The sequence below is a fragment of the Gemmata algarum genome (genome assembly GCF_034097035.1).
Taxonomy (GTDB): Bacteria; Planctomycetota; Planctomycetia; order Gemmatales; family Gemmataceae; genus Gemmata; species Gemmata algarum.
In genome coordinates, this window is record NZ_JAXBLV010000196.1 from 1 (window position 1) to 56263 (window position 56263).

Annotated in this window: 40 protein-coding genes; 20 read left to right on the top strand and 20 right to left on the bottom strand. The window is 68.6% G+C overall.

Annotated features, from left to right (window positions below):
* The 4 genes from R5W23_RS20700 to R5W23_RS20715 all read right to left on the bottom strand — a co-directional run.
* The coding region (locus tag R5W23_RS20700; protein ID WP_320687928.1) for a PVC-type heme-binding CxxCH protein at positions 1-5115 on the bottom strand (5115 nt) is incomplete at its 3' end.
* A gap of 143 nt (positions 5116-5258) precedes the next feature.
* Positions 5259-5786 carry an SHOCT domain-containing protein gene (locus R5W23_RS20705; RefSeq protein WP_261185706.1) on the bottom strand — a complete coding sequence of 176 codons (528 nt, stop codon included), beginning with the start codon at positions 5784-5786 and terminating at the stop codon, positions 5259-5261.
* Positions 5783-6943: a CobW family GTP-binding protein gene (locus R5W23_RS20710; RefSeq protein ID WP_320687929.1), complete on the bottom strand. Its 1161-nt coding sequence runs from the start codon at positions 6941-6943 to the stop codon at positions 5783-5785. The genes R5W23_RS20705 and R5W23_RS20710 overlap by 4 nt, the downstream gene beginning before the upstream one ends.
* 62 nt (positions 6944-7005) lie before the next feature.
* The gene (locus R5W23_RS20715; protein ID WP_320687930.1) at positions 7006-7410 is read right to left on the bottom strand and encodes a hypothetical protein; all 405 of its coding nucleotides are present in this window, start codon (positions 7408-7410) and stop codon (positions 7006-7008) included.
* Between the two features lie 557 nt (positions 7411-7967).
* Between R5W23_RS20715 and R5W23_RS20720 the strand changes: the two genes are divergently transcribed.
* Positions 7968-10547 (top strand): S1C family serine protease, encoded by a 2580-nt coding sequence (locus R5W23_RS20720; protein WP_320687931.1) that lies wholly within the window; start codon positions 7968-7970, stop codon positions 10545-10547.
* Positions 10548-10625: 78 nt separating this feature from the next.
* Here the strand turns inward: R5W23_RS20720 and R5W23_RS20725 are convergent, their stop codons facing one another.
* Entirely contained in the window at positions 10626-13715 is a 3090-nt protein-coding gene (locus R5W23_RS20725; protein ID WP_320687932.1) for an alpha/beta hydrolase family protein, read from the bottom strand.
* 316 nt (positions 13716-14031) lie between these two features.
* On the opposite strand from R5W23_RS20725, the gene R5W23_RS20730 reads away from it, so the two are divergent.
* The 3 genes from R5W23_RS20730 to R5W23_RS20740 all read left to right on the top strand — a co-directional run bounded on the left by R5W23_RS20730 (position 14032) and on the right by R5W23_RS20740 (position 17027).
* A complete protein-coding gene (locus R5W23_RS20730) occupies positions 14032-15006 on the top strand; it encodes an AAA family ATPase (RefSeq protein WP_320687933.1) in 975 nt (324 codons plus the stop codon).
* A gap of 102 nt (positions 15007-15108) precedes the next feature.
* A complete protein-coding gene (locus R5W23_RS20735; protein ID WP_320687934.1) occupies positions 15109-16428 on the top strand; it encodes a prolipoprotein diacylglyceryl transferase family protein in 1320 nt (439 codons plus the stop codon).
* A 35-nt stretch (positions 16429-16463) separates the two neighbouring features.
* Positions 16464-17027, top strand: coding sequence for a translation initiation factor (locus R5W23_RS20740; RefSeq protein ID WP_261185713.1), 564 nt, complete (start codon positions 16464-16466; stop codon positions 17025-17027).
* Between the two features lie 223 nt (positions 17028-17250).
* Here the strand turns inward: R5W23_RS20740 and R5W23_RS20745 are convergent, their stop codons facing one another.
* Positions 17251-17718 (bottom strand): hypothetical protein, encoded by a 468-nt coding sequence (locus R5W23_RS20745; RefSeq protein ID WP_320687935.1) that lies wholly within the window; start codon positions 17716-17718, stop codon positions 17251-17253.
* 139 nt (positions 17719-17857) lie between these two features.
* Here R5W23_RS20745 and R5W23_RS20750 point away from each other — a divergent pair, with 139 nt between their 5' ends.
* Positions 17858-18889 carry a 3-keto-disaccharide hydrolase gene (locus R5W23_RS20750; RefSeq protein WP_320687936.1) on the top strand — a complete coding sequence of 344 codons (1032 nt, stop codon included), beginning with the start codon at positions 17858-17860 and terminating at the stop codon, positions 18887-18889.
* A 94-nt stretch (positions 18890-18983) separates the two neighbouring features.
* Here the strand turns inward: R5W23_RS20750 and R5W23_RS20755 are convergent, their stop codons facing one another.
* Complete coding sequence (locus R5W23_RS20755; RefSeq protein ID WP_320687937.1) at positions 18984-19436, bottom strand: hypothetical protein; 453 nt, start codon at positions 19434-19436, stop codon at positions 18984-18986.
* Positions 19437-19733: 297 nt separating this feature from the next.
* On the bottom strand, positions 19734-20036 hold the full coding sequence (locus R5W23_RS20760) for a hypothetical protein (protein WP_261185718.1): 303 nt from the start codon (positions 20034-20036) through the stop codon (positions 19734-19736).
* Positions 20037-20465: 429 nt separating this feature from the next.
* Between R5W23_RS20760 and R5W23_RS20765 the strand changes: the two genes are divergently transcribed.
* The 4 genes from R5W23_RS20765 (at position 20466) to R5W23_RS20780 (ending at position 28614) form a co-directional block, all read left to right on the top strand.
* Positions 20466-22451: a methyl-accepting chemotaxis protein gene (locus tag R5W23_RS20765; RefSeq protein WP_320687938.1), complete on the top strand. Its 1986-nt coding sequence runs from the start codon at positions 20466-20468 to the stop codon at positions 22449-22451.
* Between the two features lie 260 nt (positions 22452-22711).
* Positions 22712-24745: a methyl-accepting chemotaxis protein gene (locus tag R5W23_RS20770; protein ID WP_320687939.1), complete on the top strand. Its 2034-nt coding sequence runs from the start codon at positions 22712-22714 to the stop codon at positions 24743-24745.
* A 789-nt stretch (positions 24746-25534) separates the two neighbouring features.
* Complete coding sequence (locus R5W23_RS20775; protein WP_320687940.1) at positions 25535-26617, top strand: hypothetical protein; 1083 nt, start codon at positions 25535-25537, stop codon at positions 26615-26617.
* 374 nt (positions 26618-26991) lie between these two features.
* Positions 26992-28614 carry an amidophosphoribosyltransferase gene (locus tag R5W23_RS20780; protein WP_261185722.1) on the top strand — a complete coding sequence of 541 codons (1623 nt, stop codon included), beginning with the start codon at positions 26992-26994 and terminating at the stop codon, positions 28612-28614.
* A 123-nt stretch (positions 28615-28737) separates the two neighbouring features.
* Here the strand turns inward: R5W23_RS20780 and R5W23_RS20785 are convergent, their stop codons facing one another.
* The 4 genes from R5W23_RS20785 to R5W23_RS20800 are packed head-to-tail and all read right to left on the bottom strand — an operon-like array spanning position 28738 to position 32840.
* Positions 28738-29943 carry a glycosyltransferase family 4 protein gene (locus tag R5W23_RS20785; protein WP_320687941.1) on the bottom strand — a complete coding sequence of 402 codons (1206 nt, stop codon included), beginning with the start codon at positions 29941-29943 and terminating at the stop codon, positions 28738-28740.
* Complete coding sequence (locus R5W23_RS20790) at positions 29940-31025, bottom strand: glycosyltransferase family 4 protein (protein ID WP_320687942.1); 1086 nt, start codon at positions 31023-31025, stop codon at positions 29940-29942. Before R5W23_RS20790 ends, R5W23_RS20785 begins: the two co-directional genes overlap by 4 nt.
* Positions 31004-31504, bottom strand: coding sequence for a hypothetical protein (locus R5W23_RS20795; RefSeq protein WP_320687943.1), 501 nt, complete (start codon positions 31502-31504; stop codon positions 31004-31006). The genes R5W23_RS20790 and R5W23_RS20795 overlap by 22 nt, the downstream gene beginning before the upstream one ends.
* Before the next feature lie 34 nt (positions 31505-31538).
* On the bottom strand, positions 31539-32840 hold the full coding sequence (locus R5W23_RS20800) for a glycosyltransferase family 4 protein (RefSeq protein WP_320687945.1): 1302 nt from the start codon (positions 32838-32840) through the stop codon (positions 31539-31541).
* Positions 32841-32894: 54 nt separating this feature from the next.
* On the opposite strand from R5W23_RS20800, the gene R5W23_RS20805 reads away from it, so the two are divergent.
* From R5W23_RS20805 to R5W23_RS20815, 3 genes are all read left to right on the top strand, one after another.
* Positions 32895-33665, top strand: coding sequence for a DUF6065 family protein (locus tag R5W23_RS20805; RefSeq protein WP_320687946.1), 771 nt, complete (start codon positions 32895-32897; stop codon positions 33663-33665).
* Positions 33666-33953: 288 nt separating this feature from the next.
* The gene (locus R5W23_RS20810) at positions 33954-35531 is read left to right on the top strand and encodes an ATP-binding protein (RefSeq protein ID WP_320687947.1); all 1578 of its coding nucleotides are present in this window, start codon (positions 33954-33956) and stop codon (positions 35529-35531) included.
* A 36-nt stretch (positions 35532-35567) separates the two neighbouring features.
* A complete protein-coding gene (locus R5W23_RS20815; protein ID WP_320687948.1) occupies positions 35568-36827 on the top strand; it encodes a DNA methyltransferase in 1260 nt (419 codons plus the stop codon).
* A 4-nt stretch (positions 36828-36831) separates the two neighbouring features.
* Here R5W23_RS20815 and R5W23_RS20820 read toward each other — a convergent pair whose 3' ends face one another.
* From R5W23_RS20820 to R5W23_RS20835, 4 genes are all read right to left on the bottom strand, one after another.
* The gene (locus tag R5W23_RS20820) at positions 36832-37470 is read right to left on the bottom strand and encodes a hypothetical protein (RefSeq protein WP_320687949.1); all 639 of its coding nucleotides are present in this window, start codon (positions 37468-37470) and stop codon (positions 36832-36834) included.
* Positions 37449-37877 (bottom strand): hypothetical protein, encoded by a 429-nt coding sequence (locus R5W23_RS20825; RefSeq protein ID WP_320687950.1) that lies wholly within the window; start codon positions 37875-37877, stop codon positions 37449-37451. The genes R5W23_RS20820 and R5W23_RS20825 overlap by 22 nt, the downstream gene beginning before the upstream one ends.
* A 201-nt stretch (positions 37878-38078) precedes the next feature.
* Positions 38079-38870, bottom strand: a complete 792-nt coding sequence (locus R5W23_RS20830) for an MBL fold metallo-hydrolase (protein ID WP_261185730.1) — start codon at positions 38868-38870, stop codon at positions 38079-38081.
* Positions 38871-38943: 73 nt separating this feature from the next.
* Complete coding sequence (locus R5W23_RS20835) at positions 38944-40383, bottom strand: putative sugar O-methyltransferase (RefSeq protein ID WP_320687951.1); 1440 nt, start codon at positions 40381-40383, stop codon at positions 38944-38946.
* Between the two features lie 257 nt (positions 40384-40640).
* On the opposite strand from R5W23_RS20835, the gene R5W23_RS20840 reads away from it, so the two are divergent.
* Entirely contained in the window at positions 40641-41642 is a 1002-nt protein-coding gene (locus R5W23_RS20840; RefSeq protein WP_261185731.1) for a DUF1559 domain-containing protein, read from the top strand.
* A 331-nt stretch (positions 41643-41973) separates the two neighbouring features.
* Positions 41974-42684: a response regulator gene (locus R5W23_RS20845; protein WP_261185732.1), complete on the top strand. Its 711-nt coding sequence runs from the start codon at positions 41974-41976 to the stop codon at positions 42682-42684.
* Positions 42685-42775: 91 nt separating this feature from the next.
* Here the strand turns inward: R5W23_RS20845 and R5W23_RS20850 are convergent, their stop codons facing one another.
* The 4 genes from R5W23_RS20850 to R5W23_RS20865 all read right to left on the bottom strand — a co-directional run bounded on the left by R5W23_RS20850 (position 42776) and on the right by R5W23_RS20865 (position 50380).
* Positions 42776-45880, bottom strand: coding sequence for a YncE family protein (locus tag R5W23_RS20850; RefSeq protein ID WP_320687952.1), 3105 nt, complete (start codon positions 45878-45880; stop codon positions 42776-42778).
* A gap of 272 nt (positions 45881-46152) precedes the next feature.
* Complete coding sequence (locus R5W23_RS20855) at positions 46153-46929, bottom strand: YdjY domain-containing protein (RefSeq protein WP_320687953.1); 777 nt, start codon at positions 46927-46929, stop codon at positions 46153-46155.
* A 174-nt stretch (positions 46930-47103) separates the two neighbouring features.
* Positions 47104-48945 (bottom strand): hypothetical protein, encoded by a 1842-nt coding sequence (locus R5W23_RS20860; RefSeq protein WP_320687954.1) that lies wholly within the window; start codon positions 48943-48945, stop codon positions 47104-47106.
* A gap of 538 nt (positions 48946-49483) precedes the next feature.
* The gene (locus R5W23_RS20865; RefSeq protein WP_261185736.1) at positions 49484-50380 is read right to left on the bottom strand and encodes a LysR family transcriptional regulator; all 897 of its coding nucleotides are present in this window, start codon (positions 50378-50380) and stop codon (positions 49484-49486) included.
* Between the two features lie 127 nt (positions 50381-50507).
* Here R5W23_RS20865 and R5W23_RS20870 point away from each other — a divergent pair, with 127 nt between their 5' ends.
* The 6 genes from R5W23_RS20870 to R5W23_RS20895 all read left to right on the top strand — a co-directional run bounded on the left by R5W23_RS20870 (position 50508) and on the right by R5W23_RS20895 (position 56260).
* Positions 50508-50870: a darcynin family protein gene (locus tag R5W23_RS20870; protein WP_261185737.1), complete on the top strand. Its 363-nt coding sequence runs from the start codon at positions 50508-50510 to the stop codon at positions 50868-50870.
* 683 nt (positions 50871-51553) lie between these two features.
* Positions 51554-51859, top strand: coding sequence for a hypothetical protein (locus tag R5W23_RS20875; protein ID WP_320687955.1), 306 nt, complete (start codon positions 51554-51556; stop codon positions 51857-51859).
* A gap of 158 nt (positions 51860-52017) precedes the next feature.
* The gene (gene zwf, locus R5W23_RS20880; protein WP_261185739.1) at positions 52018-53460 is read left to right on the top strand and encodes a glucose-6-phosphate dehydrogenase; all 1443 of its coding nucleotides are present in this window, start codon (positions 52018-52020) and stop codon (positions 53458-53460) included.
* Positions 53461-53545: 85 nt separating this feature from the next.
* The gene (locus tag R5W23_RS20885) at positions 53546-54280 is read left to right on the top strand and encodes a nucleotidyltransferase family protein (protein ID WP_320687956.1); all 735 of its coding nucleotides are present in this window, start codon (positions 53546-53548) and stop codon (positions 54278-54280) included.
* Entirely contained in the window at positions 54270-54821 is a 552-nt protein-coding gene (locus tag R5W23_RS20890) for a D-glycero-alpha-D-manno-heptose-1,7-bisphosphate 7-phosphatase (protein ID WP_320687957.1), read from the top strand. Before R5W23_RS20885 ends, R5W23_RS20890 begins: the two co-directional genes overlap by 11 nt.
* Before the next feature lie 488 nt (positions 54822-55309).
* Positions 55310-56260 carry an ATP-grasp domain-containing protein gene (locus tag R5W23_RS20895; protein ID WP_320687958.1) on the top strand — a complete coding sequence of 317 codons (951 nt, stop codon included), beginning with the start codon at positions 55310-55312 and terminating at the stop codon, positions 56258-56260.
* Positions 56261-56263 lie beyond the last annotated feature (3 nt).

Sequence of the window (56263 nt, forward strand, 5' to 3'; positions counted from 1 at the left end):
GTGCCCGGCGCCGAAGAACTTGCTCTTCGGGTCGCCGCGGCTCCACACGTAGGCGATCAGGTCCAGCACCTCGTCGCGCGACAGCTTGTCCAGCAGCCCCTTCGACATCATCGACGTCGGGGCCTTCTTCTGCTCCGCGATGTCGGCGCGCTTGATCTCCCGCGGCTTGGCGCTCGCCAGCGGGTTCTCGATGACCTTCACCACGCCGTCCTTCTCCTCGACGATCATCCCCACGAGGGCCTTCTCGTCGTTCAGGACGAACCGGTGCGCGGCGTACTTGTCGTCGATCCGCTTGGACGGCTCCAGGATGTGGTCGAGCACGTCCGCCGCGGTCTTGAACACCTTGGGGTCGAGCTTGGCCAGGTCCGGGCCGAACTCGTTCCCCTGGCCGCCGAACTTGTGGCACGCCACGCACGTCGCCACGGTGAACATCTGCCGCCCGTTGGCGAAGTTGCGGCCGCCCTTCATCTCCATCTCCTGCACCGCGTCGGCCAGCTCTTCGAGCTTCCACTCGGTGCGCGGGCGGTTGAACTTCAGGAGGTCGTCCTTCACGGGCAGCGGGTTCTTCGCGAGGTACGCCTCCGGGCTCTCCTGGTACGCCTCCAGGTCCGCGACCACGTACAGCGCGCCGTGCATCCGCCGCCAGTGGCCCGGGTACGTGCAAACGTATGGGTAGATGCCCGGCTCCTTCGGCGCGGCGAACTTCAGTTGCTCGCTCTGCCGGGTCTGGAGCAGCTTGCTCTTCAGCAGCACCACCCCGCTCGGCATGTCGGGCACGTACTGCTTCGCCGCGGCGGCCGGCGTGGTCGCGAACGCCTCGGCCGCTGCCCCCACCTTCTCGAGGTTGCCGGGCGCCACGATCACGAAGTTGTGCGGCATGATGTCCGTGTTCTCGAACACGAACTCCACCGGCTTGCCGGCCGCCACCACGAACCGCTCCTTGTCGTAGCTCATCTGGTCGAACAGCGTGCCCACGCGGATCACGCGGACCCCGATGTCGGCCAACTCCTTGCGCGCCGCCTTGGCCGCGGCAGGGTCGAGCAGGGCCGCGAGGCTCTCGCCGAGCTGCATGAAGTCGAGGGCGGTGGGCGCGGTGCGCTCCGCCACCGGCAGCGAGCGGATGTACTTCAGCACCACGTCGAGCGTGGCCTGCGCCTCGTCCTTCGGCCAGTCGCGCGACTGGATGCGCAACAGGGCCTGCACCGCCGCGGCGCGGTCGCCCTCGTCGCCGAGGAACTTCGCGATCGCCTTGAACGCGTCCGCTTCCTGGCCGCGGACGGTCGCCAGCGCGAACATCGCGGCCCGGCGGATGACCCGGTCCGGCGAGCCGCTGCCCACCTTGAACTCGGCCTTGTCCTTCGGGGCCGGGTTCTTGACCGCCTGGAACACGGTCCGCTTGTCGGCGTCGAGCACACGAACCACGAAGTTGTTGAGCCGCGACCCGAGGTTGCCGTCGGTGCGGTTCCACACCACGACCGTCTCCACCGGCACCTCGCGCCCGAGGTCCACCTCCCACCACGGGTCGTCGGTGCCCTCCTGGGTGTGGGTCGAGGTGCCGTCGTTGTACGCCCCGCTCGTCTTGCCGTCGATCGCGCGGCCCGCGGCCCCGCCGGCCCCGGTGCTGCTCTGGGTCGCCTTACCCTTGAGGGCGGCGTTCGCGCCTTCGGAGAACACTTGTACCTCGGCCAGGGTGAGCGTGCGCTGCTTGCCGGGCAGCTCGATGCGCACGTACCGGCCGTTCACGCTCTTGCCGGCCGCGACCGTCTTCGCGAGTTCCGGCGGCAGCGCGGTGAGCAGCTCCTTGACCTTCGGGTACAGGGCGGCCCGCGCGCCGGGGTCGCGCACCATCGGGGCGGCGTTGATGAAGTCCGTCAGCGCGCCCACCGACTTGGTCGCCGCGGCCCACGCCTGTTCGACGGCGCCGTCGGCGGCGATGAGCGCCACGTGCCCCATCTGCCGGGTGGTCGCGGTGCGGCCCTTCTGGGCGAGGGCGGCCAGTTCGGCGCGGGCCGCGGCCAACTCGGCCTGGGGCCGCGAGGTCAACAGTCGGGCCAGATCGAACGCCACACTTTCTTCCGTGGCGGCGGACTCGTCGTGCTGGGCGATGACGTTGACGAGCACCGCCAGTTCCGGCTTCTGGTCCTGCTTCGCCAGGGCCGCCAGCGCTTCGCGGCGGAACTCGTCGCGCACGCCCGGGCGGAACAGCAGTTCCAGGTACACGGCCGGGGTGCGGTCCATCTTGAGCAGGTCGTCGGTCGCCACGGACTTCAGGAAGTACCGGGCGCCGGCGGCGGTGGTGAACTTGATCGGCCGCTTATCGGCGATCGCCTTCTTCACGATCGGGTCGAGCGCCCGCATCGTCTCCTTCGCGACGTGCTCGACGAACTGGTCCGCCGGCCGGTCCTGCGCGACGAAGACCACCTCGGCGGCCTCCGGCACCGTGTAGAAGCTCGCCGCCCGGACCGCCTCCAGACGCACGCGCGGGTGCGCGTCCCCCGCGAGCTTCTTGAGCAGTTCGAGCGAGTCGGGCACCCGGTCGCGCCAGTAGCACAGCACCCGCACCGCCGCGGCACGGGCGCGGAAGTCGAACGACCCGAGAACGTCCTTCAGCAGCTTCTCGTTCACTACGTTGTGGTACTGGTGCAGCCACAGCACCTCGAGCCGGTCGTGCTCGAACGCTTCCAGGTTCTGCGGCTTCGGGTCCGGGGCGGCGATCCATTTCAGCGCGGCGGCAAGCACCTCGTCACTCTTGCGCGCCCCGAGTTCGATCTTGGCGCGGGCGCGGACGCGGTCCTCCGGGTGCGCCAGAAGCTTCACGAGTTCTTCGGTCTTCTCGCCGCTGATTTTGGGCGCCTGCGAGGGCTGGCGGCCGTCGTAGGTGACCTTGTAGATGCGGCCCTTGGTGCGGTCGCGGCTCGGGTCCCGCAGGTTGTGCTGCATGTGCCCGATGATCGGGTTCTGCCAGTCGATGAAGTACAGCGCGCCGTCCGGCCCGGTCTTCGCGTCCACCGGGCGGAAGTTCGGGTCGCTGCTGCTGAGGATCGGCTCCTGCTCCTGGCCCGTGATGCTCCCGCCCAGGTCCGAGAGGCGGTACCGCAGGATGCCCTGGAACCCGATGCAGTTGGTGACGATCAGGTTCCCCTCCCAGTCCGCCGGGAAGTGCTGGCTGGAGAGGATCTCGATGCCGCCGCACGGCCGGGTCCGCTGCTGGTACACCTGCGGGGTGCGGCCGTGCTTCTGCGGGTACGGCAGGTGGCCGCTGAACAGGGCGGCGTGGTACGGGTTCGCGCCGGTGCCGTCGACGACGATGTCCTGGCCCCACTTGTCGAACACGTGCCCGTGCGGGTTGGCGAACCCGTAGGTCACGTACACGTCGAACTTCTGGGTGCGCGGCTCGTACCGGAACACCGCCCCGTTGGCGACCCGCTTCACCGGCCCGTAGGGGTCTTCGACCTGCGAGTGGTGGAACGTCCCTTCCTGGAAGTAGACCGCGCCGCCCGGGTCGAGGGCGAAGCTGTTGGAGGTGTGGTGCGTGTCCGCGGTGTCGAGGCCGTGGAGGACGCGCTCGCGCACGTCGGCCTTGTCGTCGCCGTTGGTGTCCTTGAGGAACACCAGCTCCGGCGCCTGGGCGACGAGCACCCCGCCGTTGTAGAACTCGAACCCGGTCGGGTTCTGGAGCCCGCCGGCGAACTCGGTCATCTTGTCGGCCTTGCCGTCGCCGTCGGTGTCCTCGAAAATCAGGAGCTTGTCGTTGTACGGCTCGCCCGGCTTCCAGTGCGGGTAGCTGGGCCACACCGCCACCCACAGCCGGCCCTTCGCGTCCCACGCCATCTGCACCGGCTTCGCCAGCTCCGGCCACTTCTCTTCGCTGGCGAACAGTTGGACCTTCAGCCCCTTGCCGATGGTCATCTTCTGGATGGCCTCTTCACCCGAGAGGAAGAGGTGCGTGCCGTTCGGGCCGGCGCCGGGCTTGTTGGTCGTGACCGGCACCTCTTTGGGCAGGTTGCTGTCGTCGGGCTTCGCCTCCTGACCCTTCGCCGCGGCCCAGATCACCTTGTCGCGGTTGGCGGTCATCACGTCGAGCCGTTCCAGCTCCTTCTGCACCACCTCGTAGTTGCTCTGCCCGCCGACGAACTTGAGCCACGCCCGGCCGCCGTAAGTGGAGTAGCCGTCGGTGACGCGGTACCGCTGGTACCAGTGGAACGCCTTATCCTGTACCGCGGGCCGGAGCTTGGCCATGAGGGCTTCGTCCGGCGGCGCGTACTTCTTCACGTCCGGAACCAGGGCGGCGTCGATGGCCTCCCCGAGCTTCCGGTTGCCGTCCTCGTTCAGGTGGACGCCGTTGATCGTCAGCGGCTTCTGAGCCCCTGCGTAGGCCGCCTTCAGCGGCGCGAACAGGTCAACGAAGTGAGCCCCGTTCGCCTTCGCCACTTCGGAAATGGCGCCGGTGTACAGTTCCAGGTTCTTGTTGATCGCGACGACCGCTTCGCCCGTCGGCAGGTTCGGCGACTTGTGGTCCTCGAACGCGATCGGCGAGAACAGCACCAGCCGCGGGGCCGACTTGCCGTTGTATTTCTGGGCCAGCGTGTGCTTGACGAACGCTTCGAGGTCGCCCTTGAACTTCGGCAAGCCGGCCTCGCCGGCCCACGACTCGTTGTAGCCGAAGAAGGCGAAGATCACGTCGGCGTTGGTGCCGGCCTTCTCGAACCGGTTCGGGTTCACGACGCTCTTGTCCGCGACCAGGTTCGGTTTCGGCACCGGGGCCTTGGCGGCGAGCCACTGGTCCGGGGTGCCGAAGTCCTCGCTCCGCAGCCGCAGCCCCGGCTCGTCGCCGGAGTAGCCCAGGTTGCGGACCGTGAGGTCGAGGTCCGGGTTGCGGGCGTACAGGAACGTTTCGACCCAGCCGTCGTGCTGCATCCGGTCGGCGAGGGTGTTGCCGATGATGCAGACGTGGTCGCCCTTTTCGAGCTTGAATGGCCCGGGGGCCGCGGCGGTCGTGGCGGTCGGTGCGGCCTCGGCGGGCACCGCGGTGCCCGCCGGGCGTTTGAGCGCGAGCAGCACCGCCGCCGACCCCAGCACGAGGCCGACGGCGAGGAGAGTGCGGCCGACTGGCATAGAGCGCCTCCGAAAAGCGGCGTTGAGGAGCGATTTCAGGTAGGAGAGATTTGTTGTACCAGACGCGGCGGGCGGGGGAAACGGGAACTGACGCGCGACCGTCTTCACGGCCGCGCGCACCGGGCCCTCGGAGACGAGACGCGTTAGCGGAAGCTGTCGGGGTTCAGCGCCGCACGGCGGCGCTGATACGCGGCGTGCGCCTGGGTGTACGCTTCGGCCTTCTGGGCCGTCTGGATGCCGGCCCAGATGCCGAACGCGGCGAACACAGCCCCGAACAGCGGGAAGACGATGCGGATGACGAGCGGCGGCCCGAAGTTCGATTCAAAGTCCATTATCGAGAAGGCGAGGATCGTCCATAAAGCCCCGAACACACCGGTGAACGACGCGGTCACGAGCCCGTCGCCGGCGGTCGGAACGTGGCGCGATCCGTCCTTGCCAGTTGTCATGTACTGTTCACGTTCTTGCTCCCACTCGCGGTCAATGCGCTCGAGTTCGTTCTGGTAGCGGACCGCCGCGAGGTGCTCGCCGAGTTTCTCGTCCGCCGCGCCCGATTCGGGCACCGGCGTCAGTTGCGCCAGAATTGCGGCCTTCGCCTGGGCGAATTCGGACTCCGTCAGGGTGCCGTTCCAGCGCAGCCCTTCGAGCTTCTTCAACTCGTCCGCGATGCTCACGTCGATCCCCCTTCACCTGGAATGAGGAGGCAAGCCAGCAGTTCGCGCTCGAACACGGCCCAGTCCAATCCGGCGGCGAACACCTCGATCCGGCTGTCGCGCCGGTACGCCGTGGGGTTCACGCTGAGCGCGCTCCCCGCCCGGTTCACGGCCGCCCACTCGTCCGGCAGGTGAAAGACGCCCTTCAGGCGCGTGACCTCACGGGTATTCGCCAGAAGGGCGAGCAGCTTGGCCTCGTCGAACACGATTTGCGGGTCGAACACCCACCCGCACGCCGGCCCGCCGGCTGAAAGGTAACGTCTGACGCCGGAACCTCGCCCCCCGTCCTCTGTGGAGGGGGAGAAAGGCGACCCACCCCCCGGCCCCCTCCCTGAAGGGAAGGGGAGAGAAGCCGCTTCTCCAGCGGCTTGCGAGTCTGGTGCGCTTAGCGGACCAGACGAACTCCCCCTCCCTTCAGGGAGGGGGGCGGGGGGTAGGTTGCCTTTCTCTCCCCCTCCCTTCCTAGGAGCGGGGGCCGGGAACCGAGGTTGCGGGAACAGCGGCAGGCGTTCGTCGTTCGCGCTGAGGTCGAGCCACGCCGGATCGAGGCGCCCCTGCGTCGTGCCCGCGATGAGGAGCTTGGGCGGGAACAGCCCGTTCGCCCAGCTCTGGAAGTCCGAGACGAGTTCGGGCGCGGCGGCGTCGAGCTTGTTCATCACCAGCACGTCCGCCATCTGGATCTGGTCCACGAAGACCGGGTTGTCGCGCATCTCCGGCTTCGCGAAGTCGTGCGGGTCGACGATGCCGATCGTGGCCCGCACGTCGAGCCGCCCGTGGTAGCTCATGCGGAGCGAGTCGAGGAGGCGGGCCGGGTGCCCGAGCCCCGTGGTCTCGATGATGAGCCGTTCGGGCCGGGCCTCGAGCAGCAAGAAGTGGATCGCCACCGGCAGGAACGGCGCGCTGGCGCAGCACACGCACCCGCCGCCCACCTCGCGCACCGTCACGCCCTCGGGGGCGCTCCCCTCGATCAGGGCGTCGTCGATAGAGACGGCGCCGTACTCGTTCACCAGCACGGCCCACCGCGAGCCCTTCTCCTTGCGCTGAAGGAGGTCGATCACGGCGGTGGTCTTACCGACCCCGAGGAAGCCGGTAATCAGGTTGGTCGGGACGGCGTGCATCGGCTCTTTCGTGCGGTAATGCGGCGCGGCTGGCACCGTTACTATACCGCGCGCGGCCGGGTTCAATCGCGGCGCAGCCCCGCCTTCTCGGCGGGCTTTACGGGGGCCGTGAAGTACCTCTTCGCCTCCGCCAAGGTCTTGAACTCGGTCATTTGCACGACATCGGACACCGGCGTCCAGACGCGCTTGCCGGCCGCCGCTTTTGCGATCTCTTCGTCACCGTAGTCGGGCACCGTGCCGACGATGAACGGGCGGCCCGCGAGGTGGACGATGGTGGGCTTTTCGTACAGCGCGTACCCCGAATCGCTTTTCGAGTCCTTCGGTTTCGTGACGATGTAGAGGACAATGTCGCCGAAGGAGTGCTCTTTCTCCGTGCCCTTGACGGGCGGTTGCCCGCCGGCCCGGCCGAAAAGGAGAACGACGGACGCGGCGGCGACCGCGAGCAGACACATCGAACCGTATCGCATCCGTAATCTCCGCGTCGAAGGTGCCCGAACCGTGTTGATCGCGTGACAATCCGCGCGACGACACGGGGCCACATGAGAGGCCCCGTGTCGTCCGGGATAGTGATACTATTCAGTCGATGCGACGGGTGCAAGAACGAACACGCGCGGGGTGCGTAATGCCAACAACGGTCCCGTCACTCCTTACCGAGCGCGAGACAGGTGGTGTCGCACTCGCCTCATGAGGGTCGGCTACAGAACACAGGCGGGGAACGCTTCGCGCGTCCCAATTTCTGCGACTTAGTGCCCGGTGCCACTCCAGCACGTTGAACCGTTGCGCTTGACCGGGACCACAGGAACCTGGCCGAGGGGTCGAGAAGAAGCGGGTCCGCCCGCGGAAACTATGCCGCCGCACGGCCCCGTGCTACCATCACCTGCAGACGCACCCTCAACAGGAGTTTTAAGTTTCCAGCCCAGGTCCGTAGCGCGGTGCGTCCTGGCACCGGCCGGCTTCATGCGGAATCCCTTCCGGGCTTGGGGGCTGAAGCCTGAAACTACTTTCAAGCGAAGGAGCTTCGCCTATGTTCCGACTTGCCGCCGGCGCCGCTCTGCTGGCCGGTATGCTGCTCTCCGCGGCGCCCGTTGCGGGGCGCGCCGACAAGCCCTCAAGGGTCGAGATCGCGAAACGTGGGAAGGCGGCGACCGCGTTCGTCGACGTGCCCGGCCGGGGCACGGGGACCGCGTTCTGTATCCACCCGTCGGGGCTGTTCGTCACCAACGAGCACGTGGTTCGCGGGGTCGCGGGTGAGGTGACGTTAGTACTCAACCCGTCGCTCGATACGCAGCGAGTCCTTCAAGCGAAGGTGGTGCGCGCGGACAAGGGCACCGACCTGGCTTTGCTCCGCGTGGTCGGGGCGAAGGACCTGCCGGCCCTGACGCTCGGCTCCGCCGAGGCGCTCGCAGAGCTTGCGGACGTGGTCGCGTGTGGGTTCCCGCTCGGCAGGGCCCTCGCGACCGACCGTAAGGAGTACCCCGCGATCAGTGTGAACGCCGGAAGCGTAACGGCACTGCGGCACAAGGACCGCGAGTTGCAGTTCGTTCAGATTGACGTCGCGGTCACCTTCGGCAACTCCGGCGGCCCGGTGCTGGACGACAACGGCAAGGTCGTCGGCGTGGTGGTGGGCGGGATAGGGGGCAAGAGCATCAACCTGGCGGTCCCGGTGAACCAGCTCGAACGGTTCCTGAAGGCGCCGGACATCACGTTCGTACCGCCTGCGGTGACCCCTGCGGATCTGGGCCGGCCGGTCGAGTTCAAGGCCAGGGTCACGGCACTCGTTCCGGGGGCGCCGGAGCCGGACCTGAAGCTGCTCCTGCGGACCGGCGACGAGAAACCGCGCGAGTTCCCGATGAAAGCTGCGAACGGCACCTGGGCCGTGACTGCCGCTCCGCAGGCCAAAATGCCCGCCGCGCGGGTCGAGGTTTCGGCCCGGTTCGGCAACGGGAACCGTGGCGTCACCGGCACCACCGACGACGCGGTGCTGAAGGTCGGCGGCCGGGTCCTGCGGTTCAGCAGCGTCCAGCGACTCGATGCGGGCCAGACCAAGTCGAAGGCGCTGCTGGCTGACGGCACCACTGTTGAAGGAGCGGCGACCGGGCTCGGGCTGGTCGAACTGGATGTGGAGGGGCAGAAGTTCAAGGTCGATCTGGCGAAGGCCGCGCAACTGACGTTTGAGAAGCTGGAGCCCGCCCCCGTCGTTGCGACGGTCGTTGCCACAGCCAACGGCAAGGAGATAGCGCGGGTCGAGAGCCAACTAACCGGGCCGGCGGTTGAACGGCCCGCAACGGCTAACGGCGGTGCCGCGCCCGGCGGTGCCGCGCCCGGTGGTGTAACCGCGAGCGCCCCGCTCGCGGTTGCACCGGCGGATCCCAATACGGTCTCCATCACCCCGCCGGCGCTAGACGGCGACAAGGTCGTTAAGCGGCTCCCAGAAGTGTTCACAGATGTGGCCGTCGGTGGCGGTGGGCGCTACCTGATTTTTCAACTGCCGAAGCTCAAGAAGTTGGCCGTGTTCGATGTCAGCGCGGCCCGCGTCACTAGGTACCTCCCGCTCGCGGAAGAGGACATCACCTACACCGCGGGGCTGGATTGCGTCGTGATCGGGCTGAAGCGGGCCGGGAAACTGGAGCGGTGGAGCCTTACTACGTTCGAACTGGAGAAGTCCGGGCCGCCGCCGTTCAAGGAGGACCTCAAGACCCTTTTCATGGGGTGCGGGTCGAACGGCCCGCTGGTCGCGAACGGCTACTTCCTCGACCTCGCTACTTTCAGGCAGATGCCATTTGTCAACAGTGATAAGAGCGACCGCATCTGGGATCCGGACGCGCGGGTGTTCGCGTCCGGGGACGGTACCGTCTTCGGCTCGTGGAACACGCATTACTCGCCGAGCACCACCACCACGTTCGTGATCGAAGGCAGGGTGGTGAAGCGGTACACCGAGGGCGACATGATGCACTCGATCCCGGGTCCGGACGGCAAAACCGTGTTCACCGGCAAGGGCATCGCATCGCGCACGCTCAAACGGGGCGACCCCGACGACACGAGCTACGGCTACTGCCTCCCGGCGGTGCGCGGCGACTACTTCCTGTCGCTCACCACGGCCGCGGGCGGCAAAGGCGGCGGGTTCACGGCGTACCTGCGCGGCATCAAGCAACCGCTCGCGAGGCTCGACCGGGCCGAGCACGGGCTCTCGTTCGACGGCTGGGACCGCGAAACGTTCGGCCCGTGGAAGCGGGTGTTCTTCGTGCCCGACGCGAAGGTGATTGCGGTACTGCCGGCGAGCAACGATCAGGTGCTGCTGCACAAGTTCGACGCCGACGCCGCGCTCGAGAAGTCCGGGCTGAACTACCTGCTAGTCGCCTCCCAACCGCCGCCCGAGGTGAAGGCCGGCGCGCCGTACAGCTACCCGGTCAAGGTCCGGGCGAAGAGTACCAAAATCACGTACCAGCTCGACAGCGGGCCGAAGGGCATGGCGGTGTCCGCGGACGGGCTGGTGACGTGGGCGGTGCCGGCCGACGCGCTCGGCAGCCACGAGGTGATCCTGTCCGTCCGGGACGAGACCGGACAGGAAGTGTTCCACACGTTTACGGTGCGGGTCGGCAAGTGAGGCTGTGGGAACGAGCACGGTGGCGGAACTGCTTTCGGTTCCGCCACCAGCGGGCCTTGATTCCCTCTCGCGTCTGCGCTACTTCCCGTACACCTTCTTCCACTGCTCCTTTTCCTTCTCGCGGTCGAGGAACGGCACCCCCTTTTCCATCCACTGCGGGGCCGCCTGCGCCTTCAGGTGGTGCTCGAAGAACTGGAACATCCGCATCGCGAAGTCGCGGGCCGCCGACTTCTTCGCGAGGTTGTGCGGCTCCCCGTTGTAGTTCAGCAGGTACACCTCTTTCCCGAGCCGCCGCAGCGCCAGGTAGTACTCGATCCCCTGGTACCACGGCACCGCGTCGTCCTGGTCGTTGTGGATCATCAGGAGCGGGGTCTCGACCCGGTCCGCCATGAACACCGGCGAGTTCTCGATGTACTTCATCGGGGCCTCCCACAACGTCGCGCCGATGCGGCTCTGGGTCTTCTCGTACTGGAACTGCCGCGGCAGCCCGGTGCCCCACCGGATGCCGTCGTACGCGCTCACCATGTTGGCCACCGGCGCGCCCGCCACCGCCGCCTTAAAGCGGTTCGTCTGGGTCACCATGTACGCGATCTGGTACCCGCCCCACGACTGGCCGTTGATGCCGATCGCCTTCTCGTTCACGTAGCCTTTGTCGGCGACCGCCTGGATCGCGGGCAGGACGCACTTGATCGCGCTCTGCCCCGGCGCGCCGATCTTGTACGCGATGTCGGGCATGAGCACGAGGTAGCCGTTGCTGGCGTAGAACGTCGGGTTGATGACCTGCCCGCGCACCACGTTGGGCGCCCGGAACGTGTGCAGGTTCTCCGAAAGGCGCTCGTAGATGTACACCACCATCGGGTACTTCTTGGACGGGTCGAAGTTCTCCGGCTTCACCAGGATGCCCTGGAGCGGCGCGCCGTCGGTGCTGGTGTACTTGATCTGTTCGGCGCGGCCCCAGTTGTAGTCCCTCACCTGCGGGTTGATGTCGGTGACCCGCTTCAGCTCGTTGAAGTCCGGCGCGGTGACGTAGTAGTCCGGGTACTGCGAGAACGTTTGCACCGTGAGCAGGTACACGTCGGCGTTTTTGGCCTTCGTCGGCGCGCCGTAGTTGCGCGCCCCCATGATGAGCATCTGCGGGGCCTGCCCCGGCTCGAGGCGGAAGAACCCGCTGTCGCGGGTGCTCAGGTTCTCGGCCCCCAGCAGGTGCGGTGTGCTCAGGTCGGTGGTCCGCTCGATGGGGCTACGGTCGTCCGGGCTGCGCGGCTTCAGGACGGTGAAGCGGATGCCCTGGGTGCGGCCGATCTGCGTGAGATTTTCGGCGCTGGAACCGTCCGCGGCGAGCTTCCAGATGTCGTACCGGTCGCTCACCAGCACGAACTTGCCGTCCGGGGTCCACTGCACCCCGCCGTAGGCCGGGGGCGTGCCGGGCGAGTCGTACTCCTCGTCGAAGAACTTCACCTTCAGTTTCGCGGTGAGGTTCACCCTCTTCCCGTCGGGCACGGACACGGTGCTCCAGTCCTTGCCGTCGAACGAGAGCAGGTGCTTGCCGTCCGGGGCCAGCGAGAAGTTCGCGGTGCTCGCGAGCGCGAGGGGCCGGGTCTCGCCGCTGCGGACGTTGACCAGCGTGTAATCGCTCGGGACCGGCGAGGCGTAGCCGGTCATGTGCCGGTACTTGCGGTCGTCGGTGCCGACGGCCCAGTCGCCCACCGCGGGCATGGGCACGGTGACGTTCTCGTCCGACAGGTGCCGGAACTGCTTCGAGTCGAGCAGCACGACCGCGCCGAAGGTGCGCGCCCGGTCGGCCCCCGCCCGGAGCTTCTGCATCGGCTGGATGTTCGCGTCCTTCCAGTGCCAGATGTCGAGCTGGATGTCGTCCGGACCCGCGGGCGCGGCCGGTTGCGGCGGGCGCGGCGGCGCGGCCGAGAGGTACAGCTTCGTGCCGTCGTTCGAGAAGGAGAGCGCCCCGCCGGACAGCGTCCAGCCCTTGCGGATGCCGGGGCTATCGGAGTTGAGGACCTCGTTCAGCGCGACCGGCGCAACCGGGTTGCTGGTCACGCCGACGGTCGTGACGGCCCCGAGCCCGCCGACGGTCCCGAGCGGGACGCGGGTGAGCGGTTGCGGTTCGGTCTTGGCGTGGCGGTCCCACACGAACACGCGGTAGTGCGGCGGCGGGGGCGGGCTGGCCGCGGGCGCCCCGGCCGGGCCGCCCTTGGGGCGCGGCGGCGGGGCCAGGTTCGGCGGCGCCACCTGGCTGTCGTCGTACAGGAACGCCAGCTTCGTCTGCTTCTCGTCCCACGTCAGGTTCGTGTACCGCCCGGGTCCGGACTTGAGCGGCGTGCCGCCGGTGCCGAACTTCGGGTTCAGCGTGTACACGCCGTTCTTCTCCTCGGCCTTCGAGGAAACGGTGTACACCAGGGTGAGGTCGTCGTTCGAGAGGCTGTACTCGGTCACGTCCGCGATGGTGCGGGTGGCCCCGCTGGACAGGTCGCGGATGAAGAGGTCGGAGCCGAACGTTTTGGCCGGGCCGGCGGGCGCGCCCTCGCCCTTCGGCGAGAACCCGCCCCGCCCCTTGCCTTTGGCGGGTGGCTGAGGCGGCGCGGCCGGTTGTTTGGCGTCGTCCTTGTCTTTCGCGCCCTCGGCCGCGGTCGGCTTGCGGTAAATCAGGAACCCGAAGTCGGCGCCGCCGACCTGGAACGCCCCGACGCCGGAGATGCGCTCCTGCTCCTTACCGGTGGCGAGGTTCACGATCGCGAGGCTCGCTTTCGGGTACTCGTCGAGCTTCAGCTTATCGGCTTTCGCCTTATCGACTTGCGCCTTTGTCGGGGTGAGCGGCAGGAGCACCTGTTTGCCGTTCGGTGTGAACCGCGGGGCGGTCCCGAGGGCCGCGACGCCGCTCGCACCGCCCCGCGCGAACCGGTGCTCGGTGCCGGTCGCGATTTCTCGCACGACCGCTTCGCCGTCCGCGCCTTCTGCCCCGACGAGGTACGTGAGGTACTTCCCGTCGGGAGACAGCGAAACGCCGCTCGCGCTCCGCCAGATGTCGTATTCGGCGTAGGTCAGCACCTTTTTGGTGGTCGGCTGGGCGGACAGTTGCCCGGCGGCGGCGAGCAACAGCCCGACCAGTACCGCCGCGGCCGGCCCGCGTGGGCACGCAAATGGGACGCGCATCGGAATAAACACCTCGGCGTGTGTGTCAAGGAGGTGAAATCAGGTGTAACCGGGAGAGGTGCGCCAAAGCCAGCAGTTTTTCCGGCTTCGCCTCCTCGCCCAATTTCCGGCGCCGGTTCAACCCGTACCGACCGCTTCCCGGGTCGCGGGCGTTCGTATTATGGAGGGAGGACGCGAAGCGACCTGCCCTCGCCCGCTCCCGCGCTCATGGGAGCGGGGAAGTCCCTCGGAGCCGCGGCGCGGACCGGACGCACCGGTACTGTGCCCGAACTCTCCCTCCCTGGAAGGAGGGGCCGGGTGGGGTCTTGAGGAAATTATGACCGACCCGGCGACCATCGAGAAGCTGCGCCCGAAGCTCGACCCGTTCTACAGAACGGTGGAGAGCGTGCTCATCGGCCAGCGCAAACTGGTGGACGCGCTGCTCATCGGGCTGCTCACCGACGGCCACGTGCTGCTCGAGGGCGTCCCGGGGCTCGCCAAGACGCTCGCGGTGCGGACCGTGGCGGGCGCGCTGGACCTGAAGTTCAGCCGCATCCAGTTCACGCCCGACCTGCTCCCCGCGGACGTGATCGGCACCCAGATCTACAACCCGCGCACGGGCGAGTTCACCGTCAAGCAGGGGCCGGTGTTCGCGAACGTGGTGCTGGCCGACGAGATCAACCGCGCCCCCGCGAAGGTGCAGAGCGCGCTGCTCGAGGCGATGGCCGAGCGGCAGGTCACCATCGGCGAGAGCACGCTGCGGGTGCCGCGGCCGTTCTTCGTGCTCGCGACCCAGAACCCCATCGAGCAGGAGGGCACGTACCCGCTGCCCGAGGCCCAGGTGGACCGGTTCATGCTGAAGGTGGTCATCGACTACCCGAGCCGGGCCGACGAACTGGCGGTTCTGGACCGGATGGGCGGGCTGGGCGCCAGCGCCGAAGTCGCCCCGGCCCTCGCCGCGACGGACCTGGAGGAGTTGCGGCAGGCGGCGGACTCGGTATACGTCGATCCGAAGGTGAAGGGGTACCTGATCGACGTGATCCGCGCGACCCGCAAGCCGGCGGATTACGGCCTCGACATGGCCGGGCTCATCCAGCTCGGGGCCAGCACGCGGGCCGCGATTTCGCTGCTCCGGGCGGCAAAGGCGCACGCGTTCCTGGTGGGCCGCGGGTACGTCACCCCCGAGGACGTGAAGGTGGTCACGCCGGACGTGCTGCGGCACCGGCTGGTGATCTCGTTCGAGGCGGAGGCCGAAGACCTGCGGCCCGAAGCGCTCGTGAAGCAGGTGCTGGACCGGTTGCCGGTGCCGTAGCCGGCGCGACGCCCCGGCTGGGCACCCCGGCCGAGCGGGGGCGGGTTCGGTGTTGCCCGCGCCCACACGGGCGCGGGAGAAGTGCGCCTTCAGGGAACGCTAATGAAGCAGGTGCTGTTCGAGATCGCCGGCATCCCGATGTACGGGTTCGGGGCGATGCTGTTCGTGTGCTTCGTCACGGTCACCATCTGGGGATCGCGGCGGGCCAAGCGCACCGCCGACATGCCGCCCGAGCGGTTCCAGGACATGGTGATCTGGCTGTTCGTGGCCGGCATCCTGGGGGCGCGCACGCTATACATGATCCAGTACGCGCACCACTTCCCGGACCACAGCGCGCTGGGGCTCGCGAAGGCGTTCTTCAAGATCTGGGAGGGCGGGATCATTTTCTACGGCTCCGCGCTGGGCGGGGTCATCGGGTACGCGCTCTTCTACCAGTTCGTGCTCCGCAAGCTGCACGTGTCCGGGTGGCGGCTCGCGGACGCGGTCGCGCCGCTGCTGGCGCTGGGGCTGGCGGTGGGGCGCATCGGGTGCTACCTGAACGGGTGCTGCTGGGGCCAGGTGGCGTGCGAGGAGTGCCGCCCGGTGCCGCTCGGCGCCGCCCACTTCCCGCTGCTGCCGGCCCACGCCCGCCAGCTCCTCGTCCGCGAGCAGTTGCTCCAAACCACCACCGGGTTCACGCTCGCGCCGCGCACCCACGGGCTGAACGACGACCCGCGGGCGGTCGTGGCGAAGGTGGAAGCCGGCTCGGCGGCCGACAAGGCGGGGGTGAAGCCCGGCGACCGCGTCACCGGCGTGAACGACGAGCCGAACTACATCGTGCTCGACCTGAGCGGCGACGACGACAAGGTGCGGGCGTATGCGGAGGCGCTGCGCGACAAGGGCGGCCAGCTCGCCACCACCCCGGACGGCAAGCCGCGGGTGCGGTTCTCGGAGTACGACACCTACGTGAGCGCCCGGCGCCTCGTGCCCGAGCCGGCGGACGTGACCCCGTTCACCCGCGACAACCTCGAACTCCTCGTGGGCGAGTGGCCCCGCGGGAAGTCGGAACTCACCCTCACCGTGGACCGGGGGGCCGAGCGGCAAACGCTGCCGACGTTCGTGCCGGCGACGATCGGGCTGTACCCGACGCAGCTCTACGAGACGGTGAGCATGGTGCTGCTCATCCTCCTGCTGCTCGCGTACTACCCGTACCGGCGGCACGACGGGCAACTGATGGTGCTGCTGATGCTGGGCTACGCGGTCCACCGGTTCATCAACGAGTCGCTGCGGATCGAGCCGAACGTCGGCAGGGGGCTGACGCTCTCGCAGTGGGGCAGCGTGGTGATCGGCAGCGCTGCCGTCCTGATCGAGGTCTACCTGCGGCTCACGATGCCGTCGCCGCCGGAGCCGCTGACCCTGGTGAACGCGCCGGACCGCGCGTGACCGGTTTGCCGTCCCGCTTACCGAGAAGCGACCGTATGGCGAAAGTGCCTTTCCGAACCGCCCTGTTCGTGTGCGCCGACGGCGCGCGGGCCGGGGCCGCGGTCGCGGCCTTCGACACGGCGGCGGGCCGCCTCGGGATGCCGTGGCGCGGGGCCGCGACCGCGCCCCCCGCCCTCACCGGCGTCGAGGTGGTCGTGCCGCTCGACGGCACCGTTCCCGACGGCTGGACGGGCCGCGTCGAGAAGTGGAACGGCGCGCTCGCGCCGGACGCCGCGGCGGCGGGCCTGATCGCGCGCCTCCTGGGCGGAACCGACGAGGAGCCGAAGCCGAAACCCGCCCCCCCGCCGCCACCGAAGAAGGTTCACACGGTGAAGCTGGGCCGCGAGACGGCCGGCCGGAAGGGGAAGGGCGTGACGGTGGTGTCCGAACTGCCGCTGACCGAGGACGCGCTCAAGGAACTGGCGACGAAGCTGAAGAACGCGTGCGGCACCGGCGGCACCGCGAAGGACGGGCGCATCGAGATCCAGGGCGACCACCGCGACAAGCTGCAACAGGAGCTGGAAAAGCTCGGGTACAAGGTGAAACGCGCCGGCGGCTGAGAGGCGCAAGAATACAGAAGAGTAATGGCCGCAAAAAAGCACAAAAAGCACAAAAGTAAGCAGAGAGCTAAGAGAGAAGAGTGAATTAAATCACTGCTATCCTGGCTTTGTCTTTGATTTCCTTTTGTGCTTTTTGTGCTTTTTTGCGGCCATTACTCTTCTGTCTTGGTCTTCGGCTTTCTTTTGCGGCCCTTACTCCTCTACCTTTTGCGGCTATAGCTCTTCATTCTTCCTTCGTGGCCAACTCGAACAGGTGCCGGGCGGCGCGGCCGCTGATCTCGCCGTGCTTCAGCAGTTCCGCCACAATCAGCTCCACCGCCTTCCAGTTCCCGTCGTTCGCGAGCATGTACTCGACCTTGTCGAGCATCCGCTGCTCGTACCGCTCCACCTGCCGGTCCGACTTCCGCTCCAGGGCGAGCCGGCGCACGAACCGTAGGTCCTGGGTGGCCGCGTCCATCTCGTAGGTGCCCGTGCGGCGGGCCTCCGCGGCCAGCCCGCCGAGCGCGATGAGGATCTCGCGCTCCACCCAGTCGTCGGTGGGCTTGGCCGCGCCTTTCGTGAAGCGCACCTCGCCCAGCCGCTCGCGGTTGGGGAGCACGGTCACCTTGTGGATGGTGCGGCCCAGCGCCAGCGCGATCACCGCGTGCCCCGCCTCGTGGTAGGCGGTCACTTCGTCGTGCGTCGGTTCCATGAGCACCACTTTATCCCGGCGCGCCGGGCAACGGAAGTTCGGCCCCGGGGCACCCGCCCATTGACGCGCCGGCCGCGGTCGCGAGAATTGGCGTGCCGCCCGTGCGGTCCCCGCCCCCAATCCCTCCCAGGTGCAGTTCATGTTACGCTCGTTCCTCGCCGGCCTGCTCGCCGCGGGCCTCGCCGTTGCCGCCGGCTCTCCGGACGCGGCGGCCCAGGACAAGAAAGACCCGCCCAAAAAGAAGGCTCGCATCGCGATCAACGAGCCGAAAGAGGCGGTGAAAGATCCCGACTTCGCCGTCCAGGGCGAGTACGAGGGGACGGTACCCAACGGCGGCGGCGTGGGCGTCCAGGTGATCGCAAAAGGCGACGGGGCGTTTGCTGTCAAAATGTTTGTGGGCGGGCTGCCCGGAGCGGGTTGGGACGGCAAGTCCGTTCTCGCCGGCACCGCCGAAACGAAGAACGGTAAGACGGTCGCGACCCTGAAAACCGGTGACAAGACGGTGACGGCCGTCATCGGCGAAGGCACGTTCGCCGTTGACGGAAGCGGGAGCAGTGGCGTTCTCAAGAAGGTGGAGCGCAAGTCGAAGACGCTGGGCGAGAAGGCGCCGGCCGGGGCCGTCGTTCTGTTCGGCGGCGAGGGGGACGAGAAGAACTGGAACGGCGGGAAGCTGGTCACGCTCTCCGACGGCAAGTTCCTCGACGTGGGCGTAACGAGCAAGCAGAAGTTCGGCGCGTTCAAGGCGCACGTCGAGTTCCGGCTACCGTGGATGCCGAACAGCACCGGCCAGGGCCGCGGGAACAGCGGCGTGTACTTCCAGAACCGGTACGAGTGCCAGGTGCTCGACAGCTTCGGGCTCGCGGGCGAGAACAACGAGTGCGGCGGCATCTACACGCAGCACAGGCCGCTGGTGAACATGTGCCTGCCGCCGCTGGTGTGGCAGACCTACGACATCGAGTTCACCCCGGCGGCGTTCGGGGCCGACGGGAAGAAGACCAAGAACGGCCGCGCCACCGTGTACCACAACGGCGTGAAAATCCACGACAACATCGAGTTCCCGAAGGAGTGCCCGGGCGGCCAGAAGGAAACGGCCGAGCCGGGGCCGTTCCAGTTCCAGAACCACGGCGACCCGGTCGTGTTCCGCAACGTGTGGGTGGTTGAGGTGAAGTGACCGCCGCGGGCGGAGGGCAAGACAGGGCGGCGCCGGTTCGTTTGCGGCGCCCCCCTTCGCGAGCACCGAAGGCGACCGACATCGAGGGGGCGGGTCAGTGCCCGGCGCCGACGACGGCCGCCTTGCCGTCCTTGATGCGGACGAGAAGCGTGATCGTATTCCCGTCAACCGAAATCACGCCGACAAATGCCTCCTTGCCCGCGAGTTCTTCCAACTGCTTCCGCTGCTTCTCGTCCTTGATTTTCTCTTTCACCTCGGCGAACGGGTGGAGCGCGTCCAACTCGGTCGGCACCTTGTCGGCGTCCACCTGTTCAAGCCGCTCCTTGACCCACTTCTTGAGTTCGGCGGCGTCCTTGAGGAGAGACACGTCGTCGCCCTCCTTGTGTGCGAACGGCACGGCCGAGACCTTTAGCACCGCGTCGGCGTCCTTGGCCTTGACGGCCTTCAGGAACGCGATTGCGGTCTCCTTGGCCTTGTCTTCGTTCTTGTCGGCGGCGAACACCGGCGCGGCGAGCGCGAGCGTCAGAGCGGCGGCGAACATGCGCATGGCGGACCTTTCCAGCGGAGAAGTGGCAGCGCACCGGCACAGTACCGGAACGCGAGCGGCGCGTCCAACAATTCGTCGGCCGCGGCTGGCGATTTTAAGGACTGCCACAGGTGTACCGTAAAGGACCGGTGCGCACAGGTCGTCGCCAACGGGCGTCACGCCGCATCCGATGGCTTCGAGTGCGCTGTGCGGCGGCGAACCTTCGGAACCGTGTCCGCCCGCTCGCGGGCCGGCGGCGGTCCGCCCGGAACGGCTGTACGCGCCCAGACTCGATGAACGCCACACCCCGTGTGGTTGTCATCCGGCGCGCAGGCAGGGACCGCCGAAGGTGCGGAAAATGATCTCCGCCACCGGCGGTGGTACGTAGCACTCGCTCGATAAAACCTGGAGCACATCGGCACCGGTGGCCGGGCGCCCGCGCGCGGCCGACAGCATCCGAAGGCACCGGCACGGCGGCGGGGACGCGGGGAACGATTGGAGCAGAACGAGGCTCCAGAGGGCGGCCACGTTGGCCGCGGCCCGCGGGCCGGTGAACTCGGCCGTGTGTACGAACTCGTCGGCCAGCGTGCGAACTTGGTCGCGCAGGTGCGTGAGAGGCATGGGCTTGCCCCGTACGGAGAGTAAGAGTGAGAGCGTGAAACTGCGAGTTGCTGTACTGTAAACCCGATTCTTCCCCGCGACAAGCTCGCCCGATAAAAATTACCCCCACACCGAACTTAATAACGTGTATGTGAATAAACTTAACATCTTGTAGTGTCACAAGTACGCGGCACAGCGGAAACATTTCAAGAATGGCAAATCCGGACGATGGCTCCCGATAATGCCGGGAAATGCCTGTTGTAGTGTCACAAGTACGCGGCACAGCGGAAACATTTCAAGAATGGCAAATCCGGACGATGGCTCCCGATAATGCCGGGAAATGCCTGACGCACACGTCCCTTCTCACGCCATGACCAGGGCGTGTTGCGCCGCCGCGTCGCGGCTCGCCCTCCGCCCCAAGCCTCTGCAATTCGAACGCAGGAGTTGCCCGTGAAATGGTTCCAGAATCTCGGCACCGCGACCAAACTCATTAGCGGGTTTGCGGCCCTGGCGCTGATGATGGCCGTACTGAGCGCCACCGCGACATCCGCGATGAAGGACATGGCGGGCAACACCGAAGTGCTGTACGAGAAGCACCTCAAGGGGCTGCACGCCGCGGACGAACTGAGCACGACCGTCGCGCTGGCCGGCCGCGGGGTGCGCATGACCTTACTCGCCAAGCGCCCCGAAGACCGCCGCGAGAGGGCCGCCCAAACCCGCCAGTACCTGCGCGACGCCCAAGCCCAGATGGGTCAGATGGACCAGTACTTCATAACTCCCGAGGCCAAGCAGAAACTGGCCGACACCCGCACGCATCTGCCGGAGTGGGCCTCCCGCCTCGGCCAGGCGAACGATCTGGCCGAGGCGGGCAAGGACGAGGAAGCCCTCGCGGTCCTGGAATCCAGTGTGAGCGGAGCAGGCAAACTGGTAGCCGGTATGAGCGCGCTGCGCGACACCAAGTTCAAGGTGAGCCAGCAGTCGTATGAGGAAAACGTGGAAACGTACCGCTCGGCACGCCAGACGATGATGGCGCTGACCGTCGGCGGCGTCGCGGGCGGGGTGCTGCTGGGCTACGTGATCGCGCGCATGATCACCCAACCGCTTAACCGCTGCGTCGAGGTGCTGGAATGCACCGCCAAGGGGGACCTGTCCCAGCGGGCCGAGATCCACACCCACGACGAGCTGGGGCGCCTGGCCGCCGCGCTGAACACGGCCACCGAATCGATTCGGGCGGCCAAGGAGGCCGAGCGCGTGCAGGCCGCGCGGGAGAAAGAGCGAGCCGACCGGGAGGCCGCGGCCGAGCGGGAGCGGCACGAGCGGGAGGCCGCGGCGGTGCGCGCCCGGTCCGAGCAGGAGGCGGCTGCGGCGGCCGAGTTGCAGCGCAAGGTCGAAGCGATCCAGGCGGGGGTGGACGCACTGGCGGCGGGTGACTTCACGGTGACCATTCCGGACCTGGGGACCGACAACGTGGGCCAGATGGCCCGCTCCTTGAACCAAGCGGTAGTGAGCGTGCGGACCGCGATGGAGGGGGTACGGGAGGTGTCCGTGCAATTGGCCGACGCGAGCGGCCAGTTGTCCAGCGCCAGCGAGGAGATCTCGTCCGGGGCTCAGGAGCAGGCCAGCAGCCTGGAAGAGACGGCCAGCTCGTTGCAGGAGATCACGGCGACGGTGAAGCAGAGTGCGGACAACGCCCAGCAGGCGCGGCAGTTGGCGAGCGGTTCCAAGGAGGTGGCCGAGCGGGGCGGCGCCGTGGTGAGCGGTGCCGTCGAGGCGATGAGCGAGATCAACGCGTCGAGCAAGAAGATCGCGGACATCATCACGACGATCGACGAGATCGCGTTCCAGACCAACCTGCTGGCGCTGAACGCGGCGGTGGAGGCGGCGCGGGCGGGTGAGCAGGGGCGGGGGTTCGCGGTGGTAGCGACGGAGGTGCGGAACCTGGCCCAGCGGAGTGCCACGGCGGCGAAGGAGATCAAGGGTCTGATCCAGGACTCGGTGAAGAAGGTGGACGCGGGCACGGAGCTGGTGAACAAGTCGGGTGACACGCTGGCCGAGATCGTCACCAGCGTGAAGCGGGTGACGGACATCGTGACCGAGATGGCGGCGGCCAGTAAGGAGCAGTCGAGTGGCATCGAGCAGGTGAACAAGGCGGTCTCGCAGATGGACAGCGTGACCCAGCGGAACGCGAGCCAGACCGAGGAGATGAGCGCCACCGCTCAGTCCCTCACGGATCAGGCGGGCCAGCTCCGGGACTTGGTGAGCCGGTTCAAGCTGAGTCACGGCGGGTCGGCCCCGGCATCTCGTCCGGCGAAGCGGCCGGCGGGGCCGAAGCCGCGGCCGGCGGTGTCCAAGGCGCTCAAGCGTAGCAGCAACGGGAACGGGCACGGAGGGGGACACGAGCTGGACGCGATGGGCGACGGGTTCAGCGACTTCTAACACTGCGGTCATGCGGCGCCCGATGGACCGGGCGCCGCAACGCTCTGAGCAAACCTCTCCCCTTTCAACCGGCTCCGGCGCCTCCGTTCCGAGTACGGACGGTCGGGGGAGCCGGATAATAGATGGAAAATCCGCACGATCATCTTACGATATACATGTCGGGGGAAGTCCGACACTCCCTGCGTCCAACAATCGCGAGCCACGCTTCGTTCCTCCTCCGCCACCGGTCGAGCGACCGCGTATTACGAAACGAGTGACGCATGAAATGGTTCCTGGACCGCTCGGTCGCGACCAAACTTCTGCTCAGCTTTGCCGCGGTCTGCGCGGCCGTAGTGGCGAGCGGCGCCCTGGGATCGAACGGGCTCTCCCAGTCCCGCGAGCGCATGGGGATTTTGTACGCCGACTACACCGTGGCCGGGACCGACCTGGCCAAATCGTCCGTCAACCTGTCCCGCTACCGGAACGGAGTGGCGCGGGCCGCGACCGCGAAGGACCGGCACACGGCCGAGCGGCTCGTTGACGAGCAGACCCCGCACCGCAAGCAGATCACCGACGGGCTGAGCGCGTACGCCGCGACCGTGTTGCGCACCTCGCGGAGCGGCCGGGACGAGCGCACGGACCTGGACAAGGTGCGGGCCGCGATGGACGCCTACTTCGCCGCCGCGGACCGCACGGTGGGGGCGATCCGCGACTACTGGGCGGCCGGCGACAAGGACCGCGCGCGCCGGGCCGAGGCGGTCGCGGCGGCGGTGGCCGACGGGGACCAGAAGTTCGACGCCGCGACCGCCAGCATGGACGAGCTTGTGAAGACCGTGGCCGAGGTGGCCAAGGACATCAACGAGGACGGCAACGCGGTCGTAGACGAGGTCCAGTCGGCGCTCCGGGCCTGCACCCTGGCCGCCGCCGCGTTGAGCATCGTGATTGGGCTGGGCGTGGGGCGCGTGATCGCCCGCCCCCTCGCCGACTGCGTCACGGTACTCGAGGCGGCGAGCCGGGGAGACCTGTCGCGGTACGCCGCCGCCGACACCCGGGATGAGGTCGGGCGCCTGGCCGCCGCGCTCAACACGACCATCGCCGCCCTGCGCGCCGCCAAGGAGGCGGACCAGGCGCGCGCCGAGGCCGAGGCCCGCCGCCTCCAGCGCGAGGCCGCGGCCGAGCGGGAGCGATTGGAGCGCGAGCAGACCGCGGCGGCCGCGCATTTGGAGCGCGAGCGGGCCGCGGCAACCGAGTTGCAACAGAAGGTGAAGGCCATCCAGGCGACTATTCAGGCGCTGGCGGCGGGTGACTTCACGGCCTCGGTGCCGGACCTGGGGTCCGACGACATGGGTCAGATGGCGCGGTCCCTGAACGAGGCGGTGGTGAGCGTGCGGACGGCGATGGAGGGGGTGCGGGAGGTATCCGTGCAGTTGGCCGACGCGAGCAGCCAGTTGTCCAGTGCCAGCGAGGAGATCTCGTCGGGTGCGCAGGAGCAGGCGTCGAGCCTGGAGGAGACGGCCAGCTCGTTGCAGGAGATCACGGCCACGGTCAAGCAGAGTGCGGACAACGCCCAGCAGGCCCGGCAGTTGGCGAGCGGGTCCAAGGAGGTGGCCGAGCGGGGCGGCGCCGTGGTGAGCGGCGCCGTCGAGGCGATGGGCGAGATCAACGGGGCATCCAAGAAGATCGCGGAGATCATCACGACGATCGACGAGATCGCGTTCCAGACAAACCTCTTGGCTCTCAACGCCGCCGTTGAAGCGGCCCGGGCGGGGGAGCAAGGGCGGGGGTTCGCGGTGGTGGCGACGGAGGTGCGGAACCTGGCCCAGCGCAGTGCCACCGCGGCCAAGGAGATCAAGGGTCTGATCCAGGACAGCGTGAAGAAGGTCGAGGCCGGCACGGAACTGGTGAACAAGTCGGGCGACACGCTGGCCGAGATCGTGACCAGCGTGAAGCGGGTGACAGACATCGTGACCGAGATGGCGGCGGCCAGTAAGGAACAGTCCACCGGCATCGATCAGGTGAATAAGGCGGTGAGCCAGATGGACGGCGTGACCCAGCGGAACGCGAGCCAGACCGAGGAGATGAGCGCCACCGCCCAGGCGCTGACGGATCAGGCGGGCCAGCTCCGCGACCTCGTGAGCCGGTTCAAGCTGGGTGCCGGTCACAACCCGCCCCGTTCCGCTCGGACGGGGCGAAAGGCGACCTCACCCAAACCCCGGCCGGCTGTTTCTAAGGCCTTCAACAGCCAGAGCCGTAGCGGCGGTGGCAGCGGGAGCGAGTTGGATTCGCTCGGGGGTGACGGGTTCAGTGATTTCTGATCCGTGACGGACGAACGGAACACGAACCGAAGACGGCCCCGGGGGCGAGCCCGGGGCCACGTGTGTTTTGATGAGCCGGCTGGCTTGCGCCTTGTGCCCGGCCGGTCGGGCGGAGGCCGGCGCCGCCCCGCGCGATGGCGGAGGCGCACCGGCTGGCGCGGTCGCGGGAGACATCCGCAGGGCACTCACGCCTAATCCCATGACAGCGGCCGGCGACTCGATCTGGTACTCCGGCCTGCGCCCCTGGCACCGGGCGTGGGCTAGATGCAATATTAAGTCTGTTAGGGGGAGAGAGTCTGTCGGGGAAATTACTGAATTATCATCTTCGGCTGCCAAACGCTTCGGCCCGTTCCCCGCCCGTGGCCCGGACGCGGCCTGTGGTGAGCGGCGGCCGGCGTGCGCCACACGTGCGTGACCTCTTTCCGGGGCTCATATACGACTATCGGTCATGTGTACGAGAGCGGGTGGCTTTTTGCAGCCCGCGTGGGGCGCACGCTTCGGAAGGCCGTTTTTGACAGGATCGACAGGATGAACAGGATGAAGACCGATCAATTTTCAATCCTGTTCATCCTGTCGATCCTGTCAAAAACGGCCTTCGCGTCCCCATTGCGCGTTCGTGCCCCGCTCCCGGGCGGTCGTTCGTCAAGAAAGCGATATCGCAGGTGGGTTCAGGTATCGGGCGGGCGTCGGCCCGCGTGGCGAGAGGGGGCCACTGACTGAAGTGAACCGGGGCGCATTTTTTATTCTAGACTGAAACCGGGACCTCTGGCACCACCGGTACGACCCGTCATGCAACTGTTCTGCCCGAAGTGCCAGGCCGCGCACGCCGGCACGCAGCGGTGCCCCCGGTGCGGCGGGCTGCTCCTCCTGCCGCACGAGGCCACCGCGGCCGTCGCGCCGGTGCCGCTGGAACCGGCCCCGGAGCCGCCGGCGCCCACGCCGCTCGGGCGGGTGGTGGCGGGGGCGGTGCTCGCGCTGGGGCTGTACCTCGGCCTGCGGAAGCTCGCGATGGGCGTGGTGCTGGCCGCGCACCCCGAGCCCGACGCGCTGTGGAACTCGTTCGACGGGCTGCTGGTGGTGGGCGGGTTGCAGATCGTCACCGTAATCTTCGGAGCGGTGCTGGCGGCGGCCGGGCGGATGGGCGGGTTCGTGTTCGGCGCCACCGTCGGCGCGGTGTGCGGCGCGCTGTTCCTCGGGGCCGAACTGGTGGCCGGGGCGCCGGCCCGCGACCTCGTGCTGTACCTGCAACCGCTGGTGCTGGTCGCGGTGGGCGGGGTGGCGGGCGTGTTCGCGACCCGGGTGTGGGGCGCGGTGCCGGCCCTCGACATGCCGGTCCCGGACCGGCACAAGCTCAGCTCGCTGCGGTTCGCGGTCGCGCCCCCGGAGGGCTCCGGGCGCCCGACCGCCTGGGCGCGGGTGCTCGTCGGGGCGGCCCTGATGGTGGCGTCGGTGGCGTGCGCCGATCAGGTGCGGAAGGGCGCCCAACGGTATTCCGATGGGGCGCTGAAGGTGGGCACCGTGGGGCAGGCCCGGTTCATCACCTGGCAGGTCGCGATGCTCGGGCTGCTGGGCGGGGCGGGGCTGGCGGGCGCGAACACCGGCGCCGGGACCCGCCACGGGCTGCTGGCGGGCGGCATCGCCGGGGTGGGCGTGCTCGGCGCGACCGCGGCCCGCGGGGAGGCGCTCGTGCCGGTCGCGTTCTGGCTCGACAAGCTGTCGCTGGGCGAGTTGGCGCCGACCGAGCCCGCCGCGGTCGCCGGGGCACTCATGGGTGTCGTCTTGGCCGGGCTCGTCGGCGGGTGGCTCGGCGGGTCGCTGTTTCAACCGCTGGCCCCGGAGGGTATGCGCGGGTTCCGCAGCGGGACGGATTGAAGAAGGTGAAAGGCCGCAACAAGGCACGAGTAGAGTAAGGCAGAACAGTGACGATCGCGACAACGTGCAACGGGCGCAGAACAAGGAAAGTCGGGGGATGCGGTTGAACTTACCCTGCGGCCTCGGGTTTCTCGCTCCCTTTTGTGCGGGCTCGCGCCCATTACTCTTCTGCGTTCTGTGGGCGATTTGTCTTCGCCCGTTGCCCGGCGGAATCGCGCAGGTTCGCGCCGTCATCCAACCCGGTGCGGGCGTTCTGCTCCAGGCAAAATGCGTCGGTGAAGTCGCGGACTGCGATTGTTCACGAAACCCACACCGACCTATATTCTGATCCGTGGGACGCACGCCCAGCTCTTCTTTTTCTACCCGGCGGTGACATGGACGAGTTGCACCACGAATGTGGCGTGGCGGCGTTGTATTACCTCCCCCAGCACGGAGAGAAGTCGTCCGTGTGGACCGGCGCGCCGGATCAGGTGTCGCGCCTGATGCCCCGGATGCTGCTCGACCTTCAGAACCGCGGCCAGCTCGCCGCGGGCATGGCCACCTACAACCCGGACCGCGACAAGCTCATCGACACCTACAAGGACACCGGCACCGTCATCGAGGCGTTTCGGATCAACGAGCCGTCCAAGTACGCGAGCATCATGGAGGACTTCGCCGGGCGGGCCGCGATCGGGCACACCCGGTACGCCACCTGCGGCGGCCAGACCCGGGCCTACGCCCAGCCGTTCGAGCGGCGGCACGGGTGCAAGTGGAAGTGGTTCGCGTTCGCGTTCAACGGCCAGCTCACCAACTTCGCCGACCTCCGCAACCAGCTCCTCCAGAACCACGACTACCACCTCACCCGCGACAACGACACCGAAGTCATCATGCACTACCTCGCGCATGAGATGCGCGCGGACGACCGGCCGGACCTCGTCGAGGTGTTCCGCCGGCTCGGGGCCAAGTTCGACGGCGCGTACAACCTCACGTTCCTGAACGCGATGGGGGACATGGTGGTCCTGCGGGACCCGGTCGGCATCCGGCCGCTGGTGTACGCCCAGGACGGCCCGCTGTTCGGCGCCGCCAGCGAGAGCGTCGCCCTCCAGAACCTCGGGTTCAAGCGCACCAGCATCAAGTCGCTCGCGCCCGGCGAGCTGATCCTGATCCAGAACGGCGAGCTCAGCGTCCACCGGTTCGCGGAGAGCAAGCGGACGGCGCACTGCTTCTTCGAGTGGATCTACTTCGCCAACGTGGCCAGCACCCTGGACGACCGGAGCGTGTACCTGAGCCGCTCGCGGCTGGGGCAGGAGCTGGCGAAGCAGGAGCTGGCCCTCGGGCGCGTGCCGCTCGACCCGGCCGAGACGGTGGTGGTGCCGGTGCCCGACACCGGCAAGGCGGCGGCCGACGCGATGGCGTTCGCGCTCGGCATCCCGAGCGTCGAGGGGCTGATCCGCAACCGCTACATCGGCCGCACGTTCATCGAGGGCGGCAACCGCGCCGACAAGGTGAAGCTGAAGTTCACCCCGCTGCCGGAGGTGCTCCAGGGCAAGAAGGTGCTGTTGGTCGAGGACTCGATCGTCCGCAGCACCACCCTCCAGAGCCTGCTGCGGCACCTGCGCGAGCAGGGCGGCGTGGCCGAGGTGCACGTGCGGGTCGCGTGCCCGCCGATCCTGACGCCGTGCTTCTACGGCATCGACATGAGCACCGTGAAAGAGCTGTTCGCGCCGAAGTTCATGTCCGCGAAGGTGCCGACGGTGGCGGAACAGGACGCGATGGCCAAGGCGCTGGGCGCGGACTCGCTGTTCTACCTCCCGGTTGACGCCGTGGCGCGGTGCATCGACCTGCCGGCCGAGCGGCTGTGCCGGGCGTGCCTCACCGGCGACTACCCGACCGCGGCCGGCGAGCAGATGTACCAGCTCTCCCTTCGGAACCACGCCACCGGCGGGGACTCGGGCCGCACCTACGAGCGCCCGCCGGAACCGCTCATGTGTTCGGTGACCGACGCCGGGCGGACGTAAGGGGTTTGGGTCAAACGTCGTCAGGCCGGCAAGTCACAAAGCCACACGTCATTTGCTATCAAATGACGTGTGGCTTTGTGACTTGCCGGCCTGACGACGGCACGCGCGACCCTGCGGCGGTTGTCAGCCGGCGCGCCGCGACTCATCCGTGCCGGCTAGCTCGTCCACAAGCGCGTCGCGAACCCGGTCTGGGTGGTAGCGCGCGAGCACGTAGTCACGCCCCGGGTCGCCCCAGCGGCGGCGCGGGTCGGGCTCGGCGAGGATCTGCTCCAGCCCGGCGACGAACGACTCCGCGCCGCGGTACGCCAACCCGCCGCCGCTGACCCGGGCGTGGTCCGCGAGCACCGCGCACGCCTCGTTCACCAGTACGGGGGTTCGCTGGGCGAGCGCTTCCAGCGTGGCGAGGCTGAAGCTCTCGTAGGCCGAGGGCATCACCACGGCGGTGGCCCCGGCCATCAGCGCGAACTTATCCGCGTCGGACACCACGCCGCGGTATTCCACACCCGGGCGCCCGCGCACGCCCGTCATGTGTTCGGCCCCGACGAGTACCAGCCGCAGCCGGTTAGGGTGCTTGAGCCGGAACCGCTCGAACATCTCCAGTAAGTCCCGGCACCCCTTTGCCTCGTCGATGCGCCCGCAGTACAGCAGGTACGGAGCGCCGGACGCAGGCGCCGCCGGCGCGGTGACCACCGGCATCGCCACCAGCCGACCCGGGATCTCGCCCCAGAGCGCGTGCCCGATCGCGCGCTCGGGCGCCGTCAGCCACAGCGCGCCGCGCACCCGCCGGGCCATGTGCCGGTACGCCGACAGGTACGCCGTCGGCTCGTCGTGCAGGGTGGGCACCAGCCACGACCGGTCGGCCGGCGCGTGCGCCAGGCCGAAGTAGCTGGTGGGGTACAGGTAGGTGACGAACAGCAGCGCCTGGTACTCGCGAGCGTGGGCTTCGAGGTGCCGGTACAGGCCGGGACAGTCCGGCCCCTGCCGGCGGATGTACTCCTCCTGCATCGGCAGGGTCCACGGTCCGTCCAACTGGCGCGGCGCTCCGGGCACCGTCGCGGCCTTATAGTCGCGGGCGAGCCGGGCGTTCAGCCGGTGCCAGTAGTCGGTCCGCTCGCGCGCCGCGGCGAACCGGCGCACCGTCACCCCGCCGCGCGTCTCGGCGCCCTCGGGCAGCTCGCTCCGCCACGTCACGTAGTCCAGCGCGGTGGACGTGAGGATCTCCACCGCGAAGCGCTCGCGCAGCAGTTCGGCGTACACCCAGGCCAGCGCTTCGGACCCGCCGACGATGGTGGGGTGCGAGCGCTGGACGACCAGCGCGACCTTGCTCATGCGGCCCCCCGGAGCACCGCCCGAATGATTTGCCGGGTGCGGTCGTTGTGGAACTGGTGCCGGTACCGCTGCCACCCCGCGGTGCCCAGCGCGACGGCGAGGGCCTCGTCGTCCACGACCTTCCGGACCGACGCGGCCAACAGGTCGGGATCGGGCTCGTCCCAGATCAGCCCGACGCCGCCGAGCGTTTCGGGCACGGCCGTGGTGCCGTAGGCGACGACCGGCACCTTGAACGCCATCGCCTCGACCAGCGGGATGCAGAACCCCTCGTGCTCGCTCGCCGTCACGAACACGTCGGCCGCCAAGTACAGGGCCTTGAGCGCCGACTCGGTCACCTTGCCGACGAACACGACCGCGTCGCTCACCCCCAGCGCGGCGGCTTGGCGGCGCAACCCGGCGGTGTATTCTTCCAACCGCGGGTCGGAACCGCCGGCCATCAGCAGTCGCGCGCCGGGGTCGTGGACCCGGTACCGGGAGAACGCGTCGATGAGCAGAGCGTGCCCCTTGTTCGGCGCGATCCGGCCGACCGCGAGCCAGTTCGTCCGGCCGTCCTGGAAACGGTCCAGTACGGCCTCGTCCGCGTCGGCCGCGAGCAACTGTTCGACCCGGTGCAGCGGCGGGGCCACGGTCGCGGCCCGCGGGTCGAGCCCGGCTTCGAGCAGCTCGCCGCGGTTGAACTCCGAGTCCGCCAGGTAGTGCTCGCACCCGGCCGCGACCACCGCGGCGATCTGCCGCCGGCCGTCGAAGCAGGCCAGCGCGTAGTTCATGTCCAGGCGGTGGAAGAAGTGCGGCGGGGTGACGTTGTGGTACCGCACCACTCGGCGGCACGGGACCGACCGGAGCTGCCGCAGCGCCTCCTCCCAGCCGAGTGCGAACTGGTAAATGAGCAGGTCGTCGGGGGCAGTGAGGTGCGCCGCGAGCCCGTGGTAGTGCCGCACCCCGGTGAGGCCGGCGGCCCAGTTGTCGGCAAAGATGCCGGTCTGGTACCCCAGACCCGTCAGCTCCTCGGCCAGTAAGAGCGTGTCGTGCCCCACCGCGTCGCCGGGGTGAACGGACGAGGTCAGGATCGCGGCGCGGGGCATGACGCTCCCTCCGTGGTGTCAGCGGGGGGCGCTTCGCCTTCACCCCGGGCGGCGGCCTCAAGGGCGGCGACGCGGGCGGTCAGGGCGTCGAGCCGGGCGGCGAGGTCGTCGGCCGCGCCGGTGCAGTCGCCGAGGGCGGCCAGCACTTCGCGGTTGAACCGGGATTGCGGTTCGGCGACGAACCAGACGAGCCGGAGCACGACCCGGCCGAGGAGGCGGGCCAGCAGCCCGCGCGGGCCGCCGCGCCGGGCCGCCGCGGGGCGCGCCGCGGTCGGGTCGGCGTCGCGCCCCGCCGCTTCTTGCGCGCGGCGGCTGCGGACGAGGTGGTAGAACGACGCGGGCGGCGGGGGCGGTGTCACCGCAGACGGGAGCGGTTCCGGGCGCGCGGCCGTCACCTCTTGCCGGATCTGCCGCTTGACCCGCTCGATCAGAGCGATCGGGTCGGGTTCCCCGTCCGATCGCGTGCTGTCGCTACTCAACGTGTGCCCCTCCTGGTGCCGGCCCGAGATCCCGTCAAGCGGCGCGCCGGGTGTCACGGTTCGCCGACTGGCTCAGCGTGAGGCGGTACGCCTCGAGCGTGTCGCGCGCGCAGCGGTCCCAGGTGTACTGCGCCGCCCGCTCCTCCGTCCCCGTTTGCAGGTGCCGCCACCAGTCGTCGTCGGTGCAGACGCGGAGCATGGCGTCCCGCCACCCCGCTTCGTCGTGCGGGTCGATCAGGTGGGCCACGCCGCCGGCCGTTTCGGCGACCGCCCCGGCGGTGGACGCGAGCACCGCGCCGCCGCACGCCATCATCTCGATGGTCGGGATGCCGAAGCCCTCGTAGAAGGTCGGGAACACCAGCGCCCGCGCCCCCGAGTACAGCGCCGCGACGTGTTCGTCGGCCGCGTACCCGAGCCAGCGGATGTTCTGCGCCCGGCCGGCGCTCTTGAGGTGCGAGTGGAGCGCCTCCGACCGCCACCCGGGGCCGCCGACCAGGACCAGCGGGTGCCGCTCGCGGACCGCCGCCGGCAGCGCGGCGTAGGCCCGGGTGAGCATCTCCAGGTTCTTGCGCGGCTCGACGGTGCCGACGTGGAGCAGGTACCCCGGCGGCAGGCCGAGCGCGTTCAGCTTGTGGGTCAACTCGGCGCCGCCGACGCGGCGCAGCCCGGGGCGCACGCCCATGTACGTGACGCTCACCCGGTCCGCCGGCCAGCCCAGGTGCCGCACGATCTCGCTCTTGCTGAACTCCGAGATCGCGATCAGCCGGGTGGCGAAATCCAGACCGGGGAGGAAGTTGCACGCGAAGTGCCGGATGCGGACCGGCGGGTGCCACTCCGGGTGGGCCAGCACGGACAGGTCGTGGACCGACACGACCGTCGGGATGCCCAGGTTGAGCGCGATGAAGTTCGGCTCGTGGTACAGGTCGCACCCGCTCCGGCGGACCGTTTCATGGTACGGGTGCCGCATGACCGGGAACGCCGCGCGGACCGCGTTGAGGAACCGGCCGCGGAGCTTCACCTCGAGCCGCGCCCGAACGCCCGCGCGGCCGGCCGCCGCCTCGTACCGGGCGCACTGGTGGTTGAGCCAGTGCTGCCCGGCCCGCATCCACCGGCTCGGGTACCACGAATGGACGGCCCCGGCCCCGGCGAGGCGGCCCAACCCGGCGAGCAACTCCTGGGTGTACTGTCCGATGCCCGACTTTTTTCGGTCGCGGAGGATGGGGGGGGCGGTGATTAGCACGCGCATCGCGAGTTCCTTCCCGTGTCCGGGCCGGGTGTGGCCCGGGGCCGGGTACGGTTCCTCCGCAACCCGCCTCTTCTTCATCTTGTGCAGCATCTACAATATCGGCACGAACGAGTCTACCCCTTTAACCCCGCAGGAAGTTCACGGATGAACCCGACGACGCCGCCCGAAACCCCGCTCATCGCCTACGCGCTCCACGAAAACCAGGCCGCGGACACGTTCCCCGAACCGGCCCCGATCCCCCGCGATTGGATGGACGGCGCGCACCAGCGGCACCCGTACCGCTGCCTCCCGCTCGTCATCGCCAACCAGTGCGGGTGGGTGCTCCGGTCGCCCGTCGGGTTCAGTGCCTACTGGTACGGCGGCGCCGCCAAGCAGGACGTGGAACTCCGCTTCGACCGTCCCGATAACCGCGTCGTGAGTCACTTCGGCAGCGGGGTCATCACGTTCACCGTCCCGTTCCTGTTCCGCACCCCGCCGGGCATCAACATCTGGGTGAAGGGGCCGGCGAACTGGATCAAGGACGGCGTGCAACCGCTCGAAGGGGTGGTGGAGACGGACTGGCTCGCGTCCACGTTCACTATGAACTGGAAGATGACCCGGGTGTGCGAGTGGGTGCGGTTCGAGCAGGGCGAGCCGTTCTGTATGCTCGTGCCCGTGCCCCGGGGATTGATCGAGAGCTTCGTTCCGAAAGTGGTGCCGCTCGCGACCGAGCCCGAACTTCAGACGCAGTACAAGAAGTGGGAGCAGAGCCGGAGCGGGTTCCTGGAGGGGCTCCAGTCGCGCAACCCGGAGGCCGTGGCCCGCGGGTGGCAGAAGGACTACTTCCAGGGGCGGACGGTCGACGGCAAGGCGGTCGAATCCCACCAGACGAAGCTCAGCGTCAAGCCGTTCACGTCCGACACCACGTCCGGCTGATACCCGGTTCGCCGATGCCGCGGGGCGCTCCGCTTCGTTTTCCGGCCTCTTGTGGTTCGCTTCTGTAAGGCTCTTTTATCACAATTGCCGTGCTCGTTGTCCGGATGCTGCGGGTTATTCTGCATGAGCGTTTGGGGGCGAATAAAGTGGTCTGGTGGGCGAGATAAGGGTGCGAAATTGTAAGGGTTTAGGGAACTGGCGGATTGTGCGTTTCGTGGCGGCGGTGCGTTCGGTATACCGTTAGCAATCGCCCAGCCATTCGCCCTGTTATCCCAGCCACGACCGCATATGCTCGCCAGCGCTCTAACGGTCTGCACGTTCGGACTGGGGTGGGGGCTGGGACCGCCGCTGACTCAACCGCAGGCCCTCACGCCGCCCGTCGGGGACGTGAGACCTGTACGTTCGAGCGGGCTCGGTGCGGCTCCTGTGATCGCGGCCGTGCGAACGTTTCCCGCGCCACTTCTCCGTCCCTTAACGCTCGAACCGCTCCCGCGGCACACGCTCGCGGTGGTCGTTGCGCGGGGCGGCCCGCGGGCACAGGCAGGGCCGGCGCCCGCGGGTCCCCCGGCGCTGGCCCCGGCCCCACCGGACCCGCCGGAGTGGGCCGGCCATCGGACCTCGCTGGCCCTCGCACTCGTGGCGGCGGTGTGCCTGATCGGGGCCGCCGTGCTGCGGCTCCAGACGCGGCGGGCCGCGGCCCTGGCGCGCCGTGAGCGTGCCGAGCGGACCCGGCTGGAAGAGCAACTGAAGCTCGCGGTCCGGCTGGAGGCGGCGGGGCGGCTGGCGGGAAGCGTGGCGCACGACTTCAACAACCTGCTCACCGTCATTAACGGGTGTACGGCGCTGCTCGAGGCGGAGATCAACGACGCGAACCACCCGGACCGGACCCGGAAGTTCGCGGCCGCGATCCGCCGGGCGGGAGAGCAGGCCGCGAGCCTGACGCGGCAACTGCTCGCGTTCAGCCGGCAGCGCCCGGTGGACCCGTACCCGCTCGACTTGAACGATGTGCTCGCCGGCGCGACCGACCTGCTGGAGCGGCTGCTCGGCGACCGGATCGCGGTGCGGTTGCAACTTGGGGAGGGGCTGCCGCGGGTGACGGCCGAGCCCGGGCTGCTGGTGCAGGTGCTCCTGAACCTGGGGGTGAACGCAGCGGACGCGATGCCGGGCGGGGGCACGCTCACGCTCGCGACCGGCCCGGGGTCGTCCAACTGGGTGCGGCTCACGGTGGCCGACACCGGCACCGGCATGAGCGCGGACGCGAAAGGCCGGGCGTTCGAGCCGGGGTTCACGACGAAGCCCGCAGGGAAGGGGACCGGACTGGGGCTGTCGACCGTTCACGGGATCGTGCGCGGGCTGGGCGGGCGGATTGGGCTCACGTCCGAGCCGGGGCACGGCACCACGTTCGAGATCGACCTGCCCGTCGCCCCGGGGGCGTCGAACGCTCCTGCTATCGGGCCGGCGGCCAGCGGCGCTCCCGCCCGACCCCACGCGCCGGCGGTGGTGCTACTGGTCGAGGACGAAGAGGCCGTGTGCGTGCTCCTACGCCACGTGCTCGAGGCGGCCGGACACACGGTCCTGGCCGGCGGCACCCCCGCGGAGGCGCTGCGGCTGCTGGGCCAGTACCGCGGCACGCTCGACCTGCTGCTGACCGACGTGGTGCTGCCCGGGATGAGCGGCCGGGCGCTCGCCGACCGGGTGCGGGTCGCGCACCCCACCGCGAAAGTGCTGTTCATGTCCGGATATACTGCTGATGAGCTGCGCGAGCGGGGCGTGAACGACGAGCAGGCGGACTTCCTGCACAAGCCGTTCCTGCCGCACGAGCTGGTCGAGCGGGTGACCCAGGTGCTCGCCGGCCCGTGCCCGTAGCTCGCCGCGCCCGTTCCGAACAAGTGAAGTGACACCGTGAACCGTCCCACCGTGCCCGGCGGCCTCGAGCCGCGCGACCCGAACCGCCGCCGCTCGCTCACCAACATCGGCGGGGCCGTCACGAAGGAGGGGGACCGCGCCGACGCCGACCGGCTCGCGCACGCGCTCGACGTGCCCCCCGCCACCGACGCCGAGGACGACGCGGCCCGCGGGCACGTCCACGGGTTCCACACGTACCCGGCCCGGATGCACCCGATTACGGCGGCGCGTCTGGTGCGCGCGTTCGCGCCGCCGGGCGGAACGGTCCTCGACCCGTTCTGCGGGTCGGGCACCGTTCTCGTGGAATCCCTCATCGCCGGGCGGAACGCCCGCGGCACCGACTTGAACCCGCTGGCGGTGTTGCTCGCCCAGTGCAAGACGCACCCCCGCACGCCTGCGGACATCGACCGGCTGGTGGCCGACGCCGTCGCGTGCGCGGAGGAGGCGGACGCGCGGCGCAAGGCGAAGGCGGGGGCGAGCCGCCGGTTTTCGCCGGAGGACGTGGAGCTGTTCGAGCCGCACGTGCTGCTCGAACTCGATTCGCTGCGGGCGAAGATCGGGACGTTCGGCGGCCCGAACCGCTCGGATCTGGAGCTGCTCCTTTCGTCGGTACTGGTGAAGCTGTCGCGGAAGCCGGGGGACACCGGGTGGGGCGTGCGGACCCGGCGCACGGCCGGCGGCTTCGCGGCGAAGCTGTTCGTTCAACGCGCGCAGGACCTGGCGGCGCGTTTGTCGGCCTTGCGGGTGTTGCTCCCCGCCCCCGCGCCGACCGCGACCGTTGTGCAGGACGACGCCACGGACCTGAAGCGCCTGCCGCCGGGGTTCGTGGGGGCGGTCGTCACCTCACCGCCCTACGCCGCGACCTACGACTACATCGCGCACCACTCGCTGCGGCTCCGGTGGCTGGGGCTGGACCCGGCCCCGCTGGCGCGCGGGGAGATCGGCTCGCGCACCGCCTACGCGCGGCTCACGCCCGCCGCGGCCCGCACCGCCTGGTGTCGTGAACTGGACCGGTTCTTCCGGGCCGTGGGGCGGTTGCTGCCGCCGGGCGCGCCGATGGTGCTCCTGATGGCCGATTCGGCCGTCGGTGACGGCGCGATCCGGGCCGACGAGGTGGCGGCGGAGGTCGGGCGCGCGTGCGGCTTGCTGCCCGCGGCGCGGGCGTCACAGCCGCGCCCGCACTTCCACGGCCCGACGGCGAACGCGTTCCGCGCCCGCCCGCGGTTCGAGCACGCGCTCCTGCTGCGGAAGGCGTGACGAATCACACCGACTCTGTTGGGGAGCCGCTCTCGATTTCCACTTGGGGCGGTGACTTGCGCGGGAGCCGCGAGCGTTTTCGGAGGTTGCCGAGAGCCTTAAATAGATCTCCGATGGGAACCGCGGTACCCGTTTGCTGGACGAACTGGCGGTGCATGCGCTCCATTTCTTCGGTGTATGGCAGGGCATCGAGTGTCAGTGGTGAGTGCGCGTACAGATCGATCAGCAACTGCTGTTGAGATTCGCTCAGTTTCGTTTCAAGTCGTTCGGGGTAGACATACACCTCCCGAACCGGCAAGCCGGCCAGGCTCGTTGATTGGAACCGGCCGAAGAGCCTACCGGAAACCTGCTCGCGGGTGCGAAGGAGTTCGGTCGCCCGGGGATCTTTTGTTCCAAAGGCAACAAGGTCGTCCGATGTGATTCCGGTCTGCTCCCTCTCGCGAAGGACACTTAGCACTTCAGTGATGCCAGCGGCAAATCCCTGCCGGTCGATGATCGGAAGGGCTATCAGTAACAGCCACCGGCCGTCCTCTGCCCGCTGCACCCAGGCTGCGACCGTTACCTCAATACCGGCCTCGGTGAGGCGGAGCAGGAGCCGGCTCCCCTCATCAAGTTGGTAGCTCACCAGTGCGTCCGGATCCATCGTAACACCCCGTTTGGCTCGTGAGTGATTGCTTCGACCAACTCCCGGGCGTCGTTTTCGGCCGCTTCCTTGTAACGGCTCGTCTCGCTCCAGTTCTTGGTGATCGCCCAGAAGCGATCGAGAGCCGGATCTGCTTGGCGGGCCTTTCCGAACTCGATGATGAGGCCGGCCAGTTTGATGAGCTTCTCGATGTCGTGTGTCCAGCACCCCGCCAAGCTCTTCAGGTATTCTGCATCGGTGAAAATAGCTCCGGTGGCGTCGAGGTGGCGAAGCACACACGATTTGAGCCCACATTCGACAGTATACCCGGCCAAGTAGTACGCGGCCGACCAGCGCTCGGCCGCGAGTAGCGCCTGTGCATCGAGTAAGCGTTCTTCGGCGAGCTTTTGGAGGTGGGGGCGATTCACCGGGGCGGCTCGGTGGAAAAGTTGGGTCAAACAGGGACGATCGCGCAACCTGTTTTCGTTCGACCTCGCAACGGTTCGGCGAGAGAACAGGGTTGTGAGCCGAGAAGAACCCGGCGTCGAAAACGTGACGGTTCGCCGGTGGTGAAGTTGGGGCCGCACGTGCGGTCGGGCGAGGCGTTGCGTCAGGCCGCCCTGCGCCGGTCACAGGGCCGGCATCTTGCCCGTGAGGATGTCGCGCTTCCACTCGTCCTCGAGCGGCCACGACACCGTGCAGGTGCCGAAGTCGGCCATGTGCTGGTACTTCGTCAGCCGGTCGATGGCGCTTTGCAGGATCGCCGGGTCCTTCCGGAACATCGGCCCGTGGCTGGGGAGCAGGAACTCGGCGTCGGCGTCGCGCAGGCGCGTGAGCGACGTGATGAAACTCGGCAGGTGCGAGCCGTGGTGCGCGTCGATCGCGCCGACGCACCCGTCCTTGTAGATGTTGTCCCCGCTGAACAACAGGTTGCCCATCTGGAAGCTGAGCTGGCCGGGCGTGTGGCCCGGGGTGCTCCACACCTTGAGCGTGAGCTTCCCGACCTTGATCTCGTCACCCTCCTCGAGCTTCACGTCGATCTTGCACGCGGGCATCCCGCCGTCGATCTCGAAGCCCTGGGCGGGGATGCTGGCGTAGGTCTGAACCGGGTCGCCCGCTTCGAGTGCCTGGGCAGCAGCCGGGTGCGCACCGGTCTTGGCCTTGAGCCGGAGGCGCGCCGACGCGAGCGCCTGGACGTGGTCCGCGTCCGCGTGCGTGGCGATCAGCATCTTGCACTTCGAGAGCGGGAAATCGAGCTTCCGGATCAGGTCGATCACGTCGTCCAGCGTCTCGTTCTGCCCCACGTCGATCAGCGCCCACTCGGTGCCGCCGTCGATGAGGTAGAGGTTGACGCCGAACGACTGCGCCGCCTGTAAGTTTAACTCGATCACACCGGGAAAGAGGTACTTCCGCTGGACCATCGCGGCCCTCCTCGCTGAGTGTCCGTTCATGATACCCACGGGGAGCCGCGATTCAACCGTGGAGCCGGCGCCCTTACCCGGCCTCTCCGACCTCGTACAGTTCGATAGTGTACCCGCGGCGCAGCCAATCCGGGGCGCGCCACACCCGCCGGAACCCGCCCACCTCGGCGACCAGCTCTGGAACGCTCGACTGCCGGCCTCCGCCGCCAATGACGATCGGCTTGCTCTCGTGGTTTAGTGACAGGAAGTACCGCCGCGTCGCGGACCGGATCCAGTTCAGGTACCCACGCACCACCGGCGCGCTGATCTCCGGGAACGAGTCCTGGTTCAGCACCAGGTCGAACGCCCGCGCGGGCGCCGCGTCGGTCGCGAAGTACGGGAGGATGGTGGTCCCGCCGCGCTGCGACGGCGGGGGCTCGCCGTACAGGAACACGCGGTCCTCGGCGAGCGCCTTCAGCAGGTAAAAGCCATGCACCACGTTGGTGTGCGGCAGGTCGAAAATGGTGTACGACCCGCACCCGAGGCGCCGGCTCCAGTACGCGGCGCGGCCGGATCCGGCGCCGATCTCGCACACCGCGGCCCCGCCAAGGGACCCCAGGGTCTGGCGGAGGGTCCATGCGACGTACAGCCCCTGGCAGTCGCGCTCGCAGAACAGCCCGTGGGACGTGGGCACTTTCAGCAGCCCGCCGTCGATCGGGGGCGGTGCGATGTCGAGACCGAACGCGCCCGCGATAGCACCGGCCAGCACGTCCGGGTCGGCGTGCAGGGCGCGGCCCCACGCGCCCTGTTCTGGGTTCTCGCACGGGGCCGCGCCGACCGCCTCGGCGAGCGACAGAAGTTTGTCCTTGAACCGCAACGCCAGCCGGTCGCGGTGCGCGGGGTCGGTGCGGAGCTTGTCGTACTCCAAGTTCCCCTGGTCGGTTCCGATGGTGGCGTCCCGGCGCCCCATGTTACACAGGTAGGCGGCCAGCTCGGCCGGGTCGTTCCGCCGGAGCGTGGCGAAGAACTCGGCCTGAAGGGTTTTGATCCACGCCCAACAGTCACCGGCCGGTGCGCAGCCCCTGCGCTCCTCCTCCTCAGCGGCCCGGTGGTACGCCCGGAGCAACCGGGCGGCAATCCGCACGTCGCTCTCGGTCGGCTCGATGTCCGGGACGATCACTGACGGGACCGACGGCGGCTCCGGGCCGAACGCGTGGGTAAGGAAATCGTAACCCGCGCCGGACCCGACGCCGGGGGCGAGGTGTCCGCCGGCCTGTACGAACGCGTCGAGCCGCTGGAGTGACGCGTCGAGTTTGTGCGCGTGCTCCCAGACGCACGCAAGCTCCTGTTCTTTCGCGAGCCGGGCCGCGCCGAGTTCCTGTGCGTGCGCCCGGGCGGCTGTTAGTTCCGCGTCTTTTTCCCGGCGCAGCGCGGTCAGGTCACGGATTGTTGCCGCCAGTTGCTTCCGCAGTCCGTCGGCCTCTGCGTCCTGTCCGAGCAGCGCCGCGCGGAACTTTCGCAGAAATTGACGCATGGCTCGTTTCTCCGGCCCAACGATTCTTAGACCCGCTCATACCGCGAGCGCCGCCCGGCTGTCGAGATGAGCTTATTCGCTACAGACTGGTGCCGTGGTTGCTAAATGGTCGCTGGTGGTCATTGCGTGACCAGTGGCGCGGGGGCAGACGCTTCTATGGAACACTAGTCGGCTGAATTCGTTCGGAAACTCAGGCGGCCCTACATTTGCTTACGTGGGGACGCCAAGCCTGAACCCAAGAAAGGACCGATCCCGCCATGCCCCGCCCGTCGTCCGTTCCATCGCGGCGCCCGAGCCACGGATTTACGCTCATTGAGCTGTTAGTGGTGATCGCGATTATTGCGATCCTGATCGGCCTGCTGCTCCCCGCCGTTCAGAAGGTCCGCGAGGCCGCTGCGCGCATGAGCTGCCAGAACAACCTCAAGCAGATCGGGCTGGCCGCCCACAACTACGAGAGCGCCTACGGCGCGTTCCCGTACTCCAAGCGCACCAGCCGGCCGCAGCGGAGCTGGGCGCCGGACCTGCTCCCGAACCTGGAACAGGCGAACGCGGTGTCGGGCGCGTACTACAACCTGGACGAGAACTGGTGGCGGACGATCGGCGAGGTCGCGCCGAACGTCGGCGCCACGATCCCGAACGGGACCACCGCGCAGACCGTGTTTAAGGTGTTCAACTGCCCGTCCACGCCCGTCCAGCCGCGGCTCCAGAGCAAGACCGAAACGCCGCCCGAGCAGAACAAGGTCGGCTCCTGCACCGACTACTTCGCGGTCGAGGGCGTGAGCAGCGCGATCGCCGCCGAAGGGGTGACACTCCCCGGCGACCTGAAGGGCGTGCTGCGCCCGTTCGGCGAGGGCATGACCCGGATCACCGCGATCGGCGACGGGACCTCCAACACGGTCCTGTTCGCCGAGTGCGCCGGCCGCGAGGACGTGTACCGCGGGCGCACCCGCACCCCGGCGGCGGCGGACAAGGCGAACCCGGCTTGCGCCCGGGCCCGCGGCGGCGCGTGGGCCACCAACGACAACCCGTTCGAGATCGGCCAGCGGACCGAGTGGTGCAGCGGCTCAAACTCGATCCCGGGGGCGATGAAAATTAACAACTCGAACGAGTGGGGGCACCTATTTTACAGCTTCCACAGCGGCGGCGCGAACGCGGTGTTCGCCGACGGGAGCGTCCGGTTCCTCAAAGAGAGTGCGGCGCTTTCTGCCCTCGTGGCGATGTCCACCCGCAACGGCGGTGAGGTGCTCGCGAACGAGTGACGCCGCCCGACCGTGCCCCGTTGTTTGCTCGGTTCGAGCTTTTCGTGTGGCCGCTACGGCCCGCCGGGACCGCCCGAGCGGGCTTTTTTGTTCGTGGCACAGAAACTCCCCCGCTCGTCTCCGCACTTCACTTCACCTTTACACGATCTTCACGGTCCGCGACTACAACTCCCCCGCACCCCGGTGTCCGGTTCAGTTAAACTAATGGGAGCACCTGCTCCCTCCTGTACCTATTGGGACTGACATCGTGATCGCTACCCCGCCTGTCTCGCGCCCCGGAGCCGCGCCCGGGTTTCAAAGCGGCCCGCTAGTCACGCACGAGGGACCCCAGATGCCGCAACCGCGAATCCTCATCATCGAAGACGAGCGCGGTTTGACCCAGACGCTGACGTGGTACTTCAACAAGGAAGGGTACGAGGTCACGGTGTCCGGGGACGGGCTGGAGGGGCTCCGCAAAGCGCAGACGGCGCTGCCCGATGTGGTGCTGCTGGACCTGAACCTGCCCGGCATGAACGGGCTGGACGTGTGCCGCGAGCTGCGCGCCGGCGAGCGCACCCGCGACATCCCGATCATCATGATTACGGCCAAGACCGACGAGACCGATCAGGTGGTCGGGTACTCGCTCGGGGCCGACGACTACGTCGGCAAGCCGTTCAACAACAAGATCCTGTTGCACAAGGTGAAGGCGCTGCTGCGCCGCGCCCAGGGGCAGAGCGAGCCGGGCGACGTGACCGACTACAGCGGGGTGAAGATCGACCGCGTGCGGCACCGGGTCACGTTCGAAGAGGAGGCGCTCGACCTGACCCCCACCGAGTTCCGGCTGCTGGAGTGCCTCGTGCGGCAGCCGGGGCGCGCGTTCAGCCGCAAGCAGCTCATGGAGGCCGCCATCGGCGACAACTCCATCGTGCTGGAACGCACCATCGACGTTCACATCAAGACGCTGCGCCAGAAGCTCACGAAGGCCGGCGGGTCGGCGGATCTGATCGAGACGGTGCGGAGCATCGGGTACCGGTTCCGCGAGGACAAGCACGAGTCGAAGTGAGCGGGGGCGGCCTGCTCCGGCGATACAAACGACCGGTACAAAAAGAGCCGCCCCGCAGAAATGCGGGGCGGCTTCGTTTATGACTGGTCGATCACTTGTCCGGCGCGGGAGGACGGCCCCCCGGCCGGCCCGGCAGGGGGGAAGCCGGGGTGGACGGCGAGCCCATGCCGCCCGGGAGCGGCGTCGCCGGCGAAGGCGGTGAGCCCATACCGCCCGGCGGCGGCATGACCGGGGTGGAAGGCGAGCCCATGCCGCCCGGGCCAGGGGCCCCGATCGGCGCGGGTGGCGAGCCCATACCGCCCGGAGCGGATCCGATTGGCGCGGGTGGCGAGCCCATGCCGCCGGGCGTGCCCGGCATACCGGGCGCGCCCCCCGGACCGCCCGGGAGTGTGCCTGGGCCGCCGGGCTGACCCATGCCCGGAGCCGGGGGCATGATTCCGCCCGGCGGAGCAATGCCGCCCCCGGGCGAAGGTGCGCTGGGCGGTGCACCGCCGACGTTGTTCGCGTCGATCACCACCCCGGTGTGGAACACCAACGTTTTGCCGTCCGGGGAAACGAGACAGTGCCCGCCGACCGGCTCGCGCCCGGCCGATTGGATCGTCGAGGTGAGCTTCAGCCCGTTGGCGGCGCTCGCGTCGGTCACCTCAAACACGTCCAGCCCGGTGGCCCGGTACGACGACACGAACAGCTTCTTGTTCTCGGCGTCGAAGTCCGCGTACCCGGCGTTCGAGAACCGGTGACCGGCCCCGAGGTCCATTTCCGTGCTGCCCTTCTCGTTGAGCAGGTATAGGCGGAAGTGGAACTGGTGGTTCGGCTGTCCGCCGGCCCCGCTGCCCGGAGGTATCCCGCTGCCCGGAGGACCGAAGCCGCCCGGTTGCACGGGGCCGCCCGGAGGACCGAAACCACCGGGGGGCATACCGACCCCGCCCGGGGGGCCGAAGCCGCCCGGGGGGCCGAAGCCGCCCGGCTGCCCGGCCCCGCCGGCCGGCTGGTTGACCGGCAGCACCGTGATGATCGCCCCGCCGGTCTTGATCGGGGCCACGTCCACGACCGCGCCGGGGAACGACGTGGTGTTGATCAGGGCCATCGAACCGAAGTCGAAGGTGCCAACGCTGGTCGCCTTGCTGCGGCTCGAGAACTCTTCAACGATCAGGAGGTTCTTGCCGTCGCCGGCCTTGGCCATGTCGCGCGCCAGCGCGGGCAGCCCGGTCCGGGTTTCTTTGCGGGTCTCGGTGTTGATGACCGAAAGGGACGACGCCCGCTTGCCCCCGGAGGTGGAGGTGAGGAGCGCGTACAGCGCCTTGCCGTCGTCCGACAGCTCGAGGGCGTGGATCGTGCTCTTGATGGGGATCGTCGCGAGCGGCTTCAGCTCCATCCCGTCCTTCAGGTCCTTTCCGTCGGCGGTTTTGCCGTCACGGATCTGCTTCAGGTCGTAGACCGCGATGTCGCCGGACGCGGCGCCGTTGTCGAGCCGGTTGAGGTTCGCGGCGAGCGGGTTGGTGACGGTGGCGGCGTACAGCAGCCCGGCCTTCGAGTCGATGACCGCGCGGGACGCCATTTGGGGCAGGTGGTACCGGCCGAGCACCCGGTTAAAGTCGGGGTACGAGTACCGGCGGAGCCACCCCTTCTTGATGCGGGGGTCGCCGGGAACGGCGCGCTCGTCGATCGCAAAGAACTCCTTCTTCTCGGCGTCGAACGCGCCGGCGTAGAAGTTCTCGATCTTGGCCTTCTTGTTCCCGTCGCCGATGCCGGCCGCGGGGTTGCCGATCCCACCCGGGGGCTGCCCGATCCCGCCGATCGGGGGCTGCCCGATGCCCCCCGGCATACCCGTGCCGCCCGGCGGCTCGGTTCCGCCGGGCGCGCTGCCCGGGCCGGCCGCAACGGGGTCACCCTTGTAGGTGATCTTGACGGAGTTGAAGAACCGGTCAAGGTCGGCCCGTGCCGCGCTCGTTCCGTCTGTGTTTTTGCCCGCGGCCACGCTGAAGATGCGGTCCTTGACGATGAAGAACTTGGCGGTCGCGGCGCGTGCCGGGGTCGACAGGTCGAACTCCTTGGCCGCGTGCCCGTCTACCGCCGTGTCAGTGGGAGATTTGCCCTTAAACGCCTCGACCTGGGCAGTCAATTGGGTGGTGTAGACCGCGAGTCTGGTCTTGCTGTCGGGGCCGAGTCGCATAAGTTCTGGCGACAGCGGTTCACTGATGATAACGAACGCCTGGTCGCTCGCGGCGACTCCGGTGATGGGTCCCGTCTTGCCGCCAAAGGTGACCGTTTGTGTGCCCGCGGTGCCGGGGAACTCGGCGGTAAACCCGTCGCCGGTATAGGATGTCCACGCACCGACTGTGCCCAACGACCCGAACGCACCGAACGGGGTTGCCGCCTGGCCGGGCGGGGCACTTGGCCCTCCCGCGGGCGCACCGATCGGTCCCGGGGTGGGGGCTCCGATCCCGGGCGCGCTGCCCCCCGGTGCCGCGGGCGTTGGCGTGTCTTCGATCGGTGCCATCGCCGCGCTGGACGCTTGACCGGGACCGCCAGGAGCGGGACCGCCAGGACCGGGCCTGCCAGAACCACCGGGGGCGGGAGCGGGTGGGGCTCCGCCCGGGGCGGTCGTTGTCCCGCTGGTGTTGGAGGCCGTTTCGTTCTTGTCGTCGGACCCGGACGCGAGGTAAATGCCGACGGCCGCGACGAGGGCCAACCCCAACGTGGCGACGGCGATGATCGCGATCATCGGCCCGGAGCCGCCCTGTGCCTTCTTTTTCCGGCGCGGGGTGTCGTCATCGTCGTCGTCATCATCATCCGCCCGACGCTTCTTGGTCGAGCCGGTGATACCGGGCTTCTTCGCGCCGGCGGCGACCTTTGCAACAGGCCTCGCTTTCTTGACTTTCTTGTCGTCGTCCTCGTCTTCGTCGTCGTCGGCCACAGCCGCTTTGGCTGCGACGGGTTTTGCCGCCGGCTTGGCCGGGCTCGTTTTCGCCGCCGGCGCCGGAGCCGGTTGGGGGGCGGGTGGCACGGCGGGCCGGATGCCGGAGCCGAACGGCTTTTTGGCCGCGGCGGCCGGTACCTCTTCGGCGCTCACCGGCGCCGCGGCGGAGACCGTCATCTGTGCCTTGCACGAGGTACAGCGGATGGTTTTGCCGGCGAGATTGTCGGGCACGTCGAACGTTGCCCGACACCCGGAGCACGTAATTGGGATAGACATGCGCCCCCTCGAATGGCTGAGTTCCCGCGGCGCGAGTTGTTCGCGGGCAGAATGACGGCTGACGGAACGACGACGCGTCTGCGGCGGCGGATTGCCGGCTTCGGTTACAAATAAGAGTACCGACACGCGAGCGCCGCCGCAATGACGTTCCAACGAACCCGGTCCCGATGCGTTGGCGGGTGGAAGGGCCGGACGTGCGCGGTCGGGCGAGAGGGGCGTGTGGGAGCGGTTCGCTCAACGGCTCGCCCGATCGGCTCCCGCCCCGTCACGCCTCACTTCTTCTCGGGTACGACTTCGAGGAGCACCCACACCTTCGAGCCGAGGGGGGGGATCTTGTCGGTCTTGGCCTCGTAGGTGAGCTGGGCCTCGTCCTTGCTGATCTGTGCGGGGATCTCGAGCGTCGAGTACGGGAAGTTGGAGATGCTGAAGATGTCGCCCGTGTTGGCGCCGTAGTAGGGTTTGGCGTTCGGGTTGTCTGGGTCCTTGATGAACCGGCTGCCGGCGAACACCCAGTGGTGCGCCATCGGGGCCTTCTTCTTGGTGTCCCAGATCCACTCCTGGGCGGTGTGCGTGTGGAGCTTCCCTTTGTACTTGTAGTGGACGCTCACGTTCACGCGGCTGCCGGTCGCGGGGGTGTATTTGGCCTCTTCGGTCTTCGGGTCGACGAACCCGGTCGGCGTGCCGGCCTTGCCGCCGGCCGCGATGACGGCCCCGTGGACGAACTCGGCGTCGACGTCCACGCGCACGATGGCCTCGTGCTCCTTGGTGCCCTTCTTGCAGAGGAACTGCTCGAGCGGCCCTTCGCGGAGGCACACCTCGCACGCCAGCGCCGACCGAACGACCTTCGTCTTGTCTTTGCCGTCCGGGGCGACCTCGGCGAAGACGGCCTTCTTGTCCGGTGAAATCGGCACCAGCTTGTTGGCCTTGTCGAGCAGCGGGTACTCGGGAAGCTCTTCCGGTTTAGGCTGCTCCGGGGGCTGCGCCCCCACGGGGAGCGCTGCGGCGAGCGCCAGTGCAGCGAGGGCGCAACCGAGGGTCGTTTTCAGCATGTGGGGTGCCTCGCGGGAGGGGGGCAGGGTTCAGACTAGCACCGCGGGCCGAGCGGGCACAACGACAAAGTGTGGCCACCAACGGGCACCGGGCGCCCGCTCCGGGCCGCGAGAGTCGCCCCGGAGGGCCTCTGCGGCACGGGGCGGACGCCCGGTGCGATCGACAGGGTTAACTTACTTGCAGGGGCTGCAAGCGTCGCCGCAGTGGGCCGGCGGGCACGGGTCGCACGCGAGCCGGGTCGCGCACAGGTTGCTGAAGAAGTCGCGGATCGGCTTCGGCCGGTTCGGGTCGTTCAGCACGTTCCGCAGGCCGCCGCCCAGGCCGCTCGAGCAGATCGGCGAGCAGGCGTCGCCGCACGGCTTGGCCGAGCAGGCGTCACCCTTGCCGGCCGTGCAGGGGGTGCCGCACCCGCACGGGGCGGCCGGGGCCGGCACGTACCGGGCCTTCTTCACGACCACGTCCGTCGCCACTGTCACCGGGACCCGCTTGGTGACCGTCGTCGGCACCATCTCGGTGACGGTGCGGGGCACCTTCACCGTCACCGTGTACGGCACCTGCTTGGTCACCGTGTACGGCACGCACTTGGTCACCACTTCCTGCTTCATCGTGGTCACCTTGGTGGGGACCATCTTGACCACTTCTTCCTGCACGTTGCGGACGACCTTTTCCGCCACCCGGCGGTTCTCGGTCACCTGCACCTGGCGGGTGACGTTGTAGGTCACGTCGCGGCTCACCCGGAGCCCCTCGACGAACACCCGGCCGGGGCCGTCGGCGTCGTAGGTCGGGGCGTTCGGGTTGGCCAGCGCGCCCGGGCCGCCGCCCAGCACGTTCGCGCCCTTGTCGGCCAGGTCCTTGGCCGCCGCGTTCAGGGCCGCGGCGTCAACATACGCGCCCTGGGCGTTGCGCTTCACCTGCACCGGGGTGCGGACCACCTCGGTCGATTGCACGTTGCGGACCACCTGGGTCGGCACCTTCTCGACGACCGTCTTCTGCACGTTGCGGGTCACGGTCACCGGCACCTTCTCGGACACCACGGTCTGCACCTTCTTGGTAACCTGCACCGGCACCTTCTCGGACACCGTGCGCTTCACGTACACCGTTTCCTGCACCTGCTCGGTCACCTTGCGGCTGCGGGTCACCTGGCGGGTCTCGGTGGTCGCGGGGCTGCGCACCAGCTTCTTCTTGGTGCCGACCTGCTTCTGCACGGTGGTGCAGGTGCAGGGGTCGAACTCGCACTTGTAGACCGGGACGCACTCCCAGGTGAGCTTGCCGGGCACGCACACCGTCTCGCACACCGTTTCCGGCACGCACTTGGTGACGCACTTGGTCACGCACTGCGGCTCGCACACCGTCTTGCACACGGTCTTGTACTGCGTCTCGCACACGTCGTGGCAGACGGTGCGCTGGACGTCCTTGTAGCACGTCTCGGTGACCGGGACGCACACCGTCTTGCACACGTCCTTGATGACGGTCTCGCACACCGGCTTGCAGACGGTGCGGGTGCAGTCCTTGTAGTGCGTCTCGCACACCGGCTTGCACACGAAGAAGCACTCCTTGCGGGTGTGCGGCTCGCACACCGTCTTGCACACCGTGACCGGGCAGTCGCGGTAGACGGTCTCGCACACCTGCTTGCACACGGTGGTGCGGCACGGCTTCAGCACCGTCTCGCACACCGGCTTGCAGACGGTCTCCTGCACCTGCTTGTAGGCGGTCTCGTTGACCGTCTTGAAGCAGGTCTTCTCCTCACAGGCGTAGGTGGTCTTGGTGACCGGCTTCAGCACCGTCTCGCACGTGGTCTGGTAGCAGGTGTGGTACCGCTTCTCGACCACGCAGTCGTACACCACCTGCTGGCTGCACGGCCCCTGGCCGGCGGCAAAGTTGGTCTGGGCGTCGCACGGCGAACAGCCGTTGCCGGCCGCGTACTTGGTGGTGCCGAAGTGGCCCGCCAGGGCCACCGATCCGACGCTCAGGACCGCGACCGCCGCGAGCCAAGGAGCGCCCTTACGAATTGCCATGACCTGTCGCCTCCTGCGGTTCGATCGGTTCCCGCGCCGGCTCCGCGGCGCGGGTTCACGGCGGACTCCCTCGGCCGCCGCGGACCGTCCCGACTTGGTTGCCCCGTTCGCAACGACGAGCATGCCGAACGGCGGAATCCTGTCCCCCAGCTCGTCTGCCTCAGATATCGGAAGGGGGGCTCGCACCGAATGACGCGGCGGCGCGCCGCGGAGCCGATTCGCTGCCGCCGGGCGCCCGGTGGGGGCGCGTGTGCCGGGGGTGGCGACGGGGACGGTTGTGACGGGCGCGACGAGATGGAGGAGCCGGTTCCGGCGACACGGGCCGCAGCTTTGCGCGGGGCCGCCCTGACGCGGGTGTGGCCACACCCCCGCGCACCGCCCCGGATGCAGAGGTGCAAATGCGGCGTAATCCGTTTTATGCAAGAAACTTGCGTTGCGAAGCGGGCGGGCGGTGGCCTCACCGTTGGCCGGGCGCGGGGTCGGCTGCCGGCTCCAGGACGTGAGACGGCCAGTTCCGTTCGGCGCGCGTCGGCCCGCCCTACTTCGCCGCGACCGACCGGATCAGCCCGCGGAGCCAGCGGTGACCGGGGTCGGCGTCGAAGCGCGGGTGCCACACTTGGTACACCTCCAGCGGCTTCGTTCGCACCGGCAGCTTGAACGTGCTCAGGCCCAACAGCCGCACGCCCTCGTTCGCCAGCGCGGCCGGCACCGCCCCGACGAGTTGGTCCGAGCCGGCGACGGCGAACAGGGCGGCGGAAAATGACGGTACGACCACGGCGACCGTGCGCGCCAGCTTCTTGGCCCGCAGCGCGTCGTCGATCGGCCCCGCCCGGAGCCCGCGGCGCGACGCCGAGACGTGGGGGAATTCTGCGAACCGCTCGGCCGTGACCGCCGAGGCGGCCAGCGGGTGGCGCGGACCCACCACCCCGACGAACTCGTCGGCGAACAGCCGCTGGCTCTTCATCTCCGGCCCGGGCCGCCCGAGCGCCCCCACGTCCAGGTCCACCGCCCCCGACCGCAGGCTCTCGATGTCCTCGTCGCCCTCCGGCACGAACCGCAGCGTCACCCCGGGCGCTTCGGCCAGGACGCGCGCCACCAGTCGCGGCGCGTAGGCGCCCGCGAAGGCGTCGTTGGCGCGGACGGAGAAGGCCCGCTCCAGCGCGGACGGGCTCGCGTCGCCGTCCGGCCGGAACAGCTCCTCGGCCTGCTCCACCAGCGCCCGCACCCGGCCGCGCAGGGCGAGCGCCCGCGGCGTCGGCACCAACCGGCGGCCCGCCCGGACCAGCAGCTCGTCGCCCAGGGCCGTTCGGAGCTGGGAGAGCGCGCGGCTGGTGGCCGGCTCGCTCAGCTTGAGCCGGCGGGCCGCGCCGGCGACGCTCCCCTCCGCCAGCAGCGCGTCGAGGGCGAGTAACAGTTTCAGATCGGTGGGTTTCATTTTTCGCAATGACTCGTTGCACAACTTTCGGTTTATGAGGGGGATCGTGTGGCCGTATTATCCCACGCACCGGGGCCGCCGCAAGCGGCCCGGCGCCGACCGCGAACCGATTACCAGGAGAGACGACGTGTCCGCTTCGCAGCCCCCGTTCGAGCCGTCCGTGACCGTGTTCATGCTGGTGAAGACCGCGCCCGAGTGGCTCGGCTTCCCCGTGGACGAGCGGTTCCAACTGCTCCGCGAGCAGTTCACCCCGATCCTGCGCAAGCACGAGGGGCGGGTCCGGCTCCGGTTCTTCGACGTGGAGTTCTACTCGACCCGGGTGACCGACGTTTGGCTGTGGGACGCGGTGGACCACCACGCGTACCAGTTGCTCGTCGAGGACCTGCGCGAGACCCCGTTCTGGGACCGGTACTTTCAGATCGTTGAGATCCTGACCGGCGTCGAGAACGCTTACGCCCGGAACTACAACCGCGAGGTGTTCACCGTGTGACGCCGCGCCCGGCCCATCCGGCCCCGCGCCGCACCCGCCGGCGCGTGACCGGTTTCCTCGGGCGCTATGGAACCCGGGCGACACGATGGGCGGGCCGTGCAGGGGCAAAAAAGATACGAGCCGGCGGGCTCCGTGAGCCGCCGGCCGTGGGAACGTGTCGGTTTTGAAGAGAGCGGGGGCGGGTCCGGTTCGGGGGCGCTCCCGAGCCGCCGGGGGAATTCGTTCGGATGCGAAGCCACTTTGCGGGGGCCGGTCGTTCGTTGCGCCACCGGCCAGCACTCGGAGGCGTCGAGATACAAAGCACCCTGCGTGCCAAGCGGCGCCCGAAGGCCGGGAGCGGCCGCGACCGGCCGAGCAGGGGCACGAAGAGCGCGCCCCTTGTCGGGACGTTCGGACTGCAACTCGTTCACACCGCGCACCGCATTGCACTTGCGCGAGAAGGGCCGAGCGCACCGCCGCAAAACCTGACACGGAACCGACCGCGCCCCGGCGGGGCGGCCTGAATTGTGCGGTTTGTGCGGGCGATTACGATTGACACAGGGGCAGGAACTTGCGAGTTGTGGAGTATACGAACTGATGCGGCGGTGCGCGGGTCGTTCGTGCCCCCGCCGCTGCGACCCGCGCGCCGCACGTCTCCACGGCCCGCGCGGGCGGTTCCAGGTCCAGAGGCTCCGACGGCCATGATGCACTTCTCCTGTGACGTGTGCGGCAAGGACATGACCCGGGACGGAGCCGAACGGTATGTGGTGAAGATGGAGGCGTTCGCGAGCTGTGACCCCGGCGCCCTGACCGACGACGACCTGGAAACCGATCACATCGAGGAGATGGCCCGGCTGCTGAGCGACCTGGAAGAGGGCGAGGGCGCCCCGGAGCCCCCGCCGGCGTGCAAGAAGATGCGGTTCGACCTGTGCCCCGGCTGCTTCCGCAAGTTCGTCAACGACCCGCTCGGCCGGGAGAGCGCCGCCAAGTTCGACTTCAGTCCGAATTGAATGGCCATCAGTCAGATTTTTGATTTTCGGGCGCGTGCGCGGGGCGCCGGTACAAAACCCGGAACACAAAAACGCAAAACGCCGCCGGGCGTGTAGCATATCCCCGGCGCGCCCGGCGTGCGGGCGCCCCCCCGCACCCTCACGCACGGGCACCTTCAATGGCCCAGCCGCTCACCATCGTTATCTTCGGCGCCTCCGGCGACCTCACCTGGCGCAAGCTCATCCCGGCGCTGTTCAACCTGGCCCAGAAGGGCAAGCTGCCGCCGGAGGCGCGGATCGTCGGCGTGGCCCGCACCCCGTACTCGGACGACGCGTACCGCGAGGAGCTGAAGCCGAAGGTGGAGGAGATCCTGCCCAAGGGGCAGTTCGATGCGGCCAAGTGGGCGGAGTTCGCGGCCCGCATCCACTACGTCGCCACCGACGCCACCAAGCCGGGCGGGTGCAAGCCGCTGGCCGAGTGGCTCGCGGCCAACGAGGGCTCCGACGACGCGCGCCGGCTGTACTACTTCTCGATGGCGCCCAAGTATTATGCGGGCATCAGCAGCGCGATGGCCGAGGAGGGGCTGAACAAGAGCGACAAGGGGTACCGCCGGCTGGTCATCGAGAAGCCGTTCGGGGTGAACCTCGCGACCGCCAAGGCGCTCAACGACACGATGCACAAGAACTGGGACGAGAGCCAGCTCTACCGCATCGACCACTACCTCGGCAAGGACACCGTTCAGAACATTCTGGTGTTCCGGTTCGCGAACACCCTGTTCGAGCCCCTGTGGAACGCGCAGTACATCGACCACGTGCAGATCACCGTGGCCGAGAAGGTGACGGTGGCGGGCCGCGGCGACTACTACGACGGCAGCGGGGTCATGCGCGACATGATCCAGAACCACCTGCTCCAGATCCTCACGATGGTGGCGATGGAGGACCCGAACCGGTACAGCGCGGAGAACCTGCGGAACGAGAAGATGAAGGTGCTCTCGACCGTGAAGGTGCGGTCCGAGGCGGAGGCCCCGAAGGTGATGGCGCTGGGCCAGTACGACGGGTACCTGAACGTGGACGGGGTGAAGCCGGACTCGAAGACCCCGACCTACGCCGCGATCAAGGTCGAGCTGGACAGCCGCCGCTGGTACGGCGTGCCGTTCTACCTCCGCAGCGGCAAGGGGCTGAAGGCGCGGTACAGCGAGGTGCTCATCCAGTTCAAGTGCCCGGCCCGCCTCATGTTCCCGCTCCCGCCGGGCGAGACGCTCCAGTGTAACCGGCTGCGGATGGTGATCCAGCCGAACGAGTCCATCTCGATCAACTTCCAGACCAAGGTGCCCGACGTGGACGGGGTGTCGCTGAAGCCGCACGACCTCACGTTCGACTACAAGAAGGCGTTCTCCGACCAGGCGCTGCCGGAGGCCTATGAGCGGCTGCTGCTCGACGCGATCCAGGGGGACGCGAGCCTGTTCATGCGGGCCGACGAGATCGAGCGGGCGTGGGAGATCATGGACCCGCTGATCGCGGCGGCCGAGCACGCCGCGCAGCAGCCCGAGAAGTACGCGGTCGGCTCGAACGGCCCCGGCGGCGCCGATAAGCTGCTCGACTGCTGGCAGCCCATCGGCTGACGCCCGGCGGGCGCACCTCGCGTTGACGCCCGCGGGCGCGGCGCGGTACCACTGACGGCTCGTGCGACCCCGCAGGAGCCTTCCGGTGACACTCGACCTTCCGGTGATCGTGCTGTGCGGCGGGCTCGGAACGCGGCTGCGTTCCGCGGTGCCCGACCGCCCGAAGGCGCTGGCCCCGGTAGGGGGCGGGCAGCCGTTCCTCGAAGTGCAGTTGGAACTCCTGCGCGATCGCGGGGCGCGGCGGTTCGTGCTGTGCGTCGGGCACATGGCCGATCAGATCGAGGCCGCGCTGGGCGACGGGCGCGGCCTGGGCATCCACATCGACTACGTTCGGGACGGCGAACAGTTGCTCGGCACCGCGGGGGCTCTGAAGCGGGCCGAGTCCCACTTCGCCCCGGCCGCGTTCGTCACGAACGGGGACACGTACACCGACGTGGACCTCGGCCAGTTGCTTCAGGCGCACCGCGCGGCACGTGCGGCGGGGGCGGTCGCGACGCTCACGCTCGCCCGGGTGGCGGACGCGGGGCGGTTCGGTTCGATCGAATTCGCCGACGGGCGCGTCACGCAGTTCCGCGAGAAGGAGCCGGGTGCGGTGGGCGGCGGGTGGGTCAACTCGGGCGTGTACGTGATCGAGCGCGAACTGCTCGCCCGCGTGCCCGCGGGGGAAGTGGTGTCGCTCGAACGGGACGTGTTCCCGGCCGCTTTGCGCGACGGGCTCACGCTCGCGGCGTTCCCGCAGGAGGCCGCGTTCCACGACATCGGCACGCCGGACGCGCTCCGGGCGTTCGTGGCGCGCCGGGAGCCGACCCATGTCGCGTGACGCCGTGTTCCTCGACCGCGACGGCACCCTCATCGAAGAGGTCCACTACCTCGCGCGCCCGGAGCAGGTGAAGCTCATCCCCGGGGCGGCCGATGCCGTGCGCCGGCTCAACGCCGCGGGCGTGCTCGTGGTGGTGGTCACGAACCAGGGCGGTGTGGCCCGCGGGTACTTCCCCGAAAGCCGGGTGACCGAAGTTCACGAGCACCTCGCCGCGCTCCTCGCTCAGCAAGGGGCGCAGGTTGACGCCTTCTACTACTGTCCGCACCACCCCACCGAAGGCAGTGATGCGTACCGCGTGGTGTGCGACTGCCGGAAGCCGCGGCCCGGGATGCTGCTGGCCGCCGCACGAGACCTCGACATCGAACTGTCGCGGTCGTGGATGATCGGCGACAAGCCGTGCGACGCCGGAGCCGGGCACGCCGCCGGGTGCCGCTCGCTCCTCGTGCGCACCGGACACGGGGCAGACCTCCCGGACGCCGTGCCCGATCTTGCGGCCGCGGTTGCTGTCTGGGAGCGGCAGCGCACGGCACCCGCGGTTTAGAATGGGCGACTGGTCGCGGCTTCTCTTCGGGCCTTGTGAGTCTCACATTCACGAAGACAGATTTTGACAGGATCGACAGGATTTACCGGATGAAGACGGAACCCAGCCATTTCCAGTTGGTGTGGCGGCGCGGCGGTTGGTGTTTTGAGTGTGGTCCGCTCACTCCGTGAGCGGTCGCTCGGGGTTATCGAATGAGCGTTGCGCACAACGCCGGAGCCGGCAAGCCCGCGGAGCGAATCGGATGCGCGGAGCGACCGCTCACGGAGTGAGCGGACCACCTTAACGGCCAAAACCACGCGGCGCGAACGTGAAACTGCTGGGATCGGTCTTAAATCCTGTTTATCCTGTCGATCCTGTCAAAATCTTCTGGCTATCTCCATCGCGCTTTGGGCCGGTCGTCCCGGCCCGAGCGGAACTCATTCCTCCCGGCGTGCTTAGCGACGAACGCCCGTGCGGCTACAATTGGCGCCATCCCCTGAGGAGCGCCGATGCGCAAGCCGTTCGCGATCTACCACGAACACCCCGACTGGTTCCGCCCGCTGTTCGCGGAACTCGCCCGCCGCGAGATCCCTTACGTTCAACTCGACCCGCGGGCGCACGTCTACGACCCGAGCGAGAAGCAGTCGCCGTACGCCCTGGTGTTCAACCGGATGAGCCCGTCGGCGTACCTGCGCGGCGGGGTGCAGGGGATGTTCTTCACGGTTGCGTACATGGCGCACCTGGAGCGCCTCGGCGTACCGGTGGTGAACGGCGTGAACGGGTTCTCCATCGAGCTTTCCAAGGCCCGGCAGCTCACGCTGCTCGAATCGCTCGGGCTGGGCTATCCGAAGGCGCGGGTCATCAATCACGCATCAAAGGCGGTGGACGCGGCGGACGGGTTGCGGTTTCCGGTGGTGGTGAAGGCGAACATCGGCGGCAGCGGCGCCGGGATCGTGAAGTACCTCGGCCGCGAATCGCTCGCCGAGTCCGTGGCCGCGAATCAGGTCGATTTGGGCGTGGACCACACCGCGCTGGTTCAGGAGTTCGTCCCGGCCCGCGGCGGGCACATCACGCGCGTCGAAACGCTCGGCGGGAAGTTCCTGTACGCGATCAAGGTCTACACCACCGGCGAGTCGTTCAACCTGTGCCCCGCGGACATCTGCCAGCGCGCCGACGGGGTGGAGTTGGTCCGCGCCGCGTGCCCGATCGACGCGCCCAAGACCGGCCTGAAGGTCGAGGGCTACATGCCGCCCCCGGAGGTTATTGCGGCCTGCGAGAAGATCATGCAGGTCGCCGAGATCGATGTCGGCGGCATCGAGTACATGATCGACGACCGCGACGGCCGGATCGTTTACTACGACATCAACGCGCTGTCGAACTTCGTCGCCGACGCGCCGAACGTGGTCGGGTTCGATCCGTTCGCGCGGCTGGTCGATTACCTCGTGAAGCGGGCCGGCTGACGT

What these genes read in the sequence shown, in the direction of transcription:
- R5W23_RS20710 (WP_320687929.1), bottom strand. Translation starts at nt 6,943, where the DNA reads ATGCACGCCGTCCCGACCAACCTGATTACCGGCTTCCTCGGGGTCGGT.
- R5W23_RS20715 (WP_320687930.1), bottom strand. Translation starts at nt 7,410, where the DNA reads ATGCGATACGGTTCGATGTGTCTGCTCGCGGTCGCCGCCGCGTCCGTC.
- R5W23_RS20720 (WP_320687931.1), top strand. Translation starts at nt 7,968, where the DNA reads ATGTTCCGACTTGCCGCCGGCGCCGCTCTGCTGGCCGGTATGCTGCTC.
- R5W23_RS20725 (WP_320687932.1), bottom strand. Translation starts at nt 13,715, where the DNA reads ATGCGCGTCCCATTTGCGTGCCCACGCGGGCCGGCCGCGGCGGTACTG.
- R5W23_RS20730 (WP_320687933.1), top strand. Translation starts at nt 14,032, where the DNA reads ATGACCGACCCGGCGACCATCGAGAAGCTGCGCCCGAAGCTCGACCCG.
- R5W23_RS20735 (WP_320687934.1), top strand. Translation starts at nt 15,109, where the DNA reads ATGAAGCAGGTGCTGTTCGAGATCGCCGGCATCCCGATGTACGGGTTC.
- R5W23_RS20740 (WP_261185713.1), top strand. Translation starts at nt 16,464, where the DNA reads ATGGCGAAAGTGCCTTTCCGAACCGCCCTGTTCGTGTGCGCCGACGGC.
- R5W23_RS20745 (WP_320687935.1), bottom strand. Translation starts at nt 17,718, where the DNA reads ATGGAACCGACGCACGACGAAGTGACCGCCTACCACGAGGCGGGGCAC.
- R5W23_RS20750 (WP_320687936.1), top strand. Translation starts at nt 17,858, where the DNA reads ATGTTACGCTCGTTCCTCGCCGGCCTGCTCGCCGCGGGCCTCGCCGTT.
- R5W23_RS20755 (WP_320687937.1), bottom strand. Translation starts at nt 19,436, where the DNA reads ATGCGCATGTTCGCCGCCGCTCTGACGCTCGCGCTCGCCGCGCCGGTG.
- R5W23_RS20760 (WP_261185718.1), bottom strand. Translation starts at nt 20,036, where the DNA reads ATGCCTCTCACGCACCTGCGCGACCAAGTTCGCACGCTGGCCGACGAG.
- R5W23_RS20770 (WP_320687939.1), top strand. Translation starts at nt 22,712, where the DNA reads ATGAAATGGTTCCTGGACCGCTCGGTCGCGACCAAACTTCTGCTCAGC.
- R5W23_RS20775 (WP_320687940.1), top strand. Translation starts at nt 25,535, where the DNA reads ATGCAACTGTTCTGCCCGAAGTGCCAGGCCGCGCACGCCGGCACGCAG.
- R5W23_RS20780 (WP_261185722.1), top strand. Translation starts at nt 26,992, where the DNA reads ATGGACGAGTTGCACCACGAATGTGGCGTGGCGGCGTTGTATTACCTC.
- R5W23_RS20785 (WP_320687941.1), bottom strand. Translation starts at nt 29,943, where the DNA reads ATGAGCAAGGTCGCGCTGGTCGTCCAGCGCTCGCACCCCACCATCGTC.
- R5W23_RS20790 (WP_320687942.1), bottom strand. Translation starts at nt 31,025, where the DNA reads ATGCCCCGCGCCGCGATCCTGACCTCGTCCGTTCACCCCGGCGACGCG.
- R5W23_RS20800 (WP_320687945.1), bottom strand. Translation starts at nt 32,840, where the DNA reads ATGCTGCACAAGATGAAGAAGAGGCGGGTTGCGGAGGAACCGTACCCG.
- R5W23_RS20805 (WP_320687946.1), top strand. Translation starts at nt 32,895, where the DNA reads ATGAACCCGACGACGCCGCCCGAAACCCCGCTCATCGCCTACGCGCTC.
- R5W23_RS20810 (WP_320687947.1), top strand. Translation starts at nt 33,954, where the DNA reads ATGCTCGCCAGCGCTCTAACGGTCTGCACGTTCGGACTGGGGTGGGGG.
- R5W23_RS20820 (WP_320687949.1), bottom strand. Translation starts at nt 37,470, where the DNA reads ATGGATCCGGACGCACTGGTGAGCTACCAACTTGATGAGGGGAGCCGG.
- R5W23_RS20830 (WP_261185730.1), bottom strand. Translation starts at nt 38,870, where the DNA reads ATGGTCCAGCGGAAGTACCTCTTTCCCGGTGTGATCGAGTTAAACTTA.
- R5W23_RS20835 (WP_320687951.1), bottom strand. Translation starts at nt 40,383, where the DNA reads ATGCGTCAATTTCTGCGAAAGTTCCGCGCGGCGCTGCTCGGACAGGAC.
- R5W23_RS20840 (WP_261185731.1), top strand. Translation starts at nt 40,641, where the DNA reads ATGCCCCGCCCGTCGTCCGTTCCATCGCGGCGCCCGAGCCACGGATTT.
- R5W23_RS20845 (WP_261185732.1), top strand. Translation starts at nt 41,974, where the DNA reads ATGCCGCAACCGCGAATCCTCATCATCGAAGACGAGCGCGGTTTGACC.
- R5W23_RS20850 (WP_320687952.1), bottom strand. Translation starts at nt 45,880, where the DNA reads ATGTCTATCCCAATTACGTGCTCCGGGTGTCGGGCAACGTTCGACGTG.
- R5W23_RS20855 (WP_320687953.1), bottom strand. Translation starts at nt 46,929, where the DNA reads ATGCTGAAAACGACCCTCGGTTGCGCCCTCGCTGCACTGGCGCTCGCC.
- R5W23_RS20860 (WP_320687954.1), bottom strand. Translation starts at nt 48,945, where the DNA reads ATGGCAATTCGTAAGGGCGCTCCTTGGCTCGCGGCGGTCGCGGTCCTG.
- R5W23_RS20865 (WP_261185736.1), bottom strand. Translation starts at nt 50,380, where the DNA reads ATGAAACCCACCGATCTGAAACTGTTACTCGCCCTCGACGCGCTGCTG.
- R5W23_RS20875 (WP_320687955.1), top strand. Translation starts at nt 51,554, where the DNA reads ATGCACTTCTCCTGTGACGTGTGCGGCAAGGACATGACCCGGGACGGA.
- zwf (WP_261185739.1), top strand. Translation starts at nt 52,018, where the DNA reads ATGGCCCAGCCGCTCACCATCGTTATCTTCGGCGCCTCCGGCGACCTC.
- R5W23_RS20890 (WP_320687957.1), top strand. Translation starts at nt 54,270, where the DNA reads ATGTCGCGTGACGCCGTGTTCCTCGACCGCGACGGCACCCTCATCGAA.
- R5W23_RS20895 (WP_320687958.1), top strand. Translation starts at nt 55,310, where the DNA reads ATGCGCAAGCCGTTCGCGATCTACCACGAACACCCCGACTGGTTCCGC.